Here is a 56,197-nt window from a genome sequence, read left to right as displayed (position 1 = left end):
CGTCATCAATCCGGCGCTGCTCACCGGCGCCGCGCCCGGAGACATCACGCCGGGGGTCCTGTGGAGCCTCGGCCTCAACATTGTCTGCTATGTGCTGTTTTCGCTTCTCCGTCCCGCCAGCGCCATCGAGCGGCTTCAGGCCCACGCCTTCCTCGCGCCGGAGCCCGGCATGAGCCAGAGCCCGGTGCCGATGCGCGGCATCGCCTCGTTCGACGACCTGTACCGGGCGGTGGCGCGCTATCTGGGCGAAGAGCGCGCGCGCGCCGCCTTCGACAGTTTCAGCGCCACCCGCAGCGCGCCCGCCTGCGGCCCGGCCCCCGCCGACATCCAGACCATCCGTTTCGCCGAACACCTGCTGTCGTCAGTGATGGGCGCCGCCTCGTCGCGGCTGATGCTGTCGCTGCTCAACAGCCGGGAGAAGCTGTCCTCACGCGACGCCATGGAACTGCTGGACGACGCCTCCGCCGCCATCCAGTACAATCGCGACGTCCTGCAGAACGCGCTCGACCACGCGCAGCAGGGCATCACCATCCTGGACCGGGAGATGCGCATCCTGGCCTGGAACAAGGCCTTCGTGGACCTCTACGACCTGCCGCCGGACCTGGTGCGCGTCGGCGTGGGCCTCGACGCCGTGGTCACCTTCAACGCCCGCCGCGGCGCCTATGGCCCCGGCAATGTCGACGACCTGGTGGCCGAGCGCCTCGCCAGCCTGCTCAGCGACGGCCCGCCGCAGCGGGTGAAGCTCTACCCGGGCAAAAGCGTCATCGAGATCCGCTCCAACAAGCTGCCCGGCGGCGGCTACGTCATCACCTACACCGAGGTGACCCGGGAGGTGGAGGCGGAGGAGGCGCTGGAGGCCGCCTACGCAACCCTGGAAAAACGCGTGGAGGAGCGCACCCAGGAGCTGATGCGCCTCAACGAGGCCCTCACCCGCGCCAAGGCCGAGGCCGAGGAGGCCAACCAGTCCAAGACCCGCTTCCTCGCCGCCGCCAGCCACGACATCCTGCAGCCGCTCAACGCCGCCCGCCTGTACGCCGCCGCCCTCACCGAGCGCATGAAGCCGGCGGACGAAGACCGCCAGACCATCGAAAGCATCGTCAGCTCCCTCGACGCGGTGGAGGAGATCCTCACCGCCCTGCTCGACATCTCGCGCCTCGACGCCGGGCAGATGCGGGCCGAGTTCACCATTTTCCCCATCGGGCCGCTGCTGGAGCAGCTGCAGCGCGAATTCGCGCCCATGGCCACCCAGAAGGGGCTGAAGCTGAGGGTGCTGCCCTGCTCGCTGCACGTGCGCTCGGACCGGCGGCTGCTGCGGCGGCTGCTGCAGAACCTCATCTCCAACGCCATCAAGTACACGCCCTCCGGCAAGGTGCTGGTGGGCTGCCGGCGCCGCGGCGACCGGCTGCGCATCGAGGTGGCGGACACCGGTCTCGGCATCCCCGAATCCAAGCAGCGGCTGATTTTCCGCGAGTTCCAGCGGCTCGACCAGGGCATGCGCGAGGCGCGCGGCCTTGGCCTTGGCCTCTCCATCGTCGAGCGCATCGCCCATGTGCTCAACCACAAGGTGTCGCTCAGCTCGAAGCCGGGCCGCGGCTCGGTGTTCGCCGTCACCGTGGCGATCCGCGAGCCGCTGCCCCAGGCCGAAAGCCGCGTCGCCCCGGCGGCGAGCACGCCGCTCACCGGCCTGCGGGTGCTGGCCATCGACAATGAGCCGGCGATTCTGGACGGCATGCAGATGCTGCTGGAAGGCTGGGGCTGCGACGTGGTCACCGGCCGCAGCCTCGAGGAGGCCAACCGCGCCCTCGGCGCGCGCCGCTTCACCCCGGACGTCATCATCGCCGACTACCATCTCGACGAGAGCGACGGGCTGGAGGCGATCACCCGCCTGCGCTGGCGGCTGGGACCGGAGGTCTACGCCCTGCTGCTCACCGCCGACCGCTCGCCGGAAGTGCGCGCCGCCGCCCAGGAGAAAAACGCCCACGTGCTGCACAAGCCGCTGAAACCGGCGGCGTTGCGCGCCCTGCTCACCCAGTGGCGGGCGCGGCTGGCCGCCACCGAGACGCTGCAGCGCGCGAGCCTGGACGACGACGCCTGACGGCCGCCGCGGCGCGGCCGCGCGCGGAACAGGAGACGGTCCGCGGCGCCGGCATGGCGACGCGGCCCGTCCGATTGCGCCGCAAGACCTTTTCGCCGGCCTGTCAGGAGGCCGCCCCGCCGGCCCCGGGGAAACGCCGCCCCGGGGGAGACGGCCATTCCGGCCGCGCGCCGCTCCCGCGCCGGGGGGCCGCTCAGGCGGCCGCCGCCGCGGCCGGCTTCGGGTAATAGGAGCCGCCGGTCCGGGCCATGTCGAGCAGCTGGCCGTTCGGGGCGAAGCGCGGCCCGTATTTCGCCTCCAGTTTCCGGCACAGGGCCACGAAATTCGCCGCGCCCATGCCGTCGATGTAGCTGAGCACGCCGCCGGTGAACGGAGCGAAGCCGAAGCCGATGATGGAGCCCACGTCCGCCTCGCGCGGATCGGTGACGATGCCCTGCTCAAGGCTGCGCGCCGCCTCCAGCGCCTGGGCGACGAGGAAGCGCTGCTTCAGCTCGGTCACGTCCAGCGTATCGGGATCGAGCCTGGTTTTCTGGAACTTCGCCAGCCCGGGCCACAGGCGCTTGCCGCCATCTCCGGAATAGTCATAGAACCCCTTGCCGTTCTTGCGGCCGAGACGGCCCTCGCCCTCCACCATGGCCTCCAGCAGGGCGTACTGGTCCGGGTCCACCGCCTGCGGCCCCTCCTCCGCCTTCGTGGCGCGGGCGATGCGCAGGGCGAGATCGATGGCGACCTCGTCGTTCAGCGCCAGCGGCCCCACCGGCATGCCGGCCATGCGGCCGACGTTCTCGATCATCGCCGGCGGCACGCCCTCCAGCAGCATCAGGTGGCCCTCCTGGACATAGGCGCCGACGCAGCGGTTGGCGAAGAAGCCGCGGGCGTCATTGACCACCACCGGCGTCTTGCGGATCAGCCGCACGTAATCCATGGCCACGGCAAGGGCCCGCTCGCCGGTCTGCCTGCCGACGATCAGCTCCACCAGCAGCATCTTCTCCACCGGGGAGAAGAAGTGGACGCCGATGAAGTTCTCCGGCCGCGACGCATGCTTCGCGAGGCCGGTGATGGGCAGGGTCGAGGTGTTGGAGGCGAGAACCGCGTCCCCGCCGACGGCCGCCTCCACGCTGGCGATGACCTGCGCCTTCACCTGCGGATCCTCGAACACCGCCTCGATCACCAGGTCGCAGCCTTTCAGCGCGCCGTAATCAGAGGTGGGGACGATGCGCGCCAGCAGGGCGTCGCGCTGCTCCGGCGTGGCGCGCCCCTTGCGCACCTCGTCCGCGGCCAGCTTCTCCGCATGGGCCTTGCCGCGCTCCGCAGTCTGCTGGTCGCGGTCGACGAGCGTCACCTCAAGGCCCGCGCGGGCGCTCACATGGGCGATGCCCGCGCCCATGAAGCCGGCGCCGACGACGCCGACGCGGCGCAGCCGCGTCTGCGGCGCGCCCGCAGGCCGGCGGGCGCCCTTGTTCAGCTCGTTCATGGAGACGAACAGCGAGCGGATCATCGCCGCCGCCTCCGGCGTGCGCAGGACATGGGCGAAGTAACGGCTCTCCACCTGCAGCGCCAGATCGAACGGCAGCTGCAGCCCTTCATAGACGCAGGAGAGAATCGCCCGCGCCGCCGGGTAGTTGCCGTACGTCTCCTTGCGGTAGATGGCGTTGGCGGCCGGAAACACCTGCATGCCCAGCGGCGAGAACACCTTGCCGGAGGGCGGCCGGAAGCCGGGCGCGTCCCAGGGGGCCACGCCTTTGCCGCCGCCGAGGATCCACGCCTTCGCCGCGCTGACGACCTCGCCGGGCGCCGCCGCCTCATGGACGAGGCCCATGCCGCGGGCCCGGGCGGCGTCGAACTGCTGGCCGCGGAACAGGAACTGCAGCGCGTCCGGCGTGGCCAGCAGGCGCGCGATGCGCTGGGCGCCGCCGCCGCCGGGGATGAGCCCCACCTGGATTTCCGGCAGCCCCACCTTCGTCGCCGCGTCGTCGGCCATCACCCGGTAATGGCAGGCCAGCGCCAGCTCGAAGCCGCCGCCAAGGGCGAGGCCGCGGATGGCGGCCGCCACCGGCTTGCCGCAGGTCTCCAGCCGCCGGTACAGCTGCGACAGGCGGCGGGTTTCCTGGAAGAACGCCCGCGCCGCCGTCTCCCCGTCGCTGGCGGCGAGCCGCGCGTACTCCTGCCGCGCGCCCTGCAGCATGTTGAGATCGGCGCCGGCGGAGAAACTGTCCTTGCCTGAGGCGATCACGGCGCCGCGGATGGCGGCGTCCGAGGCGATGCGGTCGATGACCTGGCCGAACTCCTCCATCATCGCCAGGTTGATGACGTTCATCGGCGCGCCGGGCTGGTCCCAGGTCACCAGGGCGACGCCATCGGCGTCCACATCGATGCGAAACTGGCCGAGACTCATGTGCTGTCTCCCGCTGTCGTGGCGTTCCGGCCGGGGCGGCGGGCCCTGCGCCGGCGGCGAACGCGAGTGTTCCGGGGCCCCGCCGCGCCGGCGGGGCTGCGAGGCGCGGATCAGACCCGCTCGATGATGGTGGCCGTGCCCATGCCGGCGCCGACGCACAGGGTGACCAGCGCGGTCTGCCCGCCGGTGCGCTCCAGCTCGTCCAGCGCCGCGCCGAGGATCATCGCCCCGGTGGCGCCGAGCGGATGGCCCATGGCGATGGCGCCGCCGTTGGGATTCATGATCGCCGGGTCGATGTCGAAGGCCTGCATGTAGCGCAGCACCACCGCGGCGAAGGCCTCGTTGAGCTCGAACAGGTCGATGTCGCGGATGCCCATGCCGGCGCGGGCCAGCAGCTTGCGGGTGACGTCGATGGGCCCGGTAAGCATGATCGCCGGCTCCGAGCCGATATTGGCGAAGGCGCGGATGCGGGCGCGCGGCTTCAGCCCCGCCTTCTCCCCCGCCGCGCGGCTGCCGACCAGCACCGCGGCGGCGCCGTCGACGATGCCGGAGGAATTGCCGGCGTGATGCACGTGGTTGAGCCGCTCCACCTCCGGATAGGCCTGGATGGCCACCTGGTCGAAGCCGGCCATCTGCGCCACCTGGGCGAAGGAGGGCTGCAGCTGCGCCAGCGCCTGCATGTCGGCGTTGGGACGCATGTGCTCGTCGCGGTCAAGAATGGTGACGCCGTTGATGTCGCGCACCGGCGTCACCGAGTTCGCGAAACGCCCCTCCGCCCACGCGCGGGCGGCGCGCCTCTGGCTCTCCACGGCGTAGGCGTCCACGTCGTCGCGGCTGAAGCCGTATCTGGTGGCGATGAGGTCGGCCGAAACGCCCTGGGGCATGAAGTAGGCCTTCACCGCCACCGCCGGATCCATCGGCCAGGCGCCGCCGGCGGCGCCCATGCCGACGCGGCTCATGGACTCAACGCCGCCGCCGATGGCCATGTCATGCTGGCCGCTCATCACCTGGGCGGCGGCGAAGTTCACCGCGTCAAGACCGGAGGCGCAGAAGCGGTTGATCTGCACGCCGGGCACGTGATGGCCATAGCCGGCGGCCAGCGCCGCGGCGCGGGCGATGTCGCCGCCCGCCTCCCCCACCGGATCGACGCAGCCGAGAATGACGTCGTCCACCAGGCGGGTGTCCAGCCCGTTGCGGTCGCGAATGGCTTCCAGGACCGTGGTCGCCAGTTTGAGGGTCGAGCACTCGTGCAGGGTGCCGTCCTTCTTGCCGCGACCGCGCGGCGTGCGGACGGCGTCGTAGATAAAGGCTTCAGCCATCGTGGGCCTCCAGGTCGGAACCGGGCGGGCGGCGCGGCGACGCCTGCCGCCGGCCGCGGCCGGACGGGCGGCCGCAGGGCCGCCGCCTGTGAAAAAACGGCGCCGCCCGGGCGGGGCGGCGCCGCATGCGCCAGATCAGAACGCCCCGGCCGGCAGCGCCATCACCGTCGCGGCGCCGGAGCGGATGCGGGCGAGCTGCGCGCCGGTTTCCGGGAGCATGCGCCGGGCGTAGAAGTCGGCCAGGGCGAACTTGGTCTCCAGCGCCGGCGACAGGGTCTCGCCGGCGGCCTTCTTCGCGTACAGGGCCCTGAGGATGCGCGCCCACATGTAGCCGATGGCCACCAGGCCGGCCATGTGCATGTAGTCATGGCTGGCGGCGCCGGCGTTGTCGGGATCCTTCGCGCCGTTCTGCATCAGCCACATGGTGGCCTGCTGCAGGTGGCCGGCGGACTCTGCCAGCGCCTTGAGGAAGGGCGCGAGGTTTTCGTCGCCGGCGTTTTCGCTGATGAAGCCCTGCAGCTCGCCGAAGAAGATCATGGCGGCGCGGCCGCCGTTGCGCGCCAGCTTGCGGCCCACCAGGTCCAGCGCCTGGATGCCGTTGGCGCCCTCATAGATCATGGCGATGCGCGCGTCGCGCACGAACTGCTCCACGCCGGTCTCGACGATGTAGCCGTGGCCGCCGAACATCTGCTGGGCGCGCACGGTGTTGTCGAAGCCGCAATCGGTGAACACGCCCTTGAGCACGGGAGTCATCAGGCCGAGCACGTCGTCGGCCGCCTCGGCGGCCGCCCTGTCCGGCGATCGGTGGGCGATGTCGCTCTTCAGCGCCGTCCACAGCATCAGGGCGCGGGCGCCCTCATTGAAGGCGCGGATGGTCATCAGCGTGCGTCGCACGTCCGGATGGACGATGATCGGATCGGCCGGCCTGTCCGGCGCCGCCGGCCCGGTGAGGGCGCGGCCCTGCAGGCGCTCCTTCGCGTAGGCGGCGGCGTTCTGGTAGGCGACCTCGGACTGGGCCAGCCCCTGGATGGCCACGCCCAGTCGCGCCTCGTTCATCATCACGAACATGGCGTTGAGGCCGCGGTTCTCCTCGCCCACCAGCCAGCCCGTGGCGCCCTCATAGTTCATGACGCAGGTGGCGTTGGCGTGAATGCCCATCTTGTGCTCGATGGAGCCGCAGCGCACCGCGTTGCGCCCCCCCAGAGAGCCGTCCGCATTCACCAGGAACTTCGGCACGACGAACAGCGAGATGCCCTTCACGCCCGCCGGCGCGCCCTCGATGCGGGCCAGCACCAGATGGACGATGTTCTCGGTGAGGTCGTGCTCGCCGGCGGAGATGAAGATCTTGGAGCCGGTGACGGAGAAGGTCCCGTCCGGATTGCGCGTCGCCTTCGTCTTCAGCAGGCCGAGGTCCGTGCCGCAGTGCGGCTCGGTGAGGTTCATGGTGCCGGACCATTTGCCCGAAAGCATGTTGGGCAGATAGGTGCGCCTGATCTCCTCCGACCCGTGCACGTACAGCGCCGCCGCCGCGCCCATGGTGAGGCCCGGATACATGGAGAAGGCCATGTTGGCGGCGGAGGAAAACTCGTTCATGGCCGCCGCGACGGTATAGGGCAGGCCCTGGCCGCCATATTCGGGGCTGGCGGCGAGCCCCATCCAGCCGCCGGCGGCGAAGGCCTCATAGGCCTCGCGGAAACCTTTCGGCGTGGTCACCGAGCCGTCGTCATGGCGGCGGCAGCCCTCCTGGTCGCCGCTGGCGTTGAGCGGCTGCAGGACTTCCTCGCAGATCCGGGCGCCTTCGCGGAGGATCGCCTCCACCATGTCCGGGCTCGCGTCGGCGAACCCCGGCAGGTCGGCGTATTTCTCCAGTTCAAGCACGTCCCTGAGCAGGAACATGACGTCATCAACGGGCGCCTTGTAGGTGGGCATGGGCATCTCCTGGCGGCGAACGCGTCGCCTGATCAGTCTCCAGCCTCCCCCGCGGAACCTTGCGGGAGAAGACGGGCGCCGGACCGGCGCCTGCGCGCGGCCTGCGGCGGCGGGGCGCCGTCGCGCCGGTCCGCGGCGCTCCGGGAACCGGCCGCCAGGACGTCCGCCCCCGCGGGCCTGGCCGCGCGGGCGCCTGTCCCCGGCGAAACCCGTCCGGAATAGTTCACATATAAACCAATCCGCCGCGCCATTGAAGGCCGCCGCGCCGGCGCCGGCCGCCCGCCCGGCGCGCCGGGCGGCGCGGAAATTGCGATAACACACTGTTATTGATGGCAAAATTTTGCCAGCCAGCAGCGACCGCGCCACGCCCCCGACTTTGGTCGCATAAGGCGCGGGAACGGCCGGAAGGCGGGCGCGGACGGCGCCCCGGCGCCCCGGCGCAGCGGCGCGCGGCCGGGCATTCCCCCGCCGGCAGCGCCATTCGGTCGCATGAATTTCGCGCGCCGAATTCGGTATAATTCGGGCGTCAGGAACGGTTCGCCGGCCGTTGCTGGCGCGCACGCCGCCTGCGGGAGAGCACGACAAAAACAGGCCCGTACAGGCGGGACTGGCGTGAACGGCGCGCCGTAGCGCCGCCCCCCGCGGCGCACCTGGAGAATCCGGCGGTTTTGCCTCCGCCGGACCTGTCTTCATGTTCGCGATGACTGGCCGCCTGCATGACGGCTCCGGAAAAGGGCGGTTTCCGGGAGCGGACGGAACGGACCAGCCGGCTCCGTCCGCCTGCGAGGCTCAGCCCAGACGCCGCGCCAGCGCCTGGGCGCGGCTGGCCTCAAGCTCGGCGATGGCCGCCTCGATGTCGCGCTTCTGGGCCTGCAGGTGATTGATCTGCTCGGTGATCTGCTCCACTGAGAGCCGCAGGGTCAGCCCTTCGCTCGCGCCGGCGAGATCATTCTCGTTGCGCGCGATCATCCCGGCGATTTCGCTGAGCGTAAAGCCAAGCTGCTTGCCTTTCAGGATGATGACGAGGCGCTGGCGGTCCCGCTCGCTGTAGAGCCGGACGGCGCCGCGGCGCGCCGGGCGCAGGAGGCCCTTGTCCTCATAGAAACGCAGGGCCCGCAGGGTCACCCCGAAATCACGGGCCAGATCTCCGATGAGATAGTGCTCCTGCGTCTTTCCACCCGCTGCATCCGCGCCGACGCCCCTCCCGTCTAACGCAGTTGCACGCATTCTTCCATCTTCGCGAACGCTCGCGACGTTTTGCGTTGTCATATCCCTCCCCCCCGAGGAACGGTTGCGAGGATGACGTTACTCAATTTTTCGCGAGCCGCAACAAGTGACGAAAACGGGCGGATCAACGTCGGGGCTGACCATCGTGCAGGCGCCGGCGCCGGCGGTTAATGCATTGTTTACCATGTGCGGAGACAGTGGGACGAAGCGCGCCGCCTGCCGATGACGCCGGGTTCGCCGGCATCTGCCATCGCGGCGGCGCCGAGAAACGGACTTTCCGGGAAAAATGGCGGCGCGCAGATGGCGACCCAGACTCCGACAAACGTCACACGTTTCGTCCCAGAAACGATCCGTCTGCGTCCAGATGTCACATCCGCGGGGAGCGGCTTTCCGCTCCCCGGAGCGGAGGCTGACGTAGCGGGCGACGCTCGCGTGGCGGCGCGCATCGCCCGCTATGCCCAGGAAATAACGCAGGACACCGGCCGTTCTGCTGCGGCCCCCGCCGCGCGCGCGCCGGATTTCCGCCAGGAGGCCGAAGCCCGTCCGGCGCCTGCCGCAGCGTCCGCGGCTGCGCCGGAAGCAAATACGCTTGAGGCGCAGGTTGAGGCGGCGGTGGCCCGCGCGGTGGCGCGCGCCCTCTCCAGCCTGCCGCAGCCGCCGGCCGGCGCCGCCGGCCCCATGAGCCTGCAGCTGCAGGAGATCGCCGCCCTGCCCCGGACCGTCTCCGAGGCGGTGCAGGCGGGGCTCGACGCGCGCCTTGACCAGGTGGACGACCATCTCGCCGACCTCACCCGCACGCTGAGCCAGCATCCGGCGTGGCGGCTGGAGGACGGGCTGGGCCATGTCGAGGCCCGGCTCGGCGAACTGGGCGCCCGCCTCGACGACGCCATCGGCCGCCGCCCCACGGAGGAGCATCTGCGCGCCCTGCTGGCCGAGGCGGTGGCCGACGTGACCCGCGCGCTGGCGCAGCACCCGGCGCAGCGCCTGGAGGACGGGCTGGGCCAGGTGCAGGCCCGGCTTGGCGAACTGGGCGCCCGGCTCGAGGACGCCATCGGACGCGGCCTGCCGGAGGAGCGGCTGCGCGCCCTGGTAGCCGAGGCGGTGGCCGAAGCAGGCGCCGGCCAGCAGGCGGCGGGGCGCGGGGATGACGGGCTCGGATGGCTTGAGGCCCGGCTCGGCGAGCTCGGCGCCCGGATCGACGGCGCCATCGGGCGCGACCTGCCGGAGGAGCGGCTGCGCGCCCTGCTGGCCGAAGCGGTGGCCGAAGCGGGCGCGCGCCTGCCGGCCGGACTTGAAGAGGCGGTGACCACGCCGGTGCTGCGCGCCATCGACGCGGCGGCCGAACGCATCGTCACCCATGTGGCCCCGGCGCGGGAGCGGCCCGTGACCGCCGACCCCGGCCAGCTGGCGGCGGCCGTGCGGGCGGAGCTGGCCGAGGCCAGCGCCGGACAGGATCTTTCGATCGCGCGGGTGGAGAGCCGGCTGGGGGCGCTGCAGGAGAGCGTGGCCGCCCTCACCGCGCAGCTGCGCGCCACGCGCGAGGCGGCGGAGAAGGCCGACGCCGAGGCGCACGCCGCCGCCATGGCGGCGCTCCGGCACGCGGCACCGGCGGCCGGGGCCGCCCCGGACGGAGCCGTGACGGAGGACGCGGCGCCGAAGCTGCCGCGGGCCGCGGCCCTGAACATGGCTGCGGACGAGGTCATCACCGCCGGGGCGACGCCTTCCGCTGCGGAAGTGCGCTCGCGGCTGATCGCCGCCGCCAGGCGCGGCGGCGCGCGGCGCGCCGCCGCCGCGCGGCCGCAGTTGCCGGCCCAGCCGGGCCCGCGCGGACGGATGAAGAGCTGGCTGAGCGGCAAGGGCCTGCTGTGGGTGACGGCGGCGGTGGTGGCGGCGGGCTCGGCGCCCCTGCTGGCGCCGGTGCTGCGGTCGCTGCCGGGCATGCTGTTCGCCCAGGCCGACATGGGCGTGACGCCCGCCTATGCGGCGGCCGACAGGAGCCAGGCGCAACTGCCGGCCGGCCCGCAGCCGCCGTCCATCGTCAATGACCTCGCCGCGCTTTATGCGGTGGCGGACCGCATCGCCGAGGGGGTGAACGTGGCCTCGCCGAAGCTGGCCGCCTCGCTGCTGGAGAAGGCGGCGACGCGCGGCCACGCCCCGGCGCAGCAGCGTCTGGCGCGGCTGTACGAGAAGGGCGCCGGCGTTCCGCAGGATTACCGCAAGGCGCTGACGCTGTACGAACATGCGGCGAAGCAGGGCAATGTGCTGGCCATGCACAATCTGGCGGTGCTGCACGCCAGCGGCGCGGCGGGCCGGCAGGATTACGTGGCGGCGGCGCGCTGGTTCCGCCAGGCGGCGGAGCATGGGGTGGGCGACAGCCAGTACAATCTGGGCGTGCTGCTGAGCCGCGGGCTTGGCGAGGCCGCGGACGCGGCCGAGGCGCTGAAGTGGTTCGAGATCGCCGCGCGCCGCGGCGACCAGGAGGCGGCGCGCCGGCGCGACGAGATCGCCGCGACGCTGTCTCCGGCCGCCCTGGCGGAGGCGCGGGCGGCGGCGGCGCGCTGGCGGCCGCGGCCGCGTGTTCCGGCGGCGAACGACGCGCCGGCGATGCACGCCCGCCCAGAGCGGGCATAAGCTCCGCCGCGCACAGGCACATCCCTGTTCAATGAGTATCCCGGGAGTCTCTTCAGCAGCCCAGCCTTTACAAGACAGGCTCCTACAGGACAAATTGCTCCGCCACAGGCTGTCTGTCTGCGCCAGCGCGCTAAGCGCTGGCGATTTGCCCGGAGAGGGTAAAAGATGTTTCGCGTCGACCGGGTAAACAATCGTATTACGCGTCTCGCCAGAAAAAGCTTCTCCCAGCTCGGCTTACGTGAGCGCGACAACTTGCAGGAATGGATTTTACATCAGCCCGATGCGCTCGGGGAAGAGCTGCTTATCATTCAAAAAGAATTCGACGGGTTCGACGAAACGCGAGAGCGCCTGGACCTTCTTGCGTTAGACAAAGAGGGAAATCTTGTCGTTATTGAAAACAAACTGGATGATTCTGGACGGGACGTAACTTGGCAAGCCCTGAAATATACCGCGTATGTCTCCGGATTGACGCGCAATCAAATTATTGATATTTATCAACAGTACCTTAACAAACATGAGCCCGGGGCTGTAGCTGCCGAGAAAATTTGTGACTTCCTTGAAGTTGAGGAAATCGACGAAGCCATCATTAATCCCGGAAACGGTCAGCGCATGATATTTATCGCGGCCAACTTTCGCCGGGAGGTGACCGCCACGGTGCTTTGGCTACTGAGCCGGGGCATCAAAGCCCAGTGCTTTCGCGTCATTCCCTACGTATATGAAGAAGAAATTTTTATTGATCTCCAGCAAATAATCCCGCCGCCGGAGGCGGCGGACTATATGATTGGCGTCTCCACAAAAGAAGCCGAAGAGAACACCAATCAGGGACGATGGAAACAACGTCATATTTTGCGACAGCAATTCTGGACAGGCATGCTGGAGAAATTACGCCGTGACGGTGTCACGCGCTTCAGCAACATAAGCCCCTCCAAGGATCACTGGCTTTGCGCCGGATCTGGCCTGCGGGGCTGTCCATATACGCTTATTTTTGGCCGGGATGTTGCCCGCGTTGAAGTTTCGCTAAATCGCGCGGTGCGAGAAGAAAACAAGTGGCTATTTGACCAGCTCTACAGCCGAAAGAACGAAATAGAGCACGCATTTGGCGCGCCGCTGAACTGGCGGAGAATGGACGACAACAAGCAAAGCGTCATAGCGTATGGCGCTGATATAGATGGATATAATAAAGAAAAATGGCCTGAGATTATGGAGTGGCTATCAGTAAATATTCAAAAACTTCAGAACGCTTTTCAGCAACATCTAGACGAATTGAAACGGCAGCTCACAAGCCTCGGATCCGAGGAGTTGACGGGAGAAGACATCAGTGACGACGGCGAAGGCGGACATGCCGCCTGACCGGCAGGTCTCCGCCATCAGTCCAAAACAGGGCACGGCAAGACCGGGGAGAGTCGCCCACAGTTCCCAGGGGCAAGGAATCCATGCCTAGCCGCAAAATCAGCGTGGAATGCGATTTCCGAAATGACGACCCGGCGTCGACATGACTTGCAGAGGCCGGCCACCTTTTTTCCCGCGAGCCGCCGAAGGGAAAGCTGGAGCGGGCGAAGGGAATCGAACCCTCGACATACAGCTTGGGAAGCTGTCGTTCTGCCACTGAACTACGCCCGCGCCGGAACCGGACCGACCTGCGCCGCCTGCCGCGGCCTGACGCTCCGGAGCGCGAGGGATTTTTACCTGCTTCGCCCCGGACCAGCAATCCCCCCGCCCTGCGCTATCCACGGGCGGGCCTGGCGGCGCGGCCCCGCTCAGGCGGCCGCCTGCGGCTCCAGCATGGTCAGGCGCACCTTGCCGATGCTGCGCTTGTCCAGATCCACCACCTCAAGGCGCAGGCCGTCCACGTCCACCGTCTCGCCCGCCCGCGGCAGATAGCCCAGCTGGGTCAGGATATAGCCGCCCAGGGTGGAGTAGCGGTTGGCGTCGTCCACCAGATCCCGTCCCAGCAGGGCGCTGAGCTGGCGGATGTCCATGAAGCCGTCCACCAGCAGCGAGCCGTCGGCCTGGCGCACCGCCGCCGCCGCCTGCTCGTCCATGTCCGGAAACTCGCCGGCGATCGCCTCCAGCACGTCGGTGGGCGTGGCGATGCCCTCCAGCGAGCCATATTCGTCCACCACCATCACCATCTGCACCCGCGAGCGGCGCAGCTGCTCCATCACCTTCAGCACGTCGGTGGTCTCCGGCACCACCACGGGCTGGCGCGTCACCCGCGTCCAGTCGATCGGCCGGCCGTCGGCCAGATGGTTGAGCAGGTCGCGGGTCAGCGCCACGCCGATGAAATCGTCCACGCTGTCGCGCGCCAGCACCACCCGGCTGTGCGTGAGGCGCCGGATCGCCTCGCGCAGCCGCCCGGGGCTGTCGTTCAGGTCGAGCCACTCCACCTCATTGGCCGGGGTCATGATCGAGCTCACGGGGCGCCCGCCAAGGTCGAGCACGCCGCGGATCATGTCCTTCTCCTCCTCGCGGAACAGGCCGCTGCTGGCCGCCTTGCCGGCGATGACGTCCACCGTCTCGCCCAGCGGCTCCTCGCCCACGCGACCGCCCAGCAGCCGCAGCACCGCCTCCGAGGTGCGCTCGCGCAGGTCGCCGGTGCTGATCAGCCGCTCCCGGTTGCGCCGCCCCAGCTGGTTGGCCGCCTCCACCAGCACCGAGAAGCCGATGGCCGCGTAGAGATAGCCCTTGGGAATGTGAAAGCCGAAGCCCTCCACCACCAGACTGAAGCCGATCATCATCAGGAAGCCGAGGCAGAGGATCACCACCGTGGGGTGGCGCGACACGAACGCCATCAGCGGCCGCGACGCCAGAACCATCACCCCCATGGCGACGATGACCGCCAGCATCATCACCCACAGCCGGTCCACCATGCCCACGGCGGTGATGACGCTGTCCAGGGAGAACACCGCGTCCAGCACCACGATCTGCACGATCACCTGCCAGAACACGGCGTGCACCACCCGGCCGCCCCTGGGCTTCTGGCCGCCCTCAAGGCGCTCGTGCAGCTCCATGGTGCCCTTGGCCAGCAGGAACACGCCGCCCAGGATCAGGATGAGATCCCGCCCCGAGAAGGTGAACGGCCCGGCCGAGAACAGCGGCGCGCGCAGCGTCACGATCCAGGAAATCGAGGCCAGCAGCACGAGACGCATCGCCAGGGCGAGGGCCAGGCCGGTCACCCGCGCCCGGTTGCGCTGCGCCGGCGGCAGCTTGTCCGCCAGAATGGCGATGAACACCAGGTTGTCGACGCCCAGGACGATCTCGAGCAGGATCAGTGTGGCGAGGCCGATCCAGATATTTGGATCCGCGAGGAACTCCATTGTCGGTTACCCTGGGGAACGGTCGCGCAAACGCAAAAATCCCCGGATCGGCTGATCCAAGGCGTGCGCCTGCCGGGGCCTGATGCTGCGCGGGAGAAAGGGGACGCTGGCGCCCGGAGCCGGGGCCAGCCGTGTTCGCTGGTGGCTGTCGTCGCCTGTACTGCCGCCTTCGTCAGGCATGTGACCGGGTGTCCCACGTTGTGAATGCAGGGGGCAAGCTAGCACAGCCGCCTCCCTTGTCAAAAAAACGCCGCGGACCGGCGGCCGCGGCGGCGCCGGCGCCGCACGTCGCGGTTGCATCCGGCCGCGGTTCCGCTATCCGCTGTCCGGTCAGCCCAGGAGCCGCGACGATGACCGACACGCCCCGCGACACCATCGCGACACGCATCTGCAAGGCGCTGGCGGAGCGCATCATTTCCGGCGAGCTGGCGCCGGGAACGCGCCTGCGCCAGGACCATGTGGCGGAGGCGTTCGGCGCCAGCCACGTGCCGGTGCGCGAGGCGTTCCGGCGGCTGGAGGCGCAGGGACTGGCGGTGAGCGAACCGCGCCGCGGCGTGCGCGTGGCCGGCTTCACCGCCGAAGACGTGAAGGAGGTGGCGCAGATGCGCGCCGCCCTGGAGGTGCTGGCGCTGCGCAACGCCGCGCCGCGGCTGACGCCGGCCATTCTGGAGGCCGCCGAGGAGGCGACGCGCGCCGGCGAGCGCGCTGCCGACGTCCACGCCTGGGAGGAGGCCAACCGGCGCTTTCACACCCTGCTGCTGGAGCCTTGCCGCATGCCGCGGCTGCTGGCGGCGATCAGCGACCTGCACAAGGCCAGCGCCCGCTTCCTGTTCTGCGGCTGGCGCGCCGAGTGGGAGGCGCCCACCGACCGCGACCACCGCGCCATTCTGGCGGCGCTGCGCGCCGGGCACGTGGAGCTGGCGGCGGCGATCCTCAACCGGCACATCCTCTGGGCCGGGCCGCGGGCGGCGCGGGCCGCGCCGCCGCGCCGGCCGGCGCGCTAGCGCCCCGCCGGGCGGCGCTCAGCCGCGGAAGTGCTTGGAGAGCTTCAGCCCCTGCCCCTGGTAGCTGGAGCCGTTCTGGCCATAGAGGCGCGCCGGGCGCCGCTGCATGCGTTCATACACCAGGCGGCCGACGATCTGGCCGTCGCCGATGATGAAGGGCACGTCGCGGGAGCGCACCTCCAGCACCGCCCGCGCCCCCGCCCCGCCGGCGACGCCGTGGCCGAAGCCGGGGTCGAAAAAGCCGGCGTAGTGCACGCGGAACTCGCCCACCAGCGGATCGAACGGCGTCATTTCGGCGGCGTAGTCGGGCGGCACCGTCACCGCCTCGCGCGAGGCGAGGATGTAGAACTGGCCGGGGTCGAGGATCAGCGAGCCGGAGCCGTCGGCGTGCAGCGGCTCCCAGTAGTCGGCCACGGTGCAGGCGCCGACGCGGTCCACGTCGACGAGGCCGGTGAAGCGCTTGGCGCGGTAGCCCAGCAGGCGGTCCGGTCCGAAGCCGGACAGATCGACGCTCACCGCCACGCCGCCGCTGAAGGAGACGACGCCGGCGCTCACCACCGGCTCGCGGGCGTGCAGCGCCGCCAGCTCCGCGTCGTCGAGGCGCGTGGGGCCGACGCGGAAGCGGGCCTGGCTGAGGCGCGAGCCCTCGCGCACCACCACCGGGAAGGTGCGCGGCGAGATCTCGGCGTAGAGCGGGCCGTGGTATCCGGCGGGGATGACGTCGAACTCCTCGCCGTAATCGGTGATCAGCCGGGTGAAGACGTCGAGGCGGCCGGTGGAGCTCTTGGGATTGGCCGAGGCCGACATCTCCGGCGGCAGCGCCAGACTCTCCTGGATTTCGGAGATATAGACGCAGCCGGTCTCCAGCACGGCGCCCTGCTCGAGGGAGAAGCGGTGCAGGGCCAGCTGCTCCAGCCGCTCGCGCACCGGCCGGCGCCCGGGCAGGAAGCTGGCGCGCACCCGCCACACGGTGGCGCCGAGGCGCAGGTCGAGGCTGGCGGGCTGGATCTGGCCGTCGTCGAGGGGACGGGGCGCCCGGATGACGCCGGCGTCTGCGAGTTCGCGGATGGTCTGGTCCGGCAGGATGCCGCCCGGCTGCTTGCTGTCCACTGTCGACCGCCTCATCAAGCTGGTGCGGGCGGGCGCGGGCCCCTCGCCGCGCTGGCGCCGCTCCGCCAGCCCGCCGCGTCCGCCGCCCGCGTCGCGCCCCGGACGCCCGCTTTCCACCCGAAAGCTGAACAATTCCTGATCCGCTTATCATGGGCGCCGGCTGGCGTCACCCGCCAGAACGGCGGAGGAGCGCCGGCGCCGGCGCCGGAATCTGCTGCGCCGGGCGGCAGGTTACGGTATAGCGGAGCGCGCCGGCGCGCCGGGCGTCTCCGCCAGCGGCGCGCCGCCCGTTCACGCCATGCGCCGCGCGCGGCGTCCGCGCCCCTGCGCGCCGGGCCCGCGCCGCGCGTACCGGAGCCGCCAGCCGATGACGCTGCCTGAAGACCTTGTCCGCCGGGCGATGTTCGCCCTTGACCCGGAAACCGCCCACGGGCTGACCATCCGCGCGCTGGGCGTGCTGCCGCGCCGCGCGCCGCCGCCCGGCGATCCGCGTCTGGCGGTTTCGGCCTTCGGGCTGCGCTTTCCCAATCCGGTGGGGCTGGCGGCGGGCTTCGACAAGAACGCCGGGGTTCCGGACGCCATGCTGGGCTATGGCTTTGGCTTCGTGGAGGTGGGCACGGTCACGCCGCGGCCGCAGCCGGGCAATCCGAAGCCGCGCATTTTCCGCCTCACTGAAGACCGGGCGGTGATCAACAGGCTGGGCTTCAACAATGAGGGGCACGCGGCGGCGCGGGCGCGGCTGCTGGCGCGGCTGCGCGGCGGAGCGGCCCCGGGCGGCGTCGTCGGGGTCAACATCGGCGCCAACAAGGACGCCGCCGACCGGACGGCCGACTACGTGGCGGGCGTGCGCGCCTTCGCCGACGTGGCCAGCTATTTCACCGTCAACATTTCCTCTCCCAACACGCCGGGACTGCGCGACCTGCAGCATGAGGCGGCGCTGGACGACCTGCTGGCCCGGGTGCTGGAAGCGCGCGACGCCGTCGCCGCCAGCGGCGGGGCGCGGCGGCCGGTGCTGCTGAAGATCGCGCCGGACCTGTCGCTGGCGGAGCTGGACGGCGTTGTCGCCGCATGCCGCCGGCGCGGCGTGGACGGCATGATCGTCTCCAACACCACCGTGGCCCGCCCGGACAGCCTGAAGAACCGGACAGCGGCGAAGGAGAGCGGCGGCCTCTCCGGCGCGCCGCTGCTGGAACCCTCCACGCGCATGCTGGCCAACGCGTGGCTGCGGGTGGAAGGCGCCTTTCCCCTGGTGGGCGTGGGCGGCGTGGACGACACGGCCAGCGCCCTGCGCAAGATCCGCGCCGGCGCGACGCTGGTGCAGCTCTATACGGGCATGATCTATCGGGGGCCGGGGGTGGCGGCGGCCATCTGCCAGGGGCTGGCGCAGCACCTGCAGCGCACGGGCGAAACCCTCGCCGCCCAGGTGGGCGCCGACGCCGAAGCGGAAGCGAAAGCGGCGGCGTGAGCCGGCCGGCTTGCGGGAGGAAACGGACCGCCCGGCCCGCCCGTCCACAGGCGCCCCGTCTCCCGCCGCGTTCTGGCGCGCGGCCGGAACAGGCGCCGGCCATGACGGCCGCGCTGCGGCGGGCGGCGCGGCCTGCGCCTGCGCCAGCCACTGGCCGCCGGGCCAACGCCCCCCGGAAAGGCGGTCGCGCAGCCCGCCCCTAGCCGGCGCCGGGCGCCGTCAGCCGCGGCGGGCGAGCAGGCGCAGCGCCAGCCACACCGGCACGACCACCATCGCGCCACAGGCCATCCACATGCCAAGGTCGCCCAGCACGGCGAAGCCATTGGCGACGAGACGGCGCGCAAAACGCACGGCGCCGTCCACCAGGGCGACCGGCGTGATGTCCAGAAAGGCCATGGCGGCGCCGACCAGCAGCGACAGGAACGCCAAGCGCGCCAGCACCGACAGGGGCGATCCGCCCAGAAAACCATTCAGTCCGCCGCGGCTCCCAGCCATGCATGTCTCCGTTGCGGCCGCGCCGTGCGCGCGGCCAGTCGCGCCGGCGCATGACGCCGGCCTGTCCGTCGCGTCACAGGGTCAGGCGGAGGCGTTGGCCGCCCAGGGCGCCGCCGCCATGCGCGCCGCCACGATCACCGCCTGGGTGCGGCTCTCCACGCCCAGCTTCTGCAGGATGGCGGACACATGCGCCTTGATGGTGGCCTCCGAGACGTTCAGCTCATAGGCGATCTGCTTGTTGAGCAGCCCCTCGGAGAGCATCATCAGCACCCGCACCTGCTGCGGCGTAAGGCTGCTGAGGCGCCGGGCGAGATCCGCGGTCTCGCGGTCGGCGGGCGCGGAAAGGTCCACGTCTGGCGGGGTCCACACGCCGCCGGCCAGCACCGCGGCCAGGGCCTCGCCCATGGCCTCCACCGACAGCGATTTCGGCACGAAGCCGGAGGCGCCGAACTCCATGCACTTGCGGATGACCGCCGGATCGTCCGTGCCCGAGACGATCACCACCGGCACGCCCGGATACTGGGCGCGCAGGTAAAGCAGGCCGGAAAAGCCCTGGACGCCAGGCATCGACAGGTCGAGCAGCACCACGTCCGGCTCCTCGCCCCCGGCGATGACCTCCGTGGTGGCGGCGAAATCGCCGGCCTCGGCTATTTCCGCCTGCGGCATGATCCGGGCGATGGCCTGACGCAGGGCGCCGCGGAACAACGGATGGTCGTCGGCGATGACAATACGTGGCGTATTCTGTTCAATCACCTTGCGTCTGTCCCCATAACCCGTGATCCGGGACGCCGCCGGCATGACTATACGTAATGCGCGGCGCGTCCTTCCCCTGTCTAGCATAGGGCGCCGCGCCGGCGCCACGGGCTTTTGCCCGGCGGGCGCGCTTGACCGCAGGCGCCCCGGCGCGTACTGAAGACGCATGACATTTCCGGAGCAACGGCTCCGGACGGACCGCTCCCGCGCCGCCAGCCGGCGGGGCCACGGTCCGCGCATCCGGGACGGCCCGGGCCTTTTGTCAGGAGGGGCCTATGGCCTGGATCGTGCTCATCATCGCCGGACTGTTCGAGATCGTCTGGGCGTTCTCCATGAAAGCCTCCGAAGGCTTCACCCGCCCCGCCGCCAGCGCCGTGACCATCGTCGCCATGATCGCCAGCGTCGTGCTGCTGGCCTGGTCCATGCGCACGCTGCCGCTGGGGGTGGCCTATATGGCGTGGACGGGCATCGGCGCGGCTGGCGCCTTCATCACCGGCGTGCTGTTTCTGGGCGAGAGCGCCTCGCCGCTGCGGCTGACGGCGGCGGCCCTGGTGCTGGCCGGCCTGGTGCTGATGAAACTCTCCGAAGGCTGAGACGGCCGGAGCGGCTGCGGCAAAATACATGGTCGGGATGGACAAATGGGCCGCCGGCGTGCTCCATGCCGCCGACGGGCCGCCGACGGGCCGCCGCGTGGGCCCGCAGGGGTTCACCGGAGGCGATCCATGTCCGACGACTATGTGTTTGACGAAGAAACCGGCGAGTGGCTGAGCCCGGAGGACGCGGCGGCCCGCAGGGCGAAGCCGGCGCGCGAGGTGCGCGACGCCGTCGGCAACCTGCTCGCGGACGGCGACAGCGTGGTGCTGGTGAAGGACCTGAAAGTGAAAGGAACCAGCCAGATCCTGCGCCGCGGCGCGGTGATCCGCTCCATCCGCCTGACCGACGACGACCAGGAGATTGACTGCCGCTACGAAGGCATCAAGGGGCTGGTGCTGCGCGCCTGCTTCGTGAAGAAGCGCTGAGACGGGCGCGACCTGAGGGAACCGGACAGCAGCGCCGTCCCGACGGTCCGGCGGGCGCGCGGCGCAAACGGCCGGACGCCCCGCCCGGACGGCGGGACCGGACGGCTGGCCGCGCCGCGCGGGCCAGAATGGCCAGGCGCTCCCGCGGACGCCCATCCGCCGGGACAGCCTCCGACAGGTTGCGGCGCGCCGGCCGCCAGTCGCCGCGCGGCGACGCATGCGTCCCCCGACGCGGGACGGTCAGGTCACGCCGCCCGCTCCAGGGCGGGCGGCAGGGCCCCTTTCGCCCTGGCGCCTCATGATCCCGGGGCCGTCGCCCGGCGTAATCCGCCCCTTTCCGCGCTCACCTGCCCGGCGAAGGAACGGGTCTGCGGACTGAAGCGGCCCGGCCCTGTCCCGGAGCGCCCGCCAGCGCTGCGACAGCCAGGCGGCGCAATAAAGATGACAGACGTCCGCATTTCTCCGCCAGCAGACCGCCGGCGGATTCAGCTACTCCGAATGCAGGACGCAATAATCATTCCTGGCCCTGAACAAGATTCCACGGCGAACAGCCATGACGGACAACGGACGCATTGTTCGCGCCCGCCCCTCGCCTGTCGCCCCATGCGCGAAGCCTCGCCCCGTGGCGCTTTTTTCATGCCTGCGCGGGCGCCCGTCCCGCCGCGTGCGGCTCACACGGGATTGCTGCTTGACCGGAGCGGCGCCTGCGGCCAGATTTGGAATATGTTATAAAAAATCTGACGCTTTGGGAGGACGTCATGCCCGCGAGCTTCGCCTTCATCCCTTCACGCGTCGTCACCGCCAGCTGCTGGCGCGCAGGGCTCGCGACGGCCCGCGCCGCGGCGGCGCGGGCCACACGGGCCACACGGGCGGCCTTGGCGGGCGTCGCCCTCGCCGCAGCGGCCCTCGGCCCTGCCGCCGGCCCGGCCGCCGCCGATGACTGGCCCAGCCGCGAAATCACCCTCATCAACAACTTTCCGCCCGGCTCGGCCACCGAGCTCACCGCCCGCGCCCTCGCCCGCAGCATCGAGAAAACCCTCAACGCCACCATCGTCATCAAGGCCGTGCCCGGCGGCGCCGGCCAGCTGGGACCGGCCGAGCTCGCCCGCAGCAAGCCAGACGGCTACACCATGGGCCTTGTCGGCTCCTCCACCTATCTCACCGCCCCGCACATGATGGACGTGCCCTTCCGGGCGTGGGAAGCGTTTGACCTCATCGCACAGGCGGCGGAGCTGCGCTACGGCATCGGCGTGCGCAAGGATTCGCCGGTCAGGTCCGTGCAGGACATCATCGAGCTGTCGAAGCAGAAACGCCTCACCTACAGCTCCACCAGCCCCAACAACGTGCTGCCGCTGTTCCAGATGGCGAAACTGAACGGCGCCAACCTGCGCTGGATTGTCTTCGCAGGCGGCGCCGAATCCGTGCTGCAGGCGGTGGGCGGCCACGTGGACATGACGCTGCAGAGCGCCACGGAGATGAAGCCGCAGATCGAGGCCGGCAACCTGCGTCTCATCGCCTCCACGTCGGCCCACCGCTGGCCCGAATATCCGGACGTGCCGACCCTGCGCGAGCTGGGCTTCAACTACATCAGCATCGGACCGATGGGCTACGCCTTCCCCAAAGGCGTCGATCCGAAAATCCGTGACCGCATGGAGGAGGCTTTCCGCGTCGCCCTGCAGGATCCGGAGGTGCTGGACACCCTGCGCAAGCTGGGCGTGCAGCCAGAGTTCCGCACCGGCGCGGATTTCTACAAATACATGAAGGACATGGAGCCGCTGTTCATCCAGATCCTTACCGAATCCGGGATGAAGACCCGGTGAGGCCCGGCCATGTTCGCCCTCACCGGCGCGCGGCTCACCGCGCTTGGCCTGTTCGGCGCCGCGGCGGCGGCGTTTTGGCAGGCGCTGCAGCTACCGCACTGGACTTTCGACGGGCCCGGCCCCGGCCTGTACCCACAGGCCGTCGCCGCCGCATGCATGGCGCTGGCGCTGCTGGCGCTGGCGCTTGAGAAGCCCGACCCGGAGCCGGCGGCGGGGGACGACGAGGAGGCGGTGGCCCGCTATGACCTCGCCGGCCCGCAGGAACGGCGTACCTTTCACATCTATCTGGCGGCGCTGGGCGTGCTGACGGCGGGCAGCTGGTTCGCCGGCTTCACCCTCACCTCGCTGGCTGTGATCATCCTCACCATGCGGTTCGGCGAGGGCGTGAGCTGGCGGGCGACACTGGTCACCGCCTTTCTCGTCACCTTCGTCTTTCTGGCAGGCTTCGGCTGGCTGCTGCAGGTGAGCCTGCCGGAAAGCGCCGTGGACACGACGCTGCGTACGCTGGCGCGCAAGGGAGGGCTGCTCTGATGGACGGCCTGATCGGCGGCTTCGTCACGGTGTTTGAGCCGCAGACGCTGCTTTACTGCTTCATCGGCGTGTTTCTCGGCACGGTGGTGGGCATCCTGCCCGGCCTCGGGCCGCTCACCACCATCGCCATCCTGCTCCCCGTCACCTACAGGATGGACGTCACCCAGGCCATCATCATGCTCTCGGGCATCTATTACGGCGTGGCCTATGGCGGCACCATCACCTCGGTGCTGATGCGCATTCCGGGCGAGGCCTCGTCCGTGGTCACCTGCCTCGACGGCCACGAAATGGCGCGGCGCGGCCGGGCCGGCGCGGCGCTGGGCATCGCCGCCATCGGCTCCTTCGTGGCGGGGACGGCTGGCGTGATCGCCGTCTCATACCTGTCGCCGCCGCTGTCACGCTGGGTGCTGGCATTTGGCCCGGCCGAATACGCCATGGTGATGCTGGCCGGCCTGTCGCTGGTGACTTATTTCGCCAGCGGCTCGCGCATCAAGGCGCTGCTCATGGCGGGTTTCGGCCTGCTGCTGGGTTCGGTCGGCTCCGATCCGCTGGCGGCGACGCCGCGGCTCACCTTCGGCGTGTTCCACCTGAGCGGCGGCATCGACCTCGCTCCGCTGGCCATCGGCCTGTTCGGCATTTCCGAGGTGTTGTCCATGGCGCTGCGGCGCAAGGAGAACATCCAGGCACTGTCGCCGCCCCCCACCCTGCTCGGCTTCATGCCGACGCGGGAGGAGGCGCGGCGCTCGGTCGGGCCGGTGGCTCGCGGCACGGCGCTGGGCTTCATTGTCGGCCTCGTTCCCGGCGGCGGCGCGGTGCTGGCCACATTCCTTTCCTATGCGCTGGAGAAGAAACTGTCGCGCCATCCGGAGCAGTTCGGCAAGGGCGCGGTGGAGGGCCTCGCCGGCCCGGAGGCCGCCAACAACGCCGGCGCAGCCGGCGCCTTCGTGCCGCTGCTGTGCATGGGCGTGCCCGCCAACGCCATCACCGCGCTGCTGCTGGGCGCCTTCATGATCCATGGCGTGGCGCCGGGGCCGACGATCATCGAGCGCCAGCCGGAGCTGTTCTGGGGCGTCATCGCCAGCATGTATGTGGGCAACGTCATGCTGCTGATCCTCAACCTGCCGCTGGCAGGGCTGTTCGTGAAGATCCTCGACGTACCGCGGGCGTGGCTGGCGCCCATCATCCTGAGCGTCTGCCTGATCGGCGTCTACTCCACCAACAGCGCCCCCATGGACGTGCTGCTGGCGGTGCTGTTCGGCCTCGCCGGCTATGTGCTGCGCCGCTACGGTTACGACCTTGGCATCGTCATCCTCGCCTATGTGCTGGGTGTGATCTTCGAGCGGTCCGTGCGGCAGGCGCTGGCGATCTCGGACGGCGACCTGGCCATCTTCGTCTCCAGCCCGCTGTGCGTGGTTTTCGCCGTGCTCACCGTGGCGCTGGTCGCGACCGGCTTCATTCCGCGCCGGCGGCCGGCCCCGGCGGCGGCCCCGGAGGAGGGCGCCGCGCCCTCCGCCTGAGCGGCGCCCGGCTTCAGCCGGCGAGGGCGGCGCGCGGCGCCGACATGCGGACGCGCAACCCCTGCTCCAGCCAGTCGCGCTCGATGCGCGCGCCCAGCGCCGCGGCCAGCCGCTGCTCCAGGCGGCTGCCAAAGCCCTGTTCGCGCGGTTTCTCCGGCGGGCGGCCGGTGATCTCGGTCCAGACGAGGCGCAGCAGCGCATCATCCACATTGATGCGCACGCAAAGACGCCCCTCCACCACCGAGAGCGCGCCATATTTGGCGGAGTTGGTGGCCAGCTCGTGCAGGATGAGCGCCAGGTTGCCCAGCGCCGCGCCGCTCACCTCCACGTCCGGTCCGTCGATGACGACGCGGCCGCCAGTTTCATAGGGACTGACGATGGCCTCCAGCAGCGCGCGCAGGCTGCTGGCGAGGCCGCCGGCCGCGCCGGAATAGGCGCAGGCCACGGTGGCCTCATGGGCGCGGGCCAGCGCGTTCATGCGCGCGCCCACCAGCGCCAGCGCCGCCTCGGCGGAGGGCGCGGCGCGCATGCTCAGCGACACCACGGCGCCGGCCATGGCGAACAGGTTCTTGATGCGGTGCTGCATCTCGCCGATCAGCAGCTGGCGCTGTTCCTCCAGCCGGCGCCAGCCGCTGATGTCGCGGGCGATCTTGGAGGCGCCGACGATCTGCCCCTGGCGGCTGAAGATGGGAGAGATGGTGAGGGAGATGTCGACGGGTGAGCCGTCCTTGCGGCGGCGGCGGGTTTCGAAGTGATCGAGCCTGTGGCCGGAGCGGATGGCCGCCATGATCTGCGGCTCCTCCTCCTGCAGGTCGTCCGGGATCAGCACGGTGACCGGCCGGCCGATGATTTCGCCGGCGGCGTAGCCGAACATGCGCTCGGCGCCGTAGTTCCAGGTGCGGATGACGCCGTCGAGATCCTTGCTGATGATGGCGTCGTCGGAGCCTTCGATGAGGGCGGCGAGCCAGGCGCGGTGGTCGGGATCGTCCGGACTGTCGCCGGCGTGCTGCGCCGGCGGCGTCGCCGTCCTGATCGCCGTTCCGGGTATGGCGGCGGCGCGTGGCCGTGGTCCGTCCGTCGTGCTGTTCACCTTGTCCTCACGCCGCAGGGGCGCCGGAAACGGCGCGCGCGTCCCGCCGCAGCGCGCGCCGGCCGTCCGCCGCGGCCAGCCAGGCGGCGCCTGCGGCGCGTGGCGTTCCGCCATGTGGCCGGAGAGGGATGACGCGGACCCCCTGCCCGCGCGCCGGCATGTGCATTAACGCGCAGGACGGCGAAAGGTTCAGCGCGGCGGTCGCCCGGGGCGCGCGAGCGTCCTGCCGGCCCGTTCCGGAACGGCGATGACGACGCCCTTGCGGGCCCTGCGGCGGCGGGATCAGGCGGCGAGCGCCAGCCAGCCAAGATAGGCCGCCAGCACGACGGCGAGGCCGAGGTCAGAGACCATCGCCACGATCTCCGGTCTGGCTGCAGGCTTGTTGCGGACGTGCTGCAGGCCGGCGAGGACGTAGAAGATCGCGCCGGCCAGCGCCGCAGCCGGCGTCCACTGCGGCGCGTGCAGCGACGCGACGCCAAGGGCGCCGATGGCGAGGTTTCCGAAACCGATCTCGAGCACGAGCCGCGCGGCGCGGGGATCGCTGACGCCGAAGATGTCGCGGACGGTGAAGCCGGGGCGGAGCGTCTGGTGCAGGCCGGCGACGGCGAGACGCCAGCCAACGCCCCAGTAAACGAACCATTTGCCGATTGCCTCCATCACGCCGGCGCCGGACGAAGCGACGTCGTGGATCACCGACGCCGCCGGCAGAACCAGCATCAGCAGGACAACCGCGACCAGCTGCATCATCGCCGTTCCTCCCGTTCCCGGCGGGCGGCGGCCGCGCGCCGCCCGCGCGGCCGCGCCCCTGCCCTTCGTGTTGTTCCTGTGGTCACAACAGGGGCCGCGCGCCGTCAACGGGCATGACGCCGCGGAGGCGCGCCTGCGGAAAGCCCGGGGCGTTATTTCGTTCAGACCGCAACCACCGGGGCGACGACGGCGCCAAGCGCCGTGGCGGCGTCGCGCGGCGCGAGCTCAACCTGCAGTCCCCGCTGTCCGCCGTTGATGAAGACGGACCCGTGCCTCAGCGCCGCTTCGTCGATCACCACGGGCAGGCGGCGTTTCTGGCCGAAGGGGCTGACGCCGCCGACCACATAGCCGCTGACGCGCTCGGCCTCAGCAGGCGGCATCATCTGCGCGGTCCTGGCGTTAAGGGCGGCGGCGAGGCGTTTCATCGACACCTGGCGGTCAGAGGGAGCGATCACGCAGGCTGGCTTGTCGTCGACGCGCACCATGAGGGTCTTGAGCACCCGCGCCGGCGGAACGCCGAGCGCCGCGGCGGCCTGCATGCCGATCCTGTCGGCGTCGGGATCGTAGTCATAACCGTGCAGGCTGAAAGCGACGCCGGCCGCCTCCAGCGCCCTGGTTGCGCGGGTTGATTTCGACATCTCTGGTCCCCGTGCGCAGCCGTTTCACTGCCAGCATGCCGTCAGCACACGGCCCTGGCCGCCGCGCCCGACACGCAGATTCCACACCCCCGGCCCGGGAACAAGGGCGGAGGCGCGAAGCGTGCGGGAGAGAGCGTTCGGGAGAGACAGCCTCAACGCACGGTTGGCCAGTCACGCAGGGCCGCGCCGTTCACCAGCGTCCGCCCGCGCACGCCCGGGCAAAGAGCCAGGATGACCATCGCTCCTGCGCCCGCCACCGTCGGGCCCCGAAAGGCATGTTGGGCGAACGCCGCGCCTGCGACCGCCCCGTTTCGGCGGCCTGCCGGTCCGGCGACCACGTACGCCGCCCTTCCCAACCCCCTTGCCCCTGAACCACCGCCCTGCCGCAGCTCCGGCCGCTTTCAGGTTTCAGACCCGCACGCCGCAACAAACCTGCATGCAGCCGCCAGCCCGTTCGGCCAGAATTTGCTGATTACCAGACTATCTTAAGTCATGTGATACTTGTTTCAACAAAGATTACAACTTATCTCAAAAATCATCCCATTATATATAATAAAAAAGCCCGCATTTCTGCGGGCTTGGGTGTGTCCGGTGCCTGATCCTGCCGGCCGCCGCCGGACGTGGAATCATTCCCACTCGATCATCAACACGGCGATTTTTCTGATATAAATCAATATGTTACACTCTAGCCAAAAACGAAATGCCACAAAAAATACCATGCCCAACTGAGCATCGAGCCACCCTTTTCCATCGTGGCGATGTCCCTTCCTTGTACGAGAACCTCTTCCAACAAACTAAACCGGCATGAGGTGTCGTCTCGCGAGGGAGTCGCTGGCAAGCAATCAATCATCCAAGTGTCGCCACAGATACCACGATGCTACAGAACGAAAAGGCTGCCATGAATATCCAAGCTCCTCTAACTCTGCATCTTTCCCGAACAAAAGACGGACTGCTCGCCGTAAGCCAGCATCATCTAAAGACAATACATCCGGTCTACCAAGACCAAAGATTAAAAACATTTCTGCTGTCCAACGGCCAATCCCTGGAAGATCAACGAGAGTGGCAATAACCTCTGCGTCAGGTACTTCTTGCATTGCATTTAGGTTAAGCAGCCCACGCTCCACCCGTTGAGCTAACTCAATGATATAACGCGCTTTGGCCGACGATAGGCCCGCTGCGCGCAATTCCATAGGTTGAGCGCGCAGAAACTCGGCAGGACCAAAGTTGGGCACAAGTGCCCTAATACGATCCTCTATCGTGTCCGCAGCCTTAGCCGATAGTTGCTGACTGATGATTGCTCTGACCAAGGTCTGAAATGGACGAAACTCGCGATCAGCAAGAGAGCAAGGGCCGTACTTGGTTATCAATGCGGCCATGACGGGACATGACCGAATCAAGTGTTGCTCTGCGTCTCGTATAGACCAACCTCGGATTAGCATCTGCGCCATACAGAACTACTCACCACTTTCCGCAGCCTGCCTAAGCGCCAAAAATGCCTCTTTCAATGTTTGGCTAACTGCCGAATCCGGTTCATTCAAGACCAACGCCTGATAAGCATTGAGATAATCCATTCGAATTCGATGAAATAGATGCAGGAAGTGCCGCAAGAATCCAATACAATCAAGAATGGCAATCTCCGTGCCATCCATTCTCTCGTATAAACTTGCTGCATACTCTGCAACCATTGGATCAATTACATCCGTTGTGACGAATAAATAATTGTGAATCTTACTTGGCGCTCGCGCTATTTTGGCTACTGCCGCATCTATGTCTTCTTGCGTAACCCGCTTCATTTTCATTTCATAGACGGTGACAACTTTGTCGTCACCCATCAAACAGATCTCGACATCCCCCAACGAACCTGTTTGAAGATCTGCTGCATTGTGCGCATTCAGGGGCAACATGCTTTCAGCCAGTCTTGCACCGGCAGCTTCATAGGCAGCTGCAACAACTAGCACTGGCAAACGACTTGCGTTTCTGCAAGCAAGGTGCTGACCTATCAGCGTAACAATGGCTTCTGATGAAAGGGGCAATGAACCCTTTGTACGCTCTAAGGCATTCAGCAGAGAAGCCATCCGCGCCAGCTTCTCGTCGCGCAACAACATTAGTACGCGAACAGTTTCCACGAACAGCGCATCAGCTGCTACTCGTTGCGAGGCCACGTCTTCCAGCAATTCAAGTGTCTTCTTGTAAAGATCACGCGGCCTTCCAACAAGCTCACGGTCTGTCGTGAGCGGCTGATTGATGTTGCGCAGGGTGGGAGTTAAGAACGCTGTGGTTGGATTAACTGGGAGCCGGTGCTCATTGATGAACTTCGTCAGGTACCGCTCGTCATATGTTCGTCCTGAAAAGGAGTCATCCCCCCCAATCTCCGTATAGGGCTTTCGCGGATCGACGTTGGGATTGTCCAGCTTTCCCAACAAGCATGCCATGAGCAGTCGCACACCCGCACGATTACTGGTGCAACGGCATACGTAATCAACACGTTCCCGTATCACGGGATCACTGATTACCGACGTATTCAACGTTTCGGCAGCCCGACGCTGAATGTCACCCAATATCTCTTCTGGTGTCACCGCAAGCCCCTTCTATCTTTCTAGCCAGTCCTTAATACATGATCGACTAATCTATGAAATAACTCATACTTTTATCTCTTATTCAAAGAGACTACGACCTTTGATTTTCTTAGGATCGTAGTTCGTCCATAGCACCTCTACACGCTTACCCTTAGTCGAATGAATCGTCTTGTCCGGCCCAAGCGTCTTAATCCAGCGGTCAGGCTTAAATAACTCATCCATCAGTGGATGATCATATCCAGATACCGCCACCATGGCCCTACACTCATTAACCGCCGCAGCAAACTCCCGATGCTGCTCCTCGTCCATCTCAAAACCATAGGCTTTCGCGTCACCTCGTGTGGCGTGAAGATAAGGCGGGTCACAGTAGAAAAGTGTGTCAGGGCTATCATACAAACGAATCACATCAACAGCGGGGCGGTTTTCGATTTGCACTCGTATGAGTCGTCGAGCAATATCATCCAGCGCTTCCACGCCACCCAGCCAGCGAGACACCACCCCGGACATGCCAGACCGACTTGTATTCTTGCAATTTGCCCAACGCCCCAGGGAAGCAGTCTGAGCTAACCCAGTACGTGTCTGGCGGGCTCTGACATAGAACCGCCTCGCCCGTTCAATATCGCTGATGCCGTTCATGCTGCCATAAACTGCCAAGAAATATTCTTCTCTTGAAAATGGCGTTAATGTGATCGCCCTGATCAACTCCTCATGATGATCACGGAGAACACGGAAAAAATTCACCACCTCTCCATCTATATCGTTGTATGTTTCAACTGGAGCAGGTTCGCGATTAAGAAGGACGGCACCAGATCCAGCGAACGGTTCGCAATAGTGGTGACACTCGGGCAATAGTGGCAACAACCAATCAAGATGGGAGAACTTTCCGCCATACCATCCAAAGACAATTCGCCGCCGCCTGCGGCCTCGTGCGTAAATGACGTCTGATTGCCCTGCTTGATCGTCTTCGTCCAAATAGATCGGGGACACCCCTCGACCCTTCTTAGTGGCTCGTTCTACCTTAACCATAAATTTTCGGACCCTTCTGTTAGTCTTTATGTTCGCGATTGATGTCACGTCGGTTTCGGCACTGTCGAGCCAGGCTACGTGCTTCTAAGCCAGGGAGTAATTGCGCTCACCCCGACCTGCTCATAAACGGCAGCGTCCCGCGCTACTACAACGAACCCGCGAGACGCTGCGATGGCAGCAATGTAACCATTTGGCATGAGAAAGCGCTGCCCACTTAATTTGGAGGATGCAGCGAGTTGTGCGTAGTGCCGCGCAGCGTCCGCGTCGAATGGCAGGACGCGATCCCTGAATAGCTCCAACATGTCGTTGAGGGCGCCACCCAATTCGTCCCTTCGCATATCCTGCGGCAAGGCTTGGATGCCAAATAGCAACTCGCCTAGCGTGACGGCGGTGATGTACAAGGTTTCGGCCGCTTGATCATTCAGCCACGCCACGACCGCGGCGTCGGGCGCCGGCTTCATCGCCTCGTAGACAACATCGGTACTTAGGACAATCATTCAAATCTTGGTGGCTCAGGCATTCTGCCAGGAAAGCTGTTAAGGGCTGCAAAGTCCTTATCCTTAAGGCCGATCTTGCGGCCGATGGCCGCCAGGGAATCGCCCACACGCACCCGGCTTTCCGGCTTGACCGCCGCTGCTAGAATCTCGCGAACCTCGGCCTCTGTGCTGCGGCCATGCATCGCCGCGCGCACTCGCAAGGCCCGGTGCACATCCTCTGGCACGTTTCGGATCGTCAGGACAGCCATGACGAGACATCTCCACTAGCCTGCATGACATCAAATCTATCAAAATGACAGCATTGACGCAACACGCTACAGTACTCCATCAATGAAGTGGCGTTAGCTCCCGAGCGTCCTTTCATCTCCCTCGAACCGCTCGCCACATGATCTGATGCATCTCGGTCTGGAGCGCCCCCAGGTCCTTCATCAACGCCTCCACGTCCACAGGGCTAGCCCCCTGCCCCCGCTTCTCGGCGAGCCAAAGCTTCAGTAGCCCGGCAACCCGCCCCAGGTCGCCGTTGACCCGCCCCAGGTCGGCCACGGCCTTCAGGTCAAGGACAGAGCGGACCGGGTGGTTCAGCCCTGCCGCCCGCATGTAGGCCGAAAGGGACAAGCCGGCCTGCTCGGCGCGGGCGGCAATTTCTGCCGGCTCATCCGGCGTCACCCACACCTCAATCCTGCTTCCTCGTGGTCGGGTTCCTCGCCCATGCTTGGTGTCGTCTGTCATGACCGTCTGTCCTTTGTCGCGGCAGCGACGGTGCGCCTCGCAGAGCACGATGCCGTCGAGCCGCAGGCGAGTAAGGGGCAGTGTTGGGCCGATGCGCGCTTGCGCGTACCGGTACAACACATATCTTGCCGTCCGTTGTTCTGCAATTCAACGCGACGTTTCGTAAGGACTTTCTTGAACAGCGCTAATTTGCGCTAATTTTCGCTAGTTCGCGCACAGTTGCATTTGGTCGCACATCTTCGCGCTATTTCGCGTTTCTTCGCGCATACAGGTCGCGATGTTCCCGTTTCAAATTCACGAATGCGCATAGCGGATCGCCATCATGTATCTCCTAGGCTTCTGGCTGCGCGCGCGGCCACGGTCCTAAGCTCGATGCCATCGCCGACAAGATCGACGTTGCACGCGGGTTCGTGGCGGATCGCATCATGGCCCCGCTCGGGTTCGGAATGCTCGGTGCGGCGCGGGCCATCCACAGCGTGCCGCTGCTGGGTTCCAAGCAGCAGGCCCAGCAACTCGCCCAGCTCGTGGCCCAGCTTCGGGAACAGCAGCAGGCGCAACAGAAGCGCCGGCAGTAAGTTTCGGCACCGAGCCAGCCGCAGCCCGCCAAGGATGGCGGGCTTTCTTTTGCCTACGCAAAGGCGGTAGGGGCGCGCACAACGCACCACACGGGCCGAAGCAGACAAGGGGCTACCCACCCTGCGCCCACCCCCTGAAAACTTCACCACGGTCCGCCTGCGCAGCCATAGGCGTATCAGATTACACGCGGGTGGCGCCCGGCAATCTGCGCCTTTCCTTTTGGTGTCCTCCCGCTTGCCCGGCAAGTAACCGGCTCGAAGCCTGATCCCCAAAGCAATCAGGCGTTCACCTCGCTCATCTGCGTCCAACCGCACCGTCCCTCGCATGAGCTGTGCAACCAACAGACGCGATATGGTTATGCACAGGCCAATCGGGTTTTAAGAGTTTTATATAGTTTTAAAGAGTTTTAAGCGCGCGAATTGCCAATTTCCCCGACTTTTCAATGATTTACGGAGGAGACCAGTGGGTAATAGACGGTTTCTGGTGGGTAATAGACGGTCCCGGGTGGGTAATAGACGGTGCCGGGTGGGTAATAGACGGTGCCGGGTGGGTGATAGACGGTCTGTCCACAAGCAGGAGAGCGATTTCTTTGTGTCCGTCAAACGTATGGGTTTCTGGACAGCCAAAGAGGCCATTTCAAGCCTTCTTGGCACTCCGTCACCGTCTATTACACACCGCCATATCATGCAGTAACGCGTCAGGCGCTTCGCTCCGATGCCGCATGAGCAATTGAGGGCCGCTCTGCCCTGCCTCCTCACGTAAAGTGTACTCGGGCAGATCGTCGGCAACGATAAGCTTGCGTAGGATGCGGCAGAACTCTTTAAACGTGCCGGCGCTTCCGCTGCGGTGATAGATCGTCCGAAAAGCCCATTTCGCCTTACCCTTCCCGGCGGCGCGACGCGCGAGACGATAAACAAAGCGACCAATACCCGGCTCGATCAGAAAGTAGTCCGGGTGTACAGTTAGAACGTCCGGCTGCTTGCCCTCGGTGATCTCGCGGTAAATCCAGTTTGGGGCCTCGATCTCCACTCTGGCCACCTTGCCTGTGTCCGTGCGCGATACGATCTCGTAGGAGCTGATAAGCCCCTCCGATTTGACCTCGCGCGTAGTGCGCTTACTGTCGCGCGATACTTCCCGCACGCTCTTGATCGTGGTTCCCTTGAGCCGGTCGAGCGCTGCTTCGACCTGCTCGAACTGACGCGCGCCGTCACCTTTGCGACAAAATTTCAGAATGTCCGAAACGTGCGGCTTAAACACGCGGCCGGGTTTATCCCCCTTCCCCTCTCGATAACGGTTCATGGCTTCTGTGAGGTGGGAAACGAGCATCAGCACAATGTCATAGTCCCAGATCGAGGCCATGCCATCCGGCCCCGCCTTGACCTCCACGTGGCCGTCCGGCAGCTCGTAGCGGATGACCTCACCCGCCCGTTTATCCTTCTTGGACAGACGGAACACGGCCACATCCATCATGCTGCGGCTGTCACGCGTGCCAACTTCACGCAAGGCCGGGATGAAGAAATCCGGCTGCTCGTCGCCCTTGGGCGGTTTGCGCACGGGGGTCGCCGGTTGCTGATTAGAAACGGTCGGACGGCCTACCTTTTCCGCTTCACGCTGGAAGCGGGCGGCAACGTGTTCGTATGTCTCGCCAGGACATGCAGCAGCCTCGATGGGCTCCCTCTGCTGCCTCCTCATGGCCTCAATGCGATCCAGCAGGCCGCCAACATCGCCTAGCACAGCGCCGATCGGCGTAGGACCGCTGTTTCTGATAATCATACGAGCGGTCCGACCTCCGTCGCATAAGGCCGAGCGCAGGCAGTTCGTTTCTGGGCATTACCGCGGTTGGGTCCCATCCCGGGATGGGCGGCTTGAATGCCCGACGACTTGCGCGTCTCAATCCATTGCTCGACGTCGGCCAGATCCCAGGCGACGTTCCGGCTAGTTAGTGCTATGCGGCGCGGGAATTCACCTCGCTGCTCCAAGTTGTAAATCGTGCGCTCGCACAGCGGGATCATCGCCAACAGCTTCTTTTTATTGATGAGAGTCCTGCTCGTCTTTGCTTGCATGCTTTGACCTCCATCAGTCACTTTCGAATGCGTGCCTGATGGTGCCCCGCAATACAGATTGCATCGACCTAATGATTGGCTAAAATGGTTGACATGAAAAATCAGCCGACCATTACCGTCTGGGACGGGTGCGATCCCACCGTTTCAAAGGCCATCGGACAATTTCAGGATCGCTGGAAGCCCTACTCCGAATCCGGGAAGCGCTACCCCATCGCTCGGCTTATCGAAGAACTCATTGACCCCGCTGTTGCGGCATACTCAGCAACGCTTCCGTCCCGTTACGTCGGCCACATCCCCGGCGCAGGAACGGGCGTGGCCTTCAGCGAGATTGTCCGACTGGTCGGGCTCACTGCGATGGTGCGTTTACAGCGCCAGTTGCTTCGAGCGTTTGTCCTCACAGAGGACCAACAGTCCCCGCGAGATCAGCGATTTGTCGCGACACTTGAATCTTTGATTGAGTTGGTTTGGGCCTGCGCTCGTAAGCGTCCCGCGAAAAGGCAGGTGCGCAATACTCGCCTGAACGGGCAACGCTTGCAGGGCTTTTGCCGCTTTTGCGGCGAACTCGCGGAGTTGGCTTCCTTCGCCGCAGGAAGCGACGCACCCAAAGCGGACGATGCAGACGAGCAGCTCCGCCTGAGCAACCTGTACTGCGTGGACCACCGGCCCAAGTTAGCGAATGGTGCATGGAATCCTGCGTACAGGCAAGCGAAACGCTCCGTGGCGCAGTTCGATCTCGAACTAGAAAGACTCACCCGACAATGCGCAATGCGGGGCGCGCCGCAAGCGAAATCTGGCGACGAACTGGTCGACGGCTACATCCTCCATTACATGCTCGGACAGACGTTGCAGCCGGCGGATGAAGCCGAGCTGCGAAACCGAGCACGCCTAATGGTGGACTCGAAATTGTCGGATCGAAAAAAGCAGATACTGATGCTTCAGCGAGCTGGCTTCAATCAGTCTGAGATTGCCCGCAGACTAGGTATTGAACGGCAAGCTGTATCGAAGGCCATTGCCTCGATCCCCCAGATATTTCGACTGAGCTTGCCAAAGCGCTCTGCCCGCTAACTTGTTCGCTCCGCTTAAGTGCATCCCGGCCGAGCGTGAATTGATCTCCGGCCGTCAACGCAGTCGCATCGTGCAAACCGAAGCGTCCAATAAAGAGCCCGTCGTTCGACAAAGAAATCAGCAGTCTTTCCCCACTTGCGGCTTTTTAAGCGTCCACTGGTCGATCATGTCCGCCCAGTCCTGCAACATCTGCCGCCGCTGTTCCCGGTACTCGGCCTTGTTGTAGATGGCCCTGACGCCTCGTTGTTCGTGGGCGAGGCACTTTTCGATCCAGTCGCTGTTGTATCCGGCTTCGTGCAGCAGGGTGCTGGCCGTGCGGCGCAGGTCGTGCGGCCCGAACTTGCCCAGCGGCTTGCCGTCCTTCTGCGCCAGTTGATAGGTCAGCTTCATCACCTGGTTGAGCGTGGCGCTGCTCATGGGCGCACTGGGGTCATAGCGTGACGGCAGGACGTATTCCGAACCACCGGCAAAGGTTTTCAGCGCGACCAGCAGGTCCATCGCCTGCCGCGACAGGAACACCAGGTGCGGGTTGCGCCGCTTCATCCTTTCCTTCGGGATGGTCCACAGGGCCTCGCTGAAGTTGATCTCGCTCCACCTGGCGTTGGTCAGCTCGCTCTTGCGCACCATCGTCAGCAGGAGCAGCTTCACGGCGGCGCGGATCGACGGCGACGTGCCGACGCGCTCCAGGTACTGGTACATGAGGCCGATCTCTTCCGGCGTCAGGGCGCGGTCGCGCGGTGCGAACTTCGCGATGCTGGCCGGGCGGACCAGCTCGGCGGGATTCTCCACCTTCTGGCCTCGCTCGATGGCCCACCGGTAGACCTGATACACGATCTCGCGCGCATGGACGGCGGTGGCCGGCGCGCCCCGCTCGACGATGGCGTCGGTCAGGGCCCGCAGGTCTTCGTGGGTGATCTCGGTCAGCTTGAGGTTGCCGAACTTGACCTTCAGGTCGCGCTCATAGACCGAGCGCCGCATGTCGCGGGTGGAATCGGCCATCGGGTAGCTTCGAAGCCACTTTTCCGCCCAGGCACCAAACGTCTCGGCGTCGCGCACCCGGGCCTTCTCCCTGGCTTTTTCCCGGGCCGGAGACTTCCCCGCCGCGATCATCTTCTTGGCTTCGGCCAAGCGTTCCCGGGCCTCGGCCAGCGTGATCCCGCCCGGCCCGTACCGGCCGAAGGTGATGGTCTCCTGGCGCCCGTTGAGGGCGTAGTTGTAGCGGAACGAAATGGTCCCGGAGGGTGTGACGGCCACATACAGGCCGTCCCTGTCCGCCACCTTGTACAGCTTGCCCGTCGGCTTGAGGTTCCGCAGCTTGGTATCGGTCAACATGGCACACACGCTCCCTTGCAACACCATGCGTCGTGCGCCCTGCTTGGACGAGAGGGAATCCCCTTACAAGTCAACAACTTACAGAGGCGAACCCATGGCACAGCCATCGTGACGCACACGCTTCACCGGCCATCAATACCATGCCCGGAAAACCCCGCGCGGAACGACAAAAATTCGTTTTACAGCAACCACTTACATGATTCCGATACCATGGCCACCTGGGACGAGGCGCATGGCATCGGCGGCAAGGCATGGCACAGGGCCGGTTTCGTGCCATCGACTATGCCATGAAAAATTCGTGCTTGGCCATACCCCAGGTTGCCAGTCCGTGCCAGGTTGAAAGCACAAAAAAGCCCGCAGTGACGCGGGCTTAGGTGTGTCTGGTGCCTGATCCTGCCGGCCGCTGCCGGACGCGGAATCACTCCCACTCGATCGTGCCCGGAGGCTTGGCGGTGATGTCGTAGGTCACCCGGTTGATGCCTTTCACCTCGTTGACGATGCGGGTTGAAACGCGCGCGAGGAACTTCATGTCAAACGGATAGAAGTCCGCCGTCATGCCGTCCACCGAGGTCACGGCCCGCAGCGCGCACACATATTCATACGTGCGTCCGTCGCCCATCACGCCCACGGCGCGCACAGGCAGAAGCACCACGAACGCCTGCCAGATCTCGTCGTACAGGCCGGCGCGGCGGATCTCCTCAATATAGATCGCGTCCGCCTGGCGGAGGATGTCGCACTTCTCCTTCGTCACCTCGCCCGGGCAGCGGATGGCCAGTCCGGGCCCCGGGAACGGGTGACGGCCAATGAACGCCTCCGGCAGGCCAAGCTCCCGCCCCAGCGCCCGCACCTCGTCCTTGAACAGCTCGCGCAGCGGCTCCACCAGCTTCAGCTTCATCCGCGCCGGCAGGCCGCCCACATTGTGGTGGCTCTTGATGGTCACCGAAGGGCCGCCGGTAAACGACACGCTCTCGATCACGTCCGGATAGAGCGTGCCCTGGGCCAGAAACTCCGGCTCCGCGCCATGGGCGGCGGCGATCTTCTTCGCCTCCTCCTCAAACACGTCGATGAACAGGCCGCCGATGATCTTGCGCTTCTGCTCCGGGTCCGTCACGCCCGCCAGACGCCCCAGGAACAGGTCCTGCGCCTGAACGTGAACCAGCGGAATGTTGTAGTGCTCGCGGAACAGGCGCACCACCCACTCCGCCTCGCCCATGCGCATCAGGCCGTGGTCCACCAGCACGCAGGTGAGCTGGTCGCCGATGGCCTGGTGGATCAGCACCGCCGCCACCGCCGAGTCGACGCCGCCCGAAAGCGCGCACAGCACCCGGCCCGAACCTACCTGGGCGCGGATGCGCGCGATCGCCTCGTCACGGAAGGCGCGCATGGTCCAGTCGCCGGCGCATCCGGCGATGTTGCGCACGAAATTGCGGATCAGCCGGGCGCCGTCCGGCGTGTGCGCCACCTCGAGGTGGAACTGGACGCCGTAATATTTGCGCGCCTCGTCGGCGATGGCCGCGTGCGGCGCGTTCTCCGAGGCGGCGATCACCCGGAAGCCCTCCGGCAGCTGCGTGACGCGGTCGCCATGGCTCATCCACACCGGATAGCGGCCGCCCGGCTCCCACACCCCCTCAAACAGCGCCGAAGGGGCGATCACGTCCACGTCGGCGCGGCCGAACTCACGGTGATGGCCGCCCTCCACCACGCCGCCGAGCTGCCTGGCCATGGTCTGCTCGCCGTAGCAGATGCCCAGCACCGGCACGCCGGCCGCGAAAATCTCCGGCGGCGCTTCCGGCGCGCCCTCGTCCAGCACCGAGCACGGGCCGCCCGAGAGGATCACCGCCTTCGGACGGATGCGGCGGAACGCTTCGGCGGCGTTCTGGAACGGAACGATCTCCGAATAGACGCCTTCCTCGCGCACGCGGCGGGCGATGAGCTGGGTCACCTGGCTGCCGAAGTCCACAATCAGGATCTTTTCGTGGATCCCTTCGGCGTTCGTGTCGGAAGAACTGCTGGCCTGTGTGGTCATGGAATGCCCGAAGCGTGGAAAAAAAGGCGTTGTATCAGCGTCGCCGCAGGCTGGCGACATAAAAGCCGTCCACACCGCTGCGCGCCGGCGTCAGCTGCAGGGCGCCGTGGGGGCGCTCATGCCCCGGCCGCCCCACGCCGGCGTCCGCCAGAGCGTCCGCGACGAATTCCGGATGGCGGGCCAGAAAGCCCGCGACTGCGTCGTCATTTTCCTGCGGCAGCACCGAACAGGTGACGTATACCAGCCGCCCGCCGGGGCGCACCAGCGGCGCGGCGCGCTCCAGCGCCGCCTCCTGCTCGCGTCTGCGCTCCGCCAGCGCGCCCGGCCGCAGCCGCCATTTGGCGTCCGGATTGCGCCGCCAGGTGCCGGTTCCGGTGCAGGGGGCGTCCACCAGCACGAGATCGGCCGCGCCGGTCACGTCAGCCAGCGGCTCCGGTCCGCCGGGGCGCCAGCGGCCCCGGGGCGGCCGCGCCTCCACGCAGGTAACGCCGGCCCGGTCAAGACGCGGATAGAGCGCGGCGAGGCGCCGGGGGTCAACGTCCGTGGCCAGCAGCCGGCCCTCATTGCGCATCATCGCCGCCAGCGCCAGGGTCTTGCCGCCGGCGCCGGCGCACAGGTCAACCACCGTCTCGCCGGGCGCGGCGCCGGTGTAGAGCGCCGCCAGCTGCGAGCCCTGGTCCTGCACCTCAAACCAGCCGCGCACGAAGCCTTCGTCAGCCTGCAGCGACTGGCCCTGGCCGTCCGGCGGCGGCGGCAGGCGGATGGCGGCGGGGGCGCGCCGGCCCGGCTGCGCGCCCATCCAGGCGAGGCGCTCCAGCACCGTCGCCGGATCGGCCTTCAGCGTGTTGACGCGGATGTCCACCGGCGCCCGTTCGCAAAGGGCCTGCATCTCGCACAGGACGGCGGTTTCGTCGCCGAAGGCGCGCAGGATCTCGCCGGCGAGCCATTCGGGAAAATCGCCGCGCACGTGCAGGGGCGCGGCGGCGAGGCGCCCGCGCGCGCCGGCGATGGCGGCCCGTTCGGCCTGCGTCAGCGGCGCCGGGGCATGGCGCTCGCCGCTGAACAGGGCGGCGACGGCGTCCGCGTCCATGCCGCGCGCCACGGCCAGCATGCCGGCGACGACCGCGCGCGGGGAGTCGCTGTCCATGACGAAGGCGGCGGAGAGACGGCGGCGCAGGCAGTCATAGACCAGCGTCGCCACGGCGGCGCGGTCCCTGGAGCCGGCGTAACGGCGGGCGCGGCCCCAGTCGCGCAGCACGTCCGGCGCGGGACGACGGCTGGATTCCAGTTCGGCCAAAACGTCAATGGCCGCGTTGACGCGAGCTGCAGGCGTCATGCGGCGAACAGGATCCGCACGGCGAAAATCCCCCACATGAGAAGCAGGATCGCGACGCTGGCGCCGAAGGCGCCGCCGCGGATCCGCATGGGCAGGCCGCGCACGTGCGCCGCGGCCTGGACGGCGCGCGCCGCCACATAGGCCCACTCCATCGCCACGAAGACGAGATCCGCCTTGCGGGTGATGAGGGCCAGGGCGACGAGAACGTAAAACAGCGCCGGCATGGCCAGCGCGTTGCCATAGGCGTCGTTGATGCGGCGGGCGTCGTCAGGCCAGGCGCTGGCGTTGAAGGCGACGTCCGCCTCCCGCACGAGGCCGCGGGCCAAGGCCCGCCGCCGCGCGGCGGCCAGCATGAACAGCAGCGCGAAGGTGAGGAGAACCAGCGCGAACACTGGCAGGAGCACGGCCTGGACGCTCATCTGGACCTCCCCGGAGCAGGCGCCCCGCCCGGCCCGGCGCTGCGGGCGGAAACGGGGGCCAGGGCGCGGCGCGCCCCGTCAGTTGCGCGTCGGATAGTTGGGGCTCTCGCGCGTGATGGTCACGTCGTGCACGTGGCTCTCGCGCAGGCCGGCGCTGGTGATGCGCACGAACTCGGACTTCTCGCGCAGCTCCTTCAGGGTGGCGGCGCCCACATAGCCCATGGCGGCGCGCAGGCCGCCCACCAGCTGGTGCAGCACGGCCGAGACCGGCCCCTTGTACGGCACCTGCCCCTCGATGCCCTCCGGCACCAGCTTCAGCGTGTCCTTGATGTCCTGCTGGAAATAGCGGTCGGCGGAGCCGCGGGCCATGGCGCCCACCGAACCCATGCCGCGATAGGCCTTGTAGGAGCGGCCCTGGTAGAGGAACACCTCGCCCGGGCTCTCCTCGGTGCCGGCCAGCAGCGAGCCCATCATGGCGCACTCGGCGCCGGCGGCCAGCGCCTTGGCGAGGTCGCCCGAATATTTGATGCCGCCGTCGGCGATGACCGGAATGTCAGCCCTGGCGGCCACTTCGGCAGCGTCGAGAATGGCGGTGAGCTGCGGCACGCCGACGCCGGCGACGATGCGGGTGGTGCAGATGGAGCCGGGGCCGATGCCGATCTTCACCGCGTCGGCGCCGGCGTCGATCAGCGCCTGGCAGCCGGCGGCGGTGGCGACGTTGCCGGCGATGACCTGCAGGTTGCTGAAGGTCTTCTTGATGCGCGCCACCGAGTCGAGCACGCCCCTTGAATGGCCGTGGGCGGTGTCCACCACCAGGATGTCGACGCCGGCGTCAGCCAGCATCTGGGCGCGCAGGAAGCCCTGCTCGCCGGTGGTGGTGGCGGCGGCGGCCAGCAGGCGGCCCTGGGCGTCCTTGATCGCCAGCGGATTGGCGACCTGCTTCTCCATGTCCTTGACGGTGATGAGGCCGATGCAGCGGTACGCGTCGTCCACCACCAGCAGCTTCTCGATGCGGAACTGGTGCAGCAGGCGCTTGGCCTCCGCCTGGTCCACGCCCTGGCGCACGGTGATGAGCCGGTCCTTGGTCATCAGCTCGGCCACGGGCTGGGCCGGATTGGTGGCGAAGCGCACGTCGCGGTTGGTGAGAATGCCGACCAGCTTGCCCTTGCCGCCGCCAGGGGCGCGCTCCACCACCGGAATGCCGGAGATGCCGTGGCGCTTCATCAGCTCGAAGGCGTCGGCCAGGGTCTCGTCCGGAAAGATGGTGACCGGGTCGATCACCATGCCCGACTCATATTTCTTGACCCGGCGCACCTCGTTGGCCTGCTCCTCCGGGTCATAATTGCGGTGAATGACGCCGATGCCGCCGAGCTGCGCCATGGCGATGGCCATGTTCGAGCCGGTCACCGTGTCCATGGCGGAGGAGATGACCGGGATGTTGAGCCGGATCGTGCGCGTCAGGCGGGTCTGCACCGAAACGTCGCCGGGCAGCACTTCCGAGGGGCCGGGCAGAAGCAGCACGTCGTCAAAGGTCAGACCTTCACGAAACCGCCCGCCGTCGCTGATTTTCACCATGGTCAACTTCCGTTCCGGTCTGGCGTCGCGCCCGGGAGCCCGGCTCCTGCGGCGGCCCAACCTCAATTTGGGGGATCGCGCCCGCGCCGCCGGACCACAGGGGGCTGGCGGGGAGCTGGTCCCGGCGAAGAAATAATGATGCGCCCCGGCCTGTCGGGCTGTCAGGGCTCCCTGTGGGGCCCGCGTCAGCAAATGGGCGAAGTTGACGCCGGCCCATAGCACAGCAATCGCGCCGATGCAAAAAATCCCGCGTGATGACCTGATCCATACGCAATTTTTCAGGGCAAGCCATGCGTTTGGCGCATGGGTGACGCCTGGATATGGCGCCGGCGCCGCTTCACGCGCGCAAGCATGCGGACGCGGGGCCGCCGTCCTTGCTCCGGCGCCGGCGCGCGGCGGACAGGGCCGGCGGGCGGCGGCCAGACCCGGCGCGCATGGCCGCAATGGCGGCGGACGGCTGGCGCCCGGCCTTCGCCTTGCGTAACCTCCGGCTCCGCACGAGAGAGCCAGCCCATGAAGAAATCCGTTCTGGTGCCGCTGATCGTGGCCACCGCCCTGTTCATGGAGAACACGGATTCCACGGTCATCGCCACCTCGCTGCCGGCCATCGCGGCCGACATCGGCGTCAGTCCCATCGCGCTGAAGCTGGCGCTCACCTCCTATCTGGTGTCGCTGGCGGTGTTCATTCCGGTCAGCGGCTGGATGGCGGACCGCTTCGGCGCGCGCACGGTGTTCCGCCTGGCGATGGTGGTGTTCATGGCGGGCTCGCTGGCCTGCTCGCAGGCGGGATCGCTGGAGGGCTTCGTGCTGGCCCGGTTCATCCAGGGCATGGGCGGGGCGATGATGGTGCCGGTGGGGCGGCTGGTGCTGCTGCGCACGGTGCCGAAGCAGGAGCTGGTCTCGGCCCTCGCCTATCTCACCGTGCCGGCGCTGGTGGGGCCGGTGGTGGGCCCGCCGCTGGGCGGCTTCATCACCACCTATCTCGACTGGCGCTGGATTTTCTTCATCAACATCCCCATCGGCGTCACCGGCATCGTGCTGGCCACGGCGTTCATCGACAACATCCGCGAGGACGACGTGGCGCCGCTGGACCTTGCGGGCGCGGCGCTGGCGGGCGCGGGGCTGGCGGCGCTGATGCTGGCCTTCTCCAGCGGCGGCGGCCACATCCTGTCGCCGGCGGCGGCCATTGGGCTCGGCGGCGTCGGCGCGGCGCTGGTCGGGCTGTATCTCGCCCATTCGCGGCGGGTGGAGACGCCGGTGCTCAACCTTGCGCTGCTGCGCATCTCCACCTTCCGGGTGAGCGTGCTGGCGGGCTCGCTGTTCCGCATCGGCGCCGGCGCCATTCCCTTCCTGCTGCCGCTGATGCTGCAGGAGGGTTTCGGCATGACGCCGGCGCATTCGGGCATGATCACCTTCGTGTCGGCCGTGGGGGCGCTGTTCACCAAGACCCTGGCCAGCCGGGTGCTGCGGCGCTTCGGCTTCCGGCGGGTGCTGGGCTTCAATCTCGTGCTCGCCTCGGCCTTCGTCGCCAGCTACGGCTTCTTCAGCGCCGCCACGCCGCTGGCGGTGATGCTGGGGGTGCTGTTCCTTGGCGGCTGCCTGCGCTCCATGCAGTTCACCGCGTTCAACGCCATCGCCTACGCCGAGATCGAGCCGAAGGACATGAGCTCGGCCACCAGCCTCTATGCGGTGGCGCAGCAGCTGTCGCTGGCGATGGGCGTGGCGCTGGGGGCCAGCGTCCTGCAGGCGGCGGCGTGGCTGCGCAGCGGCGTGGACACGCAGATCGCCGCCGCAGACTTCATGCCGGCGTTTCTGGCGGTGGGCGCGGTCTCGGCGCTGGGCGCGCTGCTGATCCCGTCGCTGGCGGCCGACGCGGGCGCGGAGCTGTCCGGCCATGTCGCCCGGGGCGCGCCGCGCGCGGGCGACGGCTCCGCCCGCAAGGCCACGGCCGAAGCGGTGAGCCAGCACCCGCGCGCCGGCGAGGGCTGAAGCCCTCAGCCGGCGTCCCAGTGGCCCTCGCGGCCGTGCTCCACCTCACGGCGGCCGGAGCCGCCGCCGCGGCCGCGATAGCCGGTGGCCAGCACGTACAGCTCCGAGGAGTCGGGCCGGCTCGCCGCCGGCTTGACGTGGCGCACCATGGCGAAGTCGCGCTTGAGGTCGGTGAGCAGGGCGCGCTCGGCGCCGCCCTGGAACACCTTGGCGAGGAACGCGCCGCCAGGCGCCAGCACCTCGCGGGCGAAGTCGATGGCCGCCTCGGCGAGACCGATGATGCGCAGATGGTCGGTCTTCTTGTGGCCGGTGGTGTTGGCGGCCATGTCGGACATCACCACGTCCGCCGGCCCGCCGAGCATCTCCATGAGCAGGCCGGGCGCCTCAGGGGCGAGGAAGTCCATCTGCACGGTCTCGACGCCGGGCAGGCCGTCGATGGGCAGCAGGTCGATGCCCACCACCCGGCCCACCGGCGCGCCGGGGCGCGGCGCGGCCGCGCCGACGCGCTCCGCCGCCACCTGGCTCCAGCCGCCGGGCGCGGCGCCCAGGTCGAGCACCCGGCTCCCCGGCTTCAGGAGCCGGTAGCGGTCGTCGATCTCCATGAGCTTGTAGGCGGCGCGCGAGCGGTAGCCCTCGCGCTTCGCCCGCTCGACGTAGGGATCGTTGAGCTGGCGCTCCAGCCATTTCTGCGAGGCGAGCGACCGCTTCTTCGCCGTCTTCAGCCGCACTTTCAGACTGCGCCGGCCGCCCCTGTCCGCTGCTCCGCTCATGATCGGTTCACCTGCTGCGCCGCCGCGCCGGAGCGGCGGCCTTTCCGGCGCATTTGGCGGCATCCGCGCCGCAACGCAATAGGCGGCGGCGTTCAGCGCCGTCCGCAGAGCTGGCCGCGGCCGCCGCCGAGCAGGCCGTCTTCGCGCATCAGCGACATCAGTATGCCCTCGCGCAGGCCGCGGTCGGCGATGCGCAGGCGCGGCGCCGGGAAGGACTGGCGCAGCGCGTCGAGAATGGCGCAGCCGGCCAGCACCAGATCGGCCCGCTCGTCGCCGATGCAGCCGTTGGCCGCCCGCTCCCGATAGGTGCTGCGGCGCAGGCGCTGCACCACGCGGTTGACGTTGCGGTCGCTCATCCACAGCCCGTCCACCCGCCGCCGGTCATAGCGGGTGAGGCGCAGGTGCACGCCGGCCACGGTGGTGACGGTGCCCGAGGTGCCGAGCAGGTGGAAGCCCTCGCGCGAGGCCACCCAGCCGACCCGGGCGCGGAACGGCTCCAGCAGGTCCATCACCTCGTCGACCATGGCCCGGTAGGCGGCCGGCGTGACTGTGCGGCCGCCGTAACGCTCCGCAAGGGTGACGACCCCCACCGGCAGCGACACCCAGTCGGCGATGCTGTCGCAGGGGTCGCTCATGGCGGCGACGCCGCGCCCCACCAGACAGGCCACCTCGGTGGAGCCGCCGCCGATGTCGAACACCAGCAGCCCCTCGGAGGCGGGATCGGCCAGGCTGGCGCAGCCGGAGACGGCGAGGAAGGCCTCGGTGCGCCGGTCCACCACCTCCAGGGTGAGACCGGTCTCCTCGCGGACGCGGCGGATGAACTCGGCGCCGTTGGCGGCGGAGCGGCAGGCCTCGGTGGCGACCAGACGGGCGCGCGTCACGTTGCGCGAGGCCATCTTGGAGCCGCAGATGCGCAGCGCCTCGATGGAGCGCTGGATGGCGCCCTCGCCCAGCGCGCCGGTGGCGCCCAGCCCCTCGCCGAGGCGGACGATGCGCGAAAAGGCGTCGATGACGCGAAAACCCGACTCGCCGGGCTCGGCGATCAGCAGCCGGCAGTTGTTGGTGCCGAGATCGAGGGCGGCGTAAGCGCGCCCGTGGCCGGACGGGCGGCCGGCGCGGCCATGGGAACGGCTGCGGCCGCGCCCTTCCGCCCGCTGCGGCCGCGCTTCGCCGCGGGCGACGGCCGGCGCCCCGGCCTGGGCCGGCTCGCGCAGGCGCGGCCCGGAGGCTGCGGCCTCGCCCCCCTGCCCTCCCTTCCGGCGCTGCGGCGCCGGGCGGGCGCCGGACTCGGCGCGGACGGAAGCGGTTCGCGGCGGCTGCGGCCGGCAGGGAAAGGGCGGCGCCTCGGGCGCAGCGACGGCCTTGGGCGGGAGCCTTGCGGCGGCGGGCTGCGACGGCGCGACGGCGCGGACGCGATCATCCGTAACGGCGGAGTGCGGCGACGCGCCCGCAGCAGGGCGGCGTTGCAACGCGACGTCCGGCCGGAGGGAGCCGGCCGGGAGCGCGCCCTCCGCCGCCGTCAGGGCGGCCAGGGCGCGCGCGCCGCGGGCGCCTGCATCGTCGATCGCCGACACGTGATCGATCCTTTGCGAGATCATGGCGCGCATGCTGGCGCGCAACTTGATTCCAGCGTAACGGCTGCGGCCCGCCGTGCCAAGCGCTGGCGCAGCGTCTTCCTTGCGTTTCGCAAGGGAAAGCGACGCCGTCGCGCCGCCCGTTCGCAACGCCGCCCCTGCGCCGCCGGGCCGCGGCGTCCTGCCCCCCTTGCGACGGCGGCGGCGGCGCCGTTCACTGCCGCGCCGGAGCCCGCACGGGCGCGACCACGGACGACAGGAACATGCAGCATTTTTCGTCAGACGGCGTCGACATCGCCTATATCGACCTGCCCGCGCCGGAGGGGTCCGCGGGCGATCCGGTGCTGCTGGTTCACGGTTTCGCCTCCAACCACTCGGTGAACTGGATCTATCCGGGCTGGACGACGACGCTGAACCGCGCCGGCTACCGGGTGATCGCGCTGGACAACCGCGGCCACGGCCAGAGCCAGAAATTCTATGACCCGGCCTGCTACAGCCCGCGGCTGATGGCCAGAGACTGCCTGAACCTGCTCGACCATCTCGGCCTCGCGCGCGCGGACGTGATGGGCTATTCGATGGGGGCGCGCATCGCCGCCTGCCTGGCTTCGGAGCGCCCGGACCGGGTGCGCTCGGTGGTTCTCGGCGGGCTCGGCATCCGCCTGGTGGACGGCGCCGGGCTGCCGGCGGGCATCGCCGACGCGCTGGAGGCGCCGGACGCGACGCAGCTGACCGATCCGCAGCAGAAGATGTTCCGCAATTTCGCCGAACAGACGCGCAGCGACCTGAAGGCGCTGGCGGCGTGCATGCGCGGCGCGCGCCAGTCGCTCAGCCGCGACGAAGTGCAGCAGATCGGCGTTCCGGCCCTGATCGCCGTCGGCACGCGCGACGACATCGCCGGCTCGCCGCACGAGCTTGCGGCGCTGATGCCCAACGCCGAAGCCATCGACATTCCCGGCCGGGACCATAATCTTGCGGTTGGCGACCGGGTCTTCAAACAGGAGACGCTGGCCTTTCTGGCGCGGCGCCCCTGAGCGGAGCGGAACGGGCGCGCCGTCGCCGCGTTATCCGCAAGCGGCGCGCGCCCGGGCGGCGTCCCCGCCCCTTTTTCCGGGCCCGGCGCCAGCTGGAGCACATGCCATGAAATCACGCGCACTGGGATTGGCGCTCGCCATCGGAGCCGGGTTCGCCCTGTCGGGCTGCGTCGCCTCCGACCCTTACGGCTATTACGCGCCCGGCGTTTACGCCGCGCCGGTCGCCTACGGCGGCTACTACGGTTATTACGCGGGACCGCCCGTGGTTTACGGCCGGCCATACCGCTGGGGGCGGCCGCTGCCGCCGCGGCGGTGGGCTGGCCCGCCGCCGCGTCCTGGCGCGCCGGGCGTGCGTCCGCCGGGCTTCCGCCCGCCGCCGCCCGGTTTCCGTCCCGCGCCGGGAATGGGCCCGGACCGGTTCGGTCCGCGTCCGGGCTTCGCCCGCCCGGCCGGCGGCCCGCGCCCCGGCGGCTGGCGACGCTGACGCGCCCGGACGGGCGATAACAGGCGCGCCGCCGTCGCCGCGGCGCGCGGGCGCGGCCGTGCGCCCCGGCTGGCAGCCGCAGGCGGCGGGCCCGGGGCGAAGCGCCAGGCGAATGACCGGGCCGTGGCGCCTGGCCCGGGGATACGGAAACCGGGCGCCCCAGCTGAACGGCCGGCATGCGGGGGCTGACCTCTGGGGCGGCTGGCGCCGGACCCCGGCGGCGCGCGGTTGCGGCGGGCGCGCCGGTCCGGCCATGTCGCGCGAACGCGTCGCCATGGACGAGGGCCTGTCGCGCGCCGCCGCCAGGGCTACGCCGACCGCCGCAGGCGCCTGGGGAACCGCGCCCCCCCGGTCTCCAGACCTCCATCCATGACCCTGAGGCGATTCAGGCCGGGAGCAAGGACAGCCCCTGTCGGCTCCACTACCCGCCCGCCGCCGAGCCGGACCGCTTCATCAGCGTCGCCGCCACCCGCCCCGCGACCATGCCCCGGGGACGCGCCGTCGTTCGCGGCGGCCGTGACCTGCGCGGCGGCGCCGGCGGCCGCCGGCGCCAGATATCCACATCCGGGGGCGGCGTTTTCCCCGGCCGCGCGCGCCGCCATTGTCTGGCCCCTTGACGCCGGCCGAGGTTGGTCTTATCCCACCCTCACGCCACGGCGCTGCCCCGCAGCAGCGCGACGCTCCCGGCAGGGACCGGCGGCGATGGTGGTGGGGAATAGTTTAATGGTAGAACGACGGACTCTGACTCCGTTAGTCCTGGTTCGAGTCCAGGTTCCCCAGCCATATCCCTTCAGATCTCCTTGAAATGCTGGCCTTTTTTTGGGGCTTCCGGTTCGGCTCCGCCGTATCATCTGCAACTGATGCCCAAAACTGGCCGACGGACGGCTCGACGCAGCTTCCGCCAGACGATCTGGCGTAGCGGATGCTGTCATACTGCGATCCCCTGCCGGAATGATGCGCCAGACCGCTCCCGTGAACAGGCCGCCGTTCATGCAGGGCCTGTTCAGGTGCGTCGGGCGCAAAGCCCGCATGCGCTGTCCGGCTCACGCGCCAGCCAGCGATGCGACGGGCACAAGCACCGGTGACAAAGCCTCACCAGGCGCTGACGCAGGTGAAGTCCGGAAGCCGGAGCCTGTCCGGGGCTGGGGCATGGAAGATGCGGTTGACATGGTCGCGAGGACAGGGCGCGGCCCTGTCATGCACCGTGGTGCGTATCCGCTTGCCGCGAGCGGCGCCGTGCAGGCCGGGGCCGGCCATCAGCCGCCCGACGGCGCAGCGCGCAACCGCGAAGCCTTCGCGCGGCAGCCGCCGCCGGACCTTGCGCGCGCCGCAGACCCCGAAGTTCCCGACGAACACTCGCTCGATTTCCGGCCTGAGCGCCAGATCCCGCGTCGCCTGCGCCGACAGCCGTCCGGGGTCATGCGCGACTGGCGACATGAGCGTGCCAGGTTGACGGGGCGATCGGCGGCGCCTTGCAGGGCGGCCATGCAGGCGATAGTGACGGTCTCCTGGTTCAGGAGGACGACTGTTCGGGCTGCTAAGCACCAAAAGATTGAATGAACCTTGTCGACAGCAGTGCAGTCGCGATGCGCTCCGCCAGGGCTTCCAGGACTTCGCCGCTATCGCCAGGAAGCGCATTAATAAAACCGTTTCGGGCGTCCTCATCAAGCGGAGGAAAATTAAAGCCGCCGATCAGCATCAGCCAGCTGTCTGTAATTCGGGCAGCGTTGATGTCATGCCAAATTGTACCTTGAAGGACGTCGTCGTAGCTGAACCTGGCGTCGAATGCCGGCGCGTCGCGCGAGAAGGCGTCGACCACCGTCAGCACCCGCATCTTGCGGCCCCTGGCGAGTTGGTCGTGCACGACGTCCAGGGCCCAGACATCGTCCGGGCCGACAGCCTCAGCGCGGCCCTCGCGCAGCTTCGCCTGCACCGGCCAGATTTTGCGATTTCCTGAAAATACAGAGTTTCTCGGCCAGACGGCGCAGGCAGACGCGGCGGCGGTCCGGCGTGCGCACGAAGCGTGAGCTCCGCCCGCCCCGGCGCGACGCGCCCCCGGGCGCCCGCCAGGCCAGACGGCTGGCCGGGCCGGCGCGCCAGACCGTCTTCCGGCGGCGTCCGCCGTCCGCGCCGGTCAACAGGGCGGGCGCGGGCAGATCCCGCCCGCGCCGCAGGCCGGCCGTCACGCCCTGCGCGCCCCTAGCGCACCACGAGCACCGGGATGGTGGTGTGGGCCAGCACTTCGGCCGTCTGGCTGCCGAGCAGCACGCGCTGCACGCCGCGCCGGCCGTGCGACGACATCACGATCAGGTCGCACCCCTTGTGCTGCGCGAAGCGCACGATCGCCTCCGCAGGAGACCTGTCGATTTCGTGGGCGAGCTCCGCCTTCACGTCATGCGCCGAAACGAGATGTTCAATGGCGGCGAAGCGCTCCTTCATGGCCTCGTCGATCTGGTGGTCATAATAGGCCACCGGATTGTCGATGCCGCCGATACGCGACGCCTCCGCCATTTCCTCCGAGCGGACGGGTGGCAGAACCGTCAGGATCGTGACCCTGGCGCCCAGCGGCCTGGCCAGCGCCAGCCCGTGTTCAATGCCCTTGCGGGCGAGCTCCGAGCCGTCCGTCGTGATCAAAATGTGTTTGTACATCCATCGCCTCCGGTAGCGCTGCCCGAATATCGTGCACGTTACCTGATTTCAGACAAGCGGCGCGCCTTCTGTATTTGACGCAGATCAAATTTCCCGGCGCGAAAAGCATCAGGAGAAAAGCATCAGGAACTGTCCTTCAGGAACTGTCCTTCAGGAACTGTCCTTGTGCTCCGGCGACGCGCCCCGCGGGGCCCGGCGGGGGCCGTCCGCTCCATCCAGGGCGCGGGTCATGTCCCGGCCTCACCCGGCGCGACGGGCGGCGCCCGGCGCCGTGGCGGCCCCACCGTCCCCGCCGTCTGCCCCCCCGGTCCGCGCGACGCAGGCGCAGGCGCAGGCGACGCCGCTGTGGCGCCGCGGCAGGCACGGCGCGGCGCGGACATCGACGCCCTGGCCAAGCGCGGTGACAGGCGCGGGAGAACGAAAGGAAACAGGCGCGGGGCGCCGCGCGGACCGGAGAGACGGCCGGCGCGGAGACTGCGGGCGGCGGGCCCGCGGCGCCGCTCCGCCGGAGAGCCCCCCGGGCCCCTTACGCGCCCGCGTCCCGCGTCTCCTTGCGTCCGCCGGCCTCGGCGACATGGGCCGGATCGATCGCCGCCAGCGAAACCAGCAGGCGCTCCCGCAGGTCGCGCAGCGCCTCATAGCGTTCGAAATGCGGCGTGTTGTCGAGCAGGGCGCCGATGACGCCGCCGGCCTTGCCGCCAAACCGCAGCAGGTTCTCGCTGTTGTTGGCCCGGATCACCCGCCGCACCTCCGCGATCTCCCCGTCAATGTCCCGCAACTCCGCCCGCAGCGCGTCAACGTCGATCATCTCCGCCTCCCTGAAAACGCCGGCTCGCCCGGAGCCGGACGGCGGGCAGCCCCGCAGCGCCCGCCCCCCCTTGCCGCGCCGCGCGACCGGAATGGCCGCGGCGCGGCATGCTGCGCGTCATTTCGCGCCGCCGCGCGCCTGCGGGCGCGGCCGGCGACGCCGCCGGCCGGAGTCTGGCTGACGTTACTCGATCACCTGGATCACCCGGCGGGTCTGCGGATCGACGATCACCGGCGTGTCGTTCACCACCGTATAGCGGTAACCGCGCGCGCCATATTCTTCCGGAACCTCGTAATAGGTCACGCCGCTCCCGGGCAGAACGACCCCCGCCTCCAGTTTTCCTTCGTAAACATACGACGGATGGCGCTGCTCAACCACATACTTTCGAAACTTCGGCGTATTGTCTCCGACAATGCCGCCAATGACGGCGCCGCCGAGGCCGCCGACCGCCGCGCCCACCGGCCCGCCGACAATCGCGCCGCCCACGGCCCCCGCCGCAGCGCCGCTCGCGGCGCCGCCTGCGGCGCCCTCCGGATTCTTCTGCGCCAGCGCGACGGCTGGCGTGAGGGCGATGGCCGCGGCCAGAACAAGGATTTTCATGTCGGATCTCCTGAATTTGTGTCGGTGTGTTAACCACACGACAGGAGCGATGTTCCGGAATGACGCGCGCGCCTGCGTCAAATTCCGCGCGGAGCGCGCCCAGACCTGAACGGAACAGAAACTGTCGCCCGGCGGCGACATGATTTCGCCGGATTTGCACCGTCATGCCCGGCGACCGCCGCACGCCCCACAGGAGAGGTCCCCCATGCGCGGCCCCGCCGCATCCGCCCTCGCCGTCGCAGGCCTGCTGTGCCTGCTGGCCGCCGCAGCGCTTGGCATGGCGGCGGTCCATGGCTTCGCCGCCGGCTTCGACCACGCCCTTCTGCGCGGCCTGCGCCAGGCGAATGACCTGGCGACGCCCGCCGGCCCGGCATGGGGCCTGGGGCTGGCGCGCGCGCTCACCCTGGCCGGCTGGTCGCCGGCGCTGGCGGCGGCGACGGCGGTCACGGCGGCGCTGCTGTGGCGGAGCGGCGCGCGGCGCGCGGCGCTGCAGCTGGGAGCCGGAGCAGCGCTCGCCTTCCTGCTGGCCGGCGCGCTCAAGCTGGCGGTGGCGCGGGCGCGACCGGAGGTGACGCCCTATCTCGGCGGCTTTTCCGGTTACAGCTACCCCAGCAGCCACGCCATGCTCTCCATGGCGGTTTACGTGATGATCGCGCTCACGGCGCCGGCGCTGCGCCGGGCGCGGACGGCCGCCGTGGCCGGGGCGGCGGCGCTGGCGCTGCTGGTGGGCGCCACGCGGCCCTATCTCGGCGTGCACTGGCCCACGGACGTGCTGGGCGGATGGCTGGCCGGGGCCGGCGTCGCCCTGGCTTACGCAGCGGCGCGCGCCCGCGACCACGCGCCGCCGCAGGCCGGCCCCTCGGGTCTGGCGTCCGGGTGAGCTTGCGCTTATGGTGCCGGCGCAGTTGGACTGATGAGGATGCGACCATGGCGGCCCATGCCACCCCCCACTTCCAGAACGATCCGGGCGTCCCGGTGATCGAGGTCGGTTCGCGCGAGTTCATGTGCATCGGCGCGCGTCCGCCGTTCGATCATCCGCACATCTTCATCGACATGGGCGACGAGACGGAGGCTGTCTGCAGCTACTGCTCGACGCTGTACCGTTTCAACCCGGCGCTGAAGGCAGGCGCGTGCAACCCGCCGGAGTGCGCCTGGGAAGGCTGAGGCGCCGCCGCACGCCGCCTGTCCACACTGGAATCCTTCGCTGATCACCGTCGCCGGCGCCTGTTTCTCCGTTTTCGCCGGCGGCGCTTCTCCGCCGGGCGCGCCGCCGCTCCGGCGATGGCTGGAAGTCCCATGACCCGCCACGCTTCCACTGGCGCCGGCACGGCCGTCATCGCCGGCGCAGGCATTGGCGGCCTCGCCGCCGCCCTGACCCTCCGCGAAGCCGGCGTCGAAACCATACTGGTTGAGCAGCGCACCGCGCTGGGCGAAACCGGCGCCGGCATCCAGCTGTCTCCCAACGCCAGCAACGTGCTGTTCGCGCTGGGGCTTGGCCCGGCGCTGATGCGCCATGCGGTGGAGCCGCAGCGGGTGCGGGTGCGCGCCCTCGCCGGCGGCGCCGAGCTGGCGCGCATGGAGCTGGGCCAGGCCATGCGCGACCGCTATGGCGCGCCCTATCTGGTGATCGCCCGCAACGACCTGCACATGGTGATGCTGGACGCGCTGCGCGGCGGCCCCGGCGCGCGCATTCTCACCGGCCGCACCGTCACGGCGGCGCACACCCGCGGCGAGAGAGCGGTGGTCACGGCGGCCCGCGGCAACGGCCAGGAAGAGGAGCTGGCCGGCGACTTCGCCATCGGCGCCGACGGGGTGTGGTCGCGCCTGCGCCGCGCGCTCGGCGCCGCGCCGCCGCGTTACCGGGGCTATCACGCCTGGCGCGCCGTGATTCCGGCCGGGGCGCTGCCCGCCGGCCTGGACGTGGCGGAAACCGGCCTGTGGCTCGGCTCCGGCCGCCACCTGGTGCATTACGGCGTCAACGCCGGCCGCTCGGTGAACGTCGTGGCGGTGATCCCGGCGCGGGAGGCCCTGCCGGCGTGGAGCCACGAGGCCGACCCGCAGACTGTCCGCGACGCCTTCCGCGACGCCCATCCCCAGGCGCGGACGCTGGTGGCCAGCGCCGGCGAATGGCGCATCCACGCCCTGCACGACGCGCCGCCGCCGGCGCGCTGGAGCAGCGGGCGGGTGACGCTGCTCGGCGACGCCGCCCATCCGGTGCTGCCGTTCCTCGCCCAGGGCGGGGCGCTGGCCATCGAGGACGCCGCCACCCTCGCCAGCCTGGTGGGCGAGGCGATGCGGGCCGGCATGCCGCTGCCGCGGGCGCTGGAGATGTACGCAGCCGCGCGGCGGGCGCGGGCCGCGCGGGTGCAGCGCGAGGGCCGGCGCAACGGCTGGATCTACCACCTGCCGCCGCCGCTGAGCCTGGCGCGCAATCTGGTCATGCGGCGCATGGGCGGCGACGGCGTGCTGGCGCGTCACGACTGGCTGTACGGCTGGCGCCCGCCGCAGATCGCCGCGGCGCGGCGCACGGGCTGAAACGGCGCCCCGCCCCGCCGCGGCGCAGGCCGGAGAAGCGCCGGCCGGCGGCAGGCGTCGCGGCGACGGCGCAGGCGCTGTCCCGCCCCCGTTGCACGGCGGCGCTCACGGCTGCTTGAAAGCGCGCGGGCCTTCGCGCATAAGCGGTCTGGTCCGGGTGGCTCCGCCGCGCCTGCGCCTGCGCCGGCGGCGGCGCGCAGGCGCCCGAGGCGCGGACGTGGCGAAACTGGTAGACGCAGCAGACTTAAAATCTGCCTCTCGCTGAGAGTACGGGTTCGAGTCCCGTCGTCCGCACCATCCCGGATCCCCCTGTCCCGGCGGAACGCGGACGCGGCGCGGCCGGGCCGGCGCCGCGGCGCCTCTCCGCGCTTTTCCCCTGACGCATGGCCGGACGCGTGTTTCCGTATGGTTATGCAATTGCCGGGCGCCGCGCTTCGTGACAGCTTTCCGGCGAACGACAGAAGTCCGCGAAACGCCGCGGACCGGGAAGGGACAGGAGACAGTCGTGAGCCAGGGCACGAAACGGGCGGCGCCGCAGGCAGGCGCAATGTTCGGGGGGCTGCGGGTGCTGGACGTGGCGTCGTTCGTCGCCGCCCCGTCGGCGGCCACCATCCTCGCCGACTTCGGCGCCGACGTGATCAAGATCGAACCGCCGGACGGCGGCGATCCCATGCGCAGCTTCCACCTTGCGCCCGGCCTCACGCCCACGGAGCACGCCTATTTCTGGACCATCGTGGGCCGCAACAAGCGCAGCGTCGCCCTTGACCTCAAGCAGCCGGCGGACCGGGAGAAGCTCTACGCCATCGTGCGCACCGCCGACGTGTTCATCACCAACATGCCGCTGAAGGCGCGCGAGCGGCTCGGCATCCGCTGGGAGGACGTGCGCCACCTCAACGACCGGCTGGTCTACGCCTCCTTCACCGGCTATGGCGAAACCGGCGCGGAGAAGGATCTCGCCGCCTTCGACGCCACCGCCTGGTGGGCGCGCTCCGGGCTGATGGACCAGGTGCGCCCCAGCGACGACAGCGTTCCCGCCCGCTCCACCCCCGGCATGGGCGACCAGATGGGCGCGCTGGCGCTCTATGGCGCCATCGTCTCGGCCCTGTACCGGCGCGAGCGCACCGGCCGCGGCGCCCATGTGGGCTCGTCGCTGATCGCCAACGGCGCCTGGTCGAACGCCATCTCCATCCAGGGGGCCGTCGCCGGCGTGGCGCCGCCGCGGCCGGTTCCGCGGCTGGAGGTGCGCAATCCGCTCGGCAACCACTACCTGTGCGGCTGCGGGCGCTGGCTGACGCTCTCGGTCACCGCCAGCCAGCAGGCGCAGTGCTGGCCGGCGCTGACGCGCGCGCTCGGCCTGGAGCAGCTGACCGACGATCCGCGCTTCGCCACCATGGCCGCCCGCGCCGGGCGCGCTCCCGAGCTGATCCGGCTGCTG

Annotated in this window: 49 protein-coding genes, 3 tRNA genes and 1 pseudogene (2 of these 53 cut by a window edge); 21 read left to right on the top strand and 32 right to left on the bottom strand. The window is 68.6% G+C overall.

What is annotated here, in order from left to right:
• Window positions 1-2,095, top strand: the 3' portion of a protein-coding gene (locus ACFFJB_RS04120) for a PAS domain-containing hybrid sensor histidine kinase/response regulator (protein WP_376829736.1). Its footprint begins 1,442 nt before the window's first position; the window shows 2,095 of its 3,537 coding nt (coding positions 1,443-3,537); its start codon lies off the left edge, out of view; it ends in the stop codon at window positions 2,093-2,095.
• A 193-nt stretch (window positions 2,096-2,288) separates the two neighbouring features.
• Here ACFFJB_RS04120 and ACFFJB_RS04115 read toward each other — a convergent pair whose 3' ends face one another.
• From ACFFJB_RS04115 to ACFFJB_RS04100, 4 genes are all read right to left on the bottom strand, one after another.
• Entirely contained in the window at window positions 2,289-4,490 is a 2,202-nt protein-coding gene (locus ACFFJB_RS04115; RefSeq protein ID WP_376829734.1) for a 3-hydroxyacyl-CoA dehydrogenase NAD-binding domain-containing protein, read from the bottom strand.
• A gap of 110 nt (window positions 4,491-4,600) precedes the next feature.
• Complete coding sequence (locus ACFFJB_RS04110) at window positions 4,601-5,809, bottom strand: acetyl-CoA C-acetyltransferase (RefSeq protein WP_376829732.1); 1,209 nt, start codon at window positions 5,807-5,809, stop codon at window positions 4,601-4,603.
• Between the two features lie 135 nt (window positions 5,810-5,944).
• Entirely contained in the window at window positions 5,945-7,738 is a 1,794-nt protein-coding gene (locus ACFFJB_RS04105) for an acyl-CoA dehydrogenase C-terminal domain-containing protein (protein ID WP_376829730.1), read from the bottom strand.
• Window positions 7,739-8,527: 789 nt separating this feature from the next.
• Window positions 8,528-8,965, bottom strand: coding sequence for a MerR family transcriptional regulator (locus ACFFJB_RS04100; RefSeq protein ID WP_376829728.1), 438 nt, complete (start codon window positions 8,963-8,965; stop codon window positions 8,528-8,530).
• Window positions 8,966-9,397: 432 nt separating this feature from the next.
• Here ACFFJB_RS04100 and ACFFJB_RS04095 point away from each other — a divergent pair, with 432 nt between their 5' ends.
• Together ACFFJB_RS04095 and ACFFJB_RS04090 are read left to right on the top strand one after the other, a co-directional pair.
• On the top strand, window positions 9,398-11,596 hold the full coding sequence (locus ACFFJB_RS04095; RefSeq protein WP_376829726.1) for a tetratricopeptide repeat protein: 2,199 nt from the start codon (window positions 9,398-9,400) through the stop codon (window positions 11,594-11,596).
• A 165-nt stretch (window positions 11,597-11,761) separates the two neighbouring features.
• Complete coding sequence (locus ACFFJB_RS04090; protein WP_376829724.1) at window positions 11,762-12,946, top strand: DUF4268 domain-containing protein; 1,185 nt, start codon at window positions 11,762-11,764, stop codon at window positions 12,944-12,946.
• Window positions 12,947-13,141: 195 nt separating this feature from the next.
• Here the strand turns inward: ACFFJB_RS04090 and ACFFJB_RS04085 are convergent.
• Both ACFFJB_RS04085 and ACFFJB_RS04080 read right to left on the bottom strand, forming a co-directional pair.
• Window positions 13,142-13,216 (bottom strand) — tRNA-Gly (locus ACFFJB_RS04085).
• A gap of 137 nt (window positions 13,217-13,353) precedes the next feature.
• Window positions 13,354-14,913, bottom strand: a complete 1,560-nt coding sequence (locus ACFFJB_RS04080; protein ID WP_376829722.1) for a TerC family protein — start codon at window positions 14,911-14,913, stop codon at window positions 13,354-13,356.
• 350 nt (window positions 14,914-15,263) lie between these two features.
• Between ACFFJB_RS04080 and ACFFJB_RS04075 the strand changes: the two genes are divergently transcribed.
• Window positions 15,264-15,917 (top strand): GntR family transcriptional regulator, encoded by a 654-nt coding sequence (locus tag ACFFJB_RS04075; RefSeq protein WP_376829720.1) that lies wholly within the window; start codon window positions 15,264-15,266, stop codon window positions 15,915-15,917.
• A gap of 18 nt (window positions 15,918-15,935) precedes the next feature.
• Here the strand turns inward: ACFFJB_RS04075 and ACFFJB_RS04070 are convergent, their stop codons facing one another.
• Window positions 15,936-17,027, bottom strand: coding sequence for a 2'-deoxycytidine 5'-triphosphate deaminase (locus ACFFJB_RS04070; protein ID WP_376829719.1), 1,092 nt, complete (start codon window positions 17,025-17,027; stop codon window positions 15,936-15,938).
• Window positions 17,028-17,394: 367 nt separating this feature from the next.
• On the opposite strand from ACFFJB_RS04070, the gene ACFFJB_RS04065 reads away from it, so the two are divergent.
• A complete protein-coding gene (locus tag ACFFJB_RS04065) occupies window positions 17,395-18,492 on the top strand; it encodes a quinone-dependent dihydroorotate dehydrogenase (RefSeq protein ID WP_376829717.1) in 1,098 nt (365 codons plus the stop codon).
• Window positions 18,493-18,711: 219 nt separating this feature from the next.
• Here the strand turns inward: ACFFJB_RS04065 and ACFFJB_RS04060 are convergent, their stop codons facing one another.
• Both ACFFJB_RS04060 and ACFFJB_RS04055 read right to left on the bottom strand, forming a co-directional pair.
• Window positions 18,712-18,987 (bottom strand): DUF6460 domain-containing protein, encoded by a 276-nt coding sequence (locus ACFFJB_RS04060; protein WP_376829715.1) that lies wholly within the window; start codon window positions 18,985-18,987, stop codon window positions 18,712-18,714.
• A gap of 81 nt (window positions 18,988-19,068) precedes the next feature.
• On the bottom strand, window positions 19,069-19,785 hold the full coding sequence (locus ACFFJB_RS04055) for a response regulator (RefSeq protein ID WP_376829713.1): 717 nt from the start codon (window positions 19,783-19,785) through the stop codon (window positions 19,069-19,071).
• 230 nt (window positions 19,786-20,015) lie between these two features.
• Between ACFFJB_RS04055 and ACFFJB_RS04050 the strand changes: the two genes are divergently transcribed.
• From ACFFJB_RS04050 to ACFFJB_RS04030, 5 genes are all read left to right on the top strand, one after another.
• Window positions 20,016-20,333, top strand: coding sequence for a DMT family transporter (locus tag ACFFJB_RS04050; RefSeq protein WP_376829711.1), 318 nt, complete (start codon window positions 20,016-20,018; stop codon window positions 20,331-20,333).
• Between the two features lie 129 nt (window positions 20,334-20,462).
• Entirely contained in the window at window positions 20,463-20,759 is a 297-nt protein-coding gene (locus ACFFJB_RS04045) for an alkylphosphonate utilization protein (RefSeq protein WP_376829710.1), read from the top strand.
• Window positions 20,760-21,517: 758 nt separating this feature from the next.
• Window positions 21,518-22,579, top strand: a complete 1,062-nt coding sequence (locus ACFFJB_RS04040; RefSeq protein ID WP_376829709.1) for a tripartite tricarboxylate transporter substrate binding protein — start codon at window positions 21,518-21,520, stop codon at window positions 22,577-22,579.
• A gap of 9 nt (window positions 22,580-22,588) precedes the next feature.
• Window positions 22,589-23,110, top strand: a complete 522-nt coding sequence (locus ACFFJB_RS04035) for a tripartite tricarboxylate transporter TctB family protein (RefSeq protein WP_376829707.1) — start codon at window positions 22,589-22,591, stop codon at window positions 23,108-23,110.
• On the top strand, window positions 23,110-24,627 hold the full coding sequence (locus tag ACFFJB_RS04030; protein WP_376829705.1) for a tripartite tricarboxylate transporter permease: 1,518 nt from the start codon (window positions 23,110-23,112) through the stop codon (window positions 24,625-24,627). Before ACFFJB_RS04035 ends, ACFFJB_RS04030 begins: the two co-directional genes overlap by 1 nt.
• Window positions 24,628-24,640: 13 nt before the next feature.
• Here the strand turns inward: ACFFJB_RS04030 and ACFFJB_RS04025 are convergent, their stop codons facing one another.
• The 9 genes from ACFFJB_RS04025 to ACFFJB_RS03985 form a co-directional block, all read right to left on the bottom strand.
• Window positions 24,641-25,717: a PAS domain S-box protein gene (locus ACFFJB_RS04025; protein ID WP_376829703.1), complete on the bottom strand. Its 1,077-nt coding sequence runs from the start codon at window positions 25,715-25,717 to the stop codon at window positions 24,641-24,643.
• Window positions 25,718-25,999: 282 nt separating this feature from the next.
• Window positions 26,000-26,464, bottom strand: a complete 465-nt coding sequence (locus ACFFJB_RS04020) for a hypothetical protein (protein ID WP_376829701.1) — start codon at window positions 26,462-26,464, stop codon at window positions 26,000-26,002.
• 161 nt (window positions 26,465-26,625) lie between these two features.
• Window positions 26,626-27,102: a Cys-tRNA(Pro) deacylase gene (ybaK, locus tag ACFFJB_RS04015; RefSeq protein ID WP_376829699.1), complete on the bottom strand. Its 477-nt coding sequence runs from the start codon at window positions 27,100-27,102 to the stop codon at window positions 26,626-26,628.
• 842 nt (window positions 27,103-27,944) lie between these two features.
• Window positions 27,945-28,478: a DNA-3-methyladenine glycosylase family protein gene (locus ACFFJB_RS04010; protein WP_376829698.1), complete on the bottom strand. Its 534-nt coding sequence runs from the start codon at window positions 28,476-28,478 to the stop codon at window positions 27,945-27,947.
• 78 nt (window positions 28,479-28,556) lie between these two features.
• Window positions 28,557-29,660 carry a hypothetical protein gene (locus tag ACFFJB_RS04005; RefSeq protein WP_376829696.1) on the bottom strand — a complete coding sequence of 368 codons (1,104 nt, stop codon included), beginning with the start codon at window positions 29,658-29,660 and terminating at the stop codon, window positions 28,557-28,559.
• Window positions 29,661-29,756: 96 nt separating this feature from the next.
• Window positions 29,757-30,665: a DNA adenine methylase gene (locus ACFFJB_RS04000; protein WP_376829694.1), complete on the bottom strand. Its 909-nt coding sequence runs from the start codon at window positions 30,663-30,665 to the stop codon at window positions 29,757-29,759.
• A gap of 113 nt (window positions 30,666-30,778) precedes the next feature.
• Complete coding sequence (locus ACFFJB_RS03995) at window positions 30,779-31,201, bottom strand: type II toxin-antitoxin system VapC family toxin (protein ID WP_376829692.1); 423 nt, start codon at window positions 31,199-31,201, stop codon at window positions 30,779-30,781.
• Window positions 31,198-31,449 (bottom strand): FitA-like ribbon-helix-helix domain-containing protein, encoded by a 252-nt coding sequence (locus tag ACFFJB_RS03990; RefSeq protein ID WP_376829690.1) that lies wholly within the window; start codon window positions 31,447-31,449, stop codon window positions 31,198-31,200. The genes ACFFJB_RS03995 and ACFFJB_RS03990 overlap by 4 nt, the downstream gene beginning before the upstream one ends.
• Window positions 31,450-31,561: 112 nt before the next feature.
• Window positions 31,562-31,930 carry a plasmid mobilization protein gene (locus ACFFJB_RS03985; protein WP_376829688.1) on the bottom strand — a complete coding sequence of 123 codons (369 nt, stop codon included), beginning with the start codon at window positions 31,928-31,930 and terminating at the stop codon, window positions 31,562-31,564.
• Window positions 31,931-32,355: 425 nt separating this feature from the next.
• Here ACFFJB_RS03985 and ACFFJB_RS03980 point away from each other — a divergent pair, with 425 nt between their 5' ends.
• Window positions 32,356-32,505, top strand: coding sequence for a hypothetical protein (locus tag ACFFJB_RS03980; RefSeq protein ID WP_376829686.1), 150 nt, complete (start codon window positions 32,356-32,358; stop codon window positions 32,503-32,505).
• Window positions 32,506-33,163: 658 nt separating this feature from the next.
• On the opposite strand, the gene ACFFJB_RS03975 is transcribed toward ACFFJB_RS03980, so the two are convergent.
• Window positions 33,164-34,279, bottom strand: coding sequence for a replication initiator protein A (locus ACFFJB_RS03975; protein WP_376829685.1), 1,116 nt, complete (start codon window positions 34,277-34,279; stop codon window positions 33,164-33,166).
• Window positions 34,276-34,569 carry a helix-turn-helix transcriptional regulator gene (locus ACFFJB_RS03970; protein ID WP_086072160.1) on the bottom strand — a complete coding sequence of 98 codons (294 nt, stop codon included), beginning with the start codon at window positions 34,567-34,569 and terminating at the stop codon, window positions 34,276-34,278. Before ACFFJB_RS03970 ends, ACFFJB_RS03975 begins: the two co-directional genes overlap by 4 nt.
• A gap of 84 nt (window positions 34,570-34,653) precedes the next feature.
• Between ACFFJB_RS03970 and ACFFJB_RS03965 the strand changes: the two genes are divergently transcribed.
• Complete coding sequence (locus ACFFJB_RS03965; protein ID WP_069220142.1) at window positions 34,654-35,634, top strand: helix-turn-helix domain-containing protein; 981 nt, start codon at window positions 34,654-34,656, stop codon at window positions 35,632-35,634.
• 117 nt (window positions 35,635-35,751) lie between these two features.
• On the opposite strand, the gene ACFFJB_RS03960 is transcribed toward ACFFJB_RS03965, so the two are convergent.
• The 5 genes from ACFFJB_RS03960 to guaB form a co-directional block, all read right to left on the bottom strand.
• Entirely contained in the window at window positions 35,752-36,966 is a 1,215-nt protein-coding gene (locus ACFFJB_RS03960; RefSeq protein ID WP_376829683.1) for a tyrosine-type recombinase/integrase, read from the bottom strand.
• Between the two features lie 418 nt (window positions 36,967-37,384).
• A complete protein-coding gene (guaA, locus tag ACFFJB_RS03955; RefSeq protein WP_376829681.1) occupies window positions 37,385-38,992 on the bottom strand; it encodes a glutamine-hydrolyzing GMP synthase in 1,608 nt (535 codons plus the stop codon).
• Window positions 38,993-39,026: 34 nt separating this feature from the next.
• The gene (locus ACFFJB_RS03950) at window positions 39,027-40,328 is read right to left on the bottom strand and encodes an RsmB/NOP family class I SAM-dependent RNA methyltransferase (RefSeq protein ID WP_376829679.1); all 1,302 of its coding nucleotides are present in this window, start codon (window positions 40,326-40,328) and stop codon (window positions 39,027-39,029) included.
• The gene (locus ACFFJB_RS03945) at window positions 40,325-40,747 is read right to left on the bottom strand and encodes an MAPEG family protein (protein ID WP_376829677.1); all 423 of its coding nucleotides are present in this window, start codon (window positions 40,745-40,747) and stop codon (window positions 40,325-40,327) included. Before ACFFJB_RS03945 ends, ACFFJB_RS03950 begins: the two co-directional genes overlap by 4 nt.
• A gap of 78 nt (window positions 40,748-40,825) precedes the next feature.
• Window positions 40,826-42,322 carry an IMP dehydrogenase gene (gene guaB, locus ACFFJB_RS03940; RefSeq protein ID WP_376832528.1) on the bottom strand — a complete coding sequence of 499 codons (1,497 nt, stop codon included), beginning with the start codon at window positions 42,320-42,322 and terminating at the stop codon, window positions 40,826-40,828.
• A 513-nt stretch (window positions 42,323-42,835) separates the two neighbouring features.
• On the opposite strand from guaB, the gene ACFFJB_RS03935 reads away from it, so the two are divergent.
• Window positions 42,836-44,311, top strand: coding sequence for a DHA2 family efflux MFS transporter permease subunit (locus tag ACFFJB_RS03935; protein WP_376829675.1), 1,476 nt, complete (start codon window positions 42,836-42,838; stop codon window positions 44,309-44,311).
• 5 nt (window positions 44,312-44,316) lie between these two features.
• On the opposite strand, the gene ACFFJB_RS03930 is transcribed toward ACFFJB_RS03935, so the two are convergent.
• Together ACFFJB_RS03930 and ACFFJB_RS03925 are read right to left on the bottom strand one after the other, a co-directional pair.
• Window positions 44,317-45,081, bottom strand: coding sequence for an RlmE family RNA methyltransferase (locus ACFFJB_RS03930; RefSeq protein WP_376829673.1), 765 nt, complete (start codon window positions 45,079-45,081; stop codon window positions 44,317-44,319).
• A gap of 92 nt (window positions 45,082-45,173) precedes the next feature.
• Window positions 45,174-46,295, bottom strand: coding sequence for a Ppx/GppA phosphatase family protein (locus tag ACFFJB_RS03925; protein ID WP_376832526.1), 1,122 nt, complete (start codon window positions 46,293-46,295; stop codon window positions 45,174-45,176).
• Between the two features lie 623 nt (window positions 46,296-46,918).
• Here ACFFJB_RS03925 and ACFFJB_RS03920 point away from each other — a divergent pair.
• The 3 genes from ACFFJB_RS03920 (at window position 46,919) to ACFFJB_RS03910 (ending at window position 48,953) form a co-directional block, all read left to right on the top strand.
• On the top strand, window positions 46,919-47,686 hold the full coding sequence (locus ACFFJB_RS03920; protein ID WP_376829671.1) for an alpha/beta fold hydrolase: 768 nt from the start codon (window positions 46,919-46,921) through the stop codon (window positions 47,684-47,686).
• 106 nt (window positions 47,687-47,792) lie between these two features.
• Complete coding sequence (locus tag ACFFJB_RS03915) at window positions 47,793-48,170, top strand: hypothetical protein (protein WP_376829669.1); 378 nt, start codon at window positions 47,793-47,795, stop codon at window positions 48,168-48,170.
• A 709-nt stretch (window positions 48,171-48,879) separates the two neighbouring features.
• Window positions 48,880-48,953 (top strand) — tRNA-Gln (locus ACFFJB_RS03910).
• Between the two features lie 309 nt (window positions 48,954-49,262).
• Here the strand turns inward: ACFFJB_RS03910 and ACFFJB_RS03905 are convergent.
• The 5 genes and pseudogenes from ACFFJB_RS03905 to ACFFJB_RS03885 form a co-directional block, all read right to left on the bottom strand.
• Window positions 49,263-49,607, bottom strand: a complete 345-nt coding sequence (locus ACFFJB_RS03905; RefSeq protein ID WP_376829668.1) for an IS3 family transposase — start codon at window positions 49,605-49,607, stop codon at window positions 49,263-49,265.
• 313 nt (window positions 49,608-49,920) lie between these two features.
• A pseudogene (locus tag ACFFJB_RS03900) lies at window positions 49,921-50,103 on the bottom strand (IS3 family transposase); the annotation flags it as partial.
• Window positions 50,104-50,369: 266 nt separating this feature from the next.
• Window positions 50,370-50,819 (bottom strand): universal stress protein, encoded by a 450-nt coding sequence (locus ACFFJB_RS03895; protein ID WP_376829666.1) that lies wholly within the window; start codon window positions 50,817-50,819, stop codon window positions 50,370-50,372.
• Between the two features lie 526 nt (window positions 50,820-51,345).
• Window positions 51,346-51,627 carry a hypothetical protein gene (locus ACFFJB_RS03890; RefSeq protein ID WP_376829664.1) on the bottom strand — a complete coding sequence of 94 codons (282 nt, stop codon included), beginning with the start codon at window positions 51,625-51,627 and terminating at the stop codon, window positions 51,346-51,348.
• 183 nt (window positions 51,628-51,810) lie between these two features.
• Window positions 51,811-52,227, bottom strand: a complete 417-nt coding sequence (locus tag ACFFJB_RS03885) for a DUF1236 domain-containing protein (protein ID WP_376829662.1) — start codon at window positions 52,225-52,227, stop codon at window positions 51,811-51,813.
• Between the two features lie 205 nt (window positions 52,228-52,432).
• On the opposite strand from ACFFJB_RS03885, the gene ACFFJB_RS03880 reads away from it, so the two are divergent.
• From ACFFJB_RS03880 to ACFFJB_RS03860, 5 genes are all read left to right on the top strand, one after another.
• Entirely contained in the window at window positions 52,433-53,107 is a 675-nt protein-coding gene (locus tag ACFFJB_RS03880) for a phosphatase PAP2 family protein (protein WP_376829660.1), read from the top strand.
• A 47-nt stretch (window positions 53,108-53,154) separates the two neighbouring features.
• Entirely contained in the window at window positions 53,155-53,391 is a 237-nt protein-coding gene (locus ACFFJB_RS03875) for a zinc-finger domain-containing protein (protein ID WP_376829658.1), read from the top strand.
• 132 nt (window positions 53,392-53,523) lie between these two features.
• A complete protein-coding gene (locus ACFFJB_RS03870) occupies window positions 53,524-54,762 on the top strand; it encodes an FAD-dependent monooxygenase (protein WP_376829656.1) in 1,239 nt (412 codons plus the stop codon).
• A gap of 211 nt (window positions 54,763-54,973) precedes the next feature.
• Window positions 54,974-55,059, top strand: a tRNA-Leu gene (locus ACFFJB_RS03865).
• A gap of 208 nt (window positions 55,060-55,267) precedes the next feature.
• A protein-coding gene (locus ACFFJB_RS03860; RefSeq protein WP_376829654.1) for a CaiB/BaiF CoA transferase family protein crosses the window boundary here: on the top strand, window positions 55,268-56,197 show its 5' portion. The gene runs 285 nt beyond the window's last position; only the first 930 of its 1,215 coding nucleotides appear in the window; its start codon is at window positions 55,268-55,270; its stop codon lies off the right edge, out of view.

Origin of the sequence: Camelimonas abortus (genome assembly GCF_042432745.1) — a bacterium.
GTDB classification, from domain to species: Bacteria; Pseudomonadota; Alphaproteobacteria; order Rhizobiales; family Beijerinckiaceae; genus Camelimonas; species Camelimonas abortus.
Note: the sequence above shows the minus strand (reverse complement) of the source record. Positions and strands in the feature narration are given on the sequence as shown.

Bases quoted from the DNA above. Each gene is read 5' to 3' on its own strand.
- ACFFJB_RS04110 (WP_376829732.1), bottom strand. From the start codon at position 5,809: ATGGCTGAAGCCTTTATCTACGACGCCGTCCGCACGCCGCGCGGTCGC.
- ACFFJB_RS04115 (WP_376829734.1), bottom strand. From the start codon at position 4,490: ATGAGTCTCGGCCAGTTTCGCATCGATGTGGACGCCGATGGCGTCGCC.
- ybaK (WP_376829699.1), bottom strand. From the start codon at position 27,102: ATGTCGAAATCAACCCGCGCAACCAGGGCGCTGGAGGCGGCCGGCGTC.
- ACFFJB_RS03915 (WP_376829669.1), top strand. From the start codon at position 47,793: ATGAAATCACGCGCACTGGGATTGGCGCTCGCCATCGGAGCCGGGTTC.
- ACFFJB_RS04035 (WP_376829707.1), top strand. From the start codon at position 22,589: ATGTTCGCCCTCACCGGCGCGCGGCTCACCGCGCTTGGCCTGTTCGGC.
- ACFFJB_RS03970 (WP_086072160.1), bottom strand. From the start codon at position 34,569: ATGCAAGCAAAGACGAGCAGGACTCTCATCAATAAAAAGAAGCTGTTG.
- ACFFJB_RS04010 (WP_376829698.1), bottom strand. From the start codon at position 28,478: ATGGCCGCATTGATAACCAAGTACGGCCCTTGCTCTCTTGCTGATCGC.
- ACFFJB_RS04055 (WP_376829713.1), bottom strand. From the start codon at position 19,785: ATGCCGGCGGCGTCCCGGATCACGGGTTATGGGGACAGACGCAAGGTG.
- guaA (WP_376829681.1), bottom strand. From the start codon at position 38,992: ATGACCACACAGGCCAGCAGTTCTTCCGACACGAACGCCGAAGGGATC.
- ACFFJB_RS03890 (WP_376829664.1), bottom strand. From the start codon at position 51,627: ATGATCGACGTTGACGCGCTGCGGGCGGAGTTGCGGGACATTGACGGG.
- ACFFJB_RS03945 (WP_376829677.1), bottom strand. From the start codon at position 40,747: ATGAGCGTCCAGGCCGTGCTCCTGCCAGTGTTCGCGCTGGTTCTCCTC.
- ACFFJB_RS03920 (WP_376829671.1), top strand. From the start codon at position 46,919: ATGCAGCATTTTTCGTCAGACGGCGTCGACATCGCCTATATCGACCTG.
- ACFFJB_RS03870 (WP_376829656.1), top strand. From the start codon at position 53,524: ATGACCCGCCACGCTTCCACTGGCGCCGGCACGGCCGTCATCGCCGGC.
- ACFFJB_RS04040 (WP_376829709.1), top strand. From the start codon at position 21,518: ATGCCCGCGAGCTTCGCCTTCATCCCTTCACGCGTCGTCACCGCCAGC.
- ACFFJB_RS03950 (WP_376829679.1), bottom strand. From the start codon at position 40,328: ATGACGCCTGCAGCTCGCGTCAACGCGGCCATTGACGTTTTGGCCGAA.
- ACFFJB_RS04065 (WP_376829717.1), top strand. From the start codon at position 17,395: ATGACGCTGCCTGAAGACCTTGTCCGCCGGGCGATGTTCGCCCTTGAC.
- ACFFJB_RS04045 (WP_376829710.1), top strand. From the start codon at position 20,463: ATGTCCGACGACTATGTGTTTGACGAAGAAACCGGCGAGTGGCTGAGC.
- ACFFJB_RS03995 (WP_376829692.1), bottom strand. From the start codon at position 31,201: ATGATTGTCCTAAGTACCGATGTTGTCTACGAGGCGATGAAGCCGGCG.
- ACFFJB_RS04030 (WP_376829705.1), top strand. From the start codon at position 23,110: ATGGACGGCCTGATCGGCGGCTTCGTCACGGTGTTTGAGCCGCAGACG.
- ACFFJB_RS04090 (WP_376829724.1), top strand. From the start codon at position 11,762: ATGTTTCGCGTCGACCGGGTAAACAATCGTATTACGCGTCTCGCCAGA.
- ACFFJB_RS04100 (WP_376829728.1), bottom strand. From the start codon at position 8,965: ATGCGTGCAACTGCGTTAGACGGGAGGGGCGTCGGCGCGGATGCAGCG.
- ACFFJB_RS04050 (WP_376829711.1), top strand. From the start codon at position 20,016: ATGGCCTGGATCGTGCTCATCATCGCCGGACTGTTCGAGATCGTCTGG.
- ACFFJB_RS04080 (WP_376829722.1), bottom strand. From the start codon at position 14,913: ATGGAGTTCCTCGCGGATCCAAATATCTGGATCGGCCTCGCCACACTG.
- ACFFJB_RS03895 (WP_376829666.1), bottom strand. From the start codon at position 50,819: ATGTACAAACACATTTTGATCACGACGGACGGCTCGGAGCTCGCCCGC.
- ACFFJB_RS04075 (WP_376829720.1), top strand. From the start codon at position 15,264: ATGACCGACACGCCCCGCGACACCATCGCGACACGCATCTGCAAGGCG.
- ACFFJB_RS04105 (WP_376829730.1), bottom strand. From the start codon at position 7,738: ATGCCCACCTACAAGGCGCCCGTTGATGACGTCATGTTCCTGCTCAGG.
- ACFFJB_RS03985 (WP_376829688.1), bottom strand. From the start codon at position 31,930: ATGACAGACGACACCAAGCATGGGCGAGGAACCCGACCACGAGGAAGC.
- ACFFJB_RS03885 (WP_376829662.1), bottom strand. From the start codon at position 52,227: ATGAAAATCCTTGTTCTGGCCGCGGCCATCGCCCTCACGCCAGCCGTC.
- ACFFJB_RS03880 (WP_376829660.1), top strand. From the start codon at position 52,433: ATGCGCGGCCCCGCCGCATCCGCCCTCGCCGTCGCAGGCCTGCTGTGC.
- ACFFJB_RS03980 (WP_376829686.1), top strand. From the start codon at position 32,356: ATGGCCCCGCTCGGGTTCGGAATGCTCGGTGCGGCGCGGGCCATCCAC.
- ACFFJB_RS03935 (WP_376829675.1), top strand. From the start codon at position 42,836: ATGAAGAAATCCGTTCTGGTGCCGCTGATCGTGGCCACCGCCCTGTTC.
- guaB (WP_376832528.1), bottom strand. From the start codon at position 42,322: ATGGTGAAAATCAGCGACGGCGGGCGGTTTCGTGAAGGTCTGACCTTT.
- ACFFJB_RS03965 (WP_069220142.1), top strand. From the start codon at position 34,654: ATGGTTGACATGAAAAATCAGCCGACCATTACCGTCTGGGACGGGTGC.
- ACFFJB_RS03975 (WP_376829685.1), bottom strand. From the start codon at position 34,279: ATGATTATCAGAAACAGCGGTCCTACGCCGATCGGCGCTGTGCTAGGC.
- ACFFJB_RS03875 (WP_376829658.1), top strand. From the start codon at position 53,155: ATGGCGGCCCATGCCACCCCCCACTTCCAGAACGATCCGGGCGTCCCG.
- ACFFJB_RS03930 (WP_376829673.1), bottom strand. From the start codon at position 45,081: ATGAGCGGAGCAGCGGACAGGGGCGGCCGGCGCAGTCTGAAAGTGCGG.
- ACFFJB_RS03990 (WP_376829690.1), bottom strand. From the start codon at position 31,449: ATGGCTGTCCTGACGATCCGAAACGTGCCAGAGGATGTGCACCGGGCC.
- ACFFJB_RS04060 (WP_376829715.1), bottom strand. From the start codon at position 18,987: ATGGCTGGGAGCCGCGGCGGACTGAATGGTTTTCTGGGCGGATCGCCC.
- ACFFJB_RS03960 (WP_376829683.1), bottom strand. From the start codon at position 36,966: ATGTTGACCGATACCAAGCTGCGGAACCTCAAGCCGACGGGCAAGCTG.
- ACFFJB_RS04020 (WP_376829701.1), bottom strand. From the start codon at position 26,464: ATGATGCAGCTGGTCGCGGTTGTCCTGCTGATGCTGGTTCTGCCGGCG.
- ACFFJB_RS03905 (WP_376829668.1), bottom strand. From the start codon at position 49,607: ATGTCGCCAGTCGCGCATGACCCCGGACGGCTGTCGGCGCAGGCGACG.